Raw genomic sequence first — 56,628 nt, forward strand, 5'->3', positions numbered from 1 at the left:
GCAGCGCCGCCACCCGGTTGGGGATGCCGGCGTTCACCAGCGACTGCGTGCCGATGATCGAACGGGTGCGCCCGGCGCAGTTGACGACGACCAGCGTCCGCGGGTCGGGCGCGATGTCGTGGACGCGCTTGACCAGTTCGGCCCCCGGCACGCTGATGCCGCCGGGAATCGCCATGGTCTGGAACTCCTCGTAGCGGCGGGCGTCGAGGATCACCAGATCGGCCCCGGTGTCGACGAGCGTCTTCACCTCGTCGGCGGACAGCGACGGGGTGTGGCGGTGATGCTCCACCCACTCGCCGAACGCCTTGCTGGGCACGTTGACGTCCCGGTAGACCTCGAACCCGGCGGCGGTCCAGCCGGCCAGCCCGCCCTCCAGCAGCGTCACCTCGCGGTAGCCCAGCGCCAGGAGCCGCCGCGCCGCTGGCTCGGCGTAGCCCTCGCCGTTGTCGTAGACGGTGATCGGCACGTCGCGCCGCGGCAGCAGGTCATAAGCCAGAAGCTCCACCCGGCTGAGCGGCAGCGACACGGCGAACAGCGGGTGGGCCAACGAATAGGGTCCCTCCTCCCGCGCGTCGAGAAGGGCGACCTCCCTGCGGTCGATCCAGTCGCGGCGGATGTCCGCGGCGGTGCGGGTGGCGAGCGGTGCGGTGTCGGGTGGGGCGGTGTCGGGCATGGTTTGCTTTCCGGGACCTGTTATGCGGCTTGCGGAACGGACTTCGAGCGGTCCCACAGGTTGGGCAGGGCATTGTTGGCGTAGCCGGAGATGAAGGGCTTGCGCTCGCCGGTCAGCGGATCGAAGACTGACCGCCGAATGGCGCCGATGTTGCCGCCATAGACGTGGATGCTGATCGACGGTCGGTCGGTCAGCGCGTTGGAAATGGCGTGGACGTCGCCGAGGCGCGGCGACACCGCCTCCACCGATCCGACCGGCAGAAAGTCGGCGGCGGAGGGGATGGGCGGGCCGTCCTGCAATTCGTAGCGTTGGGAATGTTCCGCCCCGCGCAGCACGCCGACGAGGCCCCAGACGGTGTGGTCGTGGATCGGCGTGCGCTGTCCCGGTCCCCAGACGAAGCTGACGACCGAGAAGCGCTCATGAGGATCGCAATGCAGCAGATACTGCCGGTAATGGACCGGATCGGGCTGCGCGTAGGCGTCGGGCAGCCAGTCGTCCACGGCGACCAGCCCGGCCAGCAGGCTGCGCCCCGAGTCAAGAATGGCGGCCTCGTCGTCGAACCGCTCCACCAGACGGGTGAAGTCGCCAATGAAGCCGCGCAGGCGGGACAGGTTGGAAGGGGTGGGATCGGTCATGGCATCCGTCCATCCGGAACGTTGGGGGGCGGCCGAGGCCGGGGGTGGGGCGGATCAGGCCAGCGCGGCCACCAGCACCGGAAGGACGGCCAGGACGACACCGGCCCCCAAGGCCAGCCGACGGCCGAGCAACGGCTGCTCCGCGTGCGTCCGGTCCGGCGCGTCGTCCGAAGGATCCGGCGGCAGTGGCAAAGGCAAGGAGCAAGACGGGCTGAGCGAAGCGATCAGCATCCATTGGAAGTCATCCGAAGCCTTCATGCCGGACCTCCTGCTTGAAAGGGTGGACGACGGGGGAGCGTCGTCCGGACAATTGCCGCACTAAAAACAACACTTTTTCATAGTGTTATTTATCCCATTCCATATAGGAAAATAGGTTTTTTGTTTGACGTCAAGCTTGCACTTCCCCCCGAGCGCGGTTTTCCGCTGGTTCAGCGACGTGGACGGGCGACGCGATCGCGGGAAGACGGAGCAGGAAGACGGGAATGAGCGACACGCGACGCGTCTTGATCGCCGGAGCGGAAGCGGTCGGCGCCCATCCGGCGCGTGCCGGGCAGTCCCTGCGCTTCGAGCCGGCGCCGCTGCTCCTGGGATTCGCGCCGGGACCGATGATGGAGGCGAATCTGCGGCGCGCCATGATCCTGTCGCGCGGCGATCCGACCGTCTTCCTGCGCGAGCCGATCAGCCTCGCGCTGCTGGTTCTCACCGGCCTGCTGCTGGCCGCCATCATCCTCCCCGCCGTCCGCCGGAACCGCGAGCGCGTGTTCGCGGAATGACCGGCGGGCGGTACGGGCATCCAGTCAGGGCTGCGGCGCGGAGCCGATGAAGGCCGAGGCGCGCTCGCCCCACCGCTCATGCGGGTAGTAGTCCCAGACGGCGTGGTGCTGGGTGGCCCAGTTGTCCCAGAAGACCAGGGAGTTGGGGCGCCAGTGGATGCGCGTCTGGAAGGCCAGGTTCTTTTCGATGTGGCGGAACAGCAGGCCCAGGATGGCGTCGCTCTCGGTGCGCGTCAGCTGGACGATGTGGCTGGTGAAGGCCTCGTTGACGAACAGGTACTTGCGCCCGGTCAGATGATGGCGCGCCACCACCGGATGCTCGGCGGACGGAAAGGTCTGCCCCGGCTGCGGCGTGGCGCCATAGCCCGCCGTCCAGGCCTTGCCCCCGTCATGGACGGCGGTCAGGCCGTCGAGCAGCGCCTTGACCTTCTCCGACAGCGAATCATAGGCCAGATACATGTTGGCGAAGGCGGTGTCGCCGCCGATCTCCGGCTGTTTGGTGACGCGCAGGAAGGAGCCCCAGATGGGTTCGGGATCGCAGGTCACGTCGGAATGCCACGCGTCGCCGGCGGTGTAGCGGGCTTCGGGGCCGGTGCGCCAGGCCAGGATCTCCGGGTCGTGGTCGTTCGACGACAATTGCCGGGCGCCCCCCAGCACATGGCGGTGCAGCGTGCCGAAGTGGCGGGCGAAGCGCTTGTGGTCCTCCGCGGTGATCTCCTGGTCGCGGAACACCAGCACCAGATGGGCGGCGATGGCCTTGCGGATGTCGGCCAACTGCGCGTCGCTCAACGGCCTGGACAGGTCCACGCCCTCGACCTCGGCGCCCAGGATGGGCGACAGCGGGCGCACCGCGATGCTGTCGTAGCTCGGGCGCTCGCGGCGGCTCCAGTCGGCGATGGCGGTCTTGTCGTGGAAGTCGCGGTAGAAGCTCATGATGGTCGCCTCAGATTTTGCCGTTAGATTTCGTAGGCGAACGGAAGCTCCGACGCGGTGAAGAACTCGCGGTGGATTTCCTTGCGCAAAGCGATGAAGTCGGGGCTCGACCGGTCGCGCGGGCGCGGCAGCCCGACCGGCAGCCTCTTGCGGATGGTGCCGGGGCGCGACGACATGACCACCACCTCGTCGCCGAGGAAGACGGCCTCGTCGATGTCGTGGGTGACCAGGATCATGGTCGTGCGCTGCGCCTCCCAGATGCGCAGGATCTCCTGCTGCATCTGGATCCGGGTCAGGGCATCCAGCGCGCCGAACGGCTCGTCCAACAGCAGCACCCGCGGCTGGTTGACGAGCGCGCGGGCGATTGCCACGCGCTGGGCCATGCCGCCGGAGAGCTGGTGCGGGTGGGCCTTGGCGAAGCCCTCCAGCCCGACCAGTTCCAGATGCTCCCGCACCCGCCGGGCGACCTCCGCCCTGGGCAGGGTCTTCAGCCCGAAGGCGATGTTCTGCTCGACCGTCAGCCAGGGCAGCAGGCGGTGCTCCTGGAAGATGACCCCACGGTCGAGGCCGGGACCGCCGATGGGCCGCCCGTCGAGCGTGACGGACCCGTCATAGCTGGTCTCCAGACCAGCGATGATGCGCAGAAGCGTGCTCTTGCCGCAGCCGGAACTGCCGACGATGCTGACGAAGCTCCCGCCCGGAACGTCGAGCCGGATGTCGCCGAGCGCCTGGACCGTTTCGGTCCTGAGCGGGCCGGTCTTCAGCGTGAAGGTCTTGGACAGCGGGCCGATGCGCAGGCTGGCGGCGCGATCGGCGCCCGCCTTGCGGGCAGCGGTGGCAACCATGGCGGTCAGCTCCCCGAGAAGGTGGTTTTCCAGGTGATCAGGCGGCGTTCGGCGGCGCGCAGCACGACGTCGAGCAGCTTGCCCATGGCACCGATGGTGATCATCCCCACCAGAACCTGATCGGTCTGGCTCATCTGCCGGGCGTCCATGATGAGGTAGCCGAGGCCCGACGAGGCGGCGATCAGCTCGGCGGCGACCACGCAGATCCAGGCCACCATCAGCCCGACGCGCAGGCCGGTCATGATGTTCGGCAGCGCCCCCGGCAAAACGACCTGGAGAATGAAGCGGCGGCGCGTCACCTCCAGCACGCGCGCCAGCTCGACATGGCGGTGGTCGGTCTGGCGGATGCCGTCGATGGTGTTGACGAGGATGGGGAAGATGGCGCCGAGGAAGATGATGTAGACCTTCCCCGCCTCGCCGATGCCGAACCACAGGATGGCCAGCGGAATCCAGGCGATCGGCGGGATCGGCTTGGTCAACTGGATGATCAGGTCGGTCAGCCGGTCCAGCGTCCGCGACAGGCCGATCCCGATGCCCAGCGGCAGGCCGACCAGAGCGGCGATGGCGAACCCCTCCAGCACGCGCAGCAGGCTGACGCCGAGGTGGCGGAACAGGTCGCCGCTGGCCGCCAGATCGACGAAGGCCTTGCCCACCCTGGTCGGCGGCGGCAGCAGGATGGGGCGGATGTAGCCCAGCGCGAACGCCGCCTGCCACGCCGCCAGCAGCGCGACGGGAAGCGCCACATACAGCGCCGCCCGGCCCAGGACCCCCGGCAGGACGCCGGCCAGGGCGCCCAGGCGGGAGCGCAGGGCTCCCGTTTTCGCCCCCGCCCTCAGCCCGGCCCGCTGCGCGGAACGCGCATCGGAAGCCAGTTCGGCGCTCATTTCAGCCCCGCCTCGTCCGCCGGCTTGCGGTTGAAGAAGGCGTCCACGTCCACCGCGGTCTTGATCAGGCCGTGGGCGCGCATGAACTGCTCGGTCTTCTTGACCTCGGCCACGTCGTCGTCGTGGATGGCCGGGTCGTAGTTCATCCGCTGCAGGACCTGGACCAGCAGGTCGGGGGCCAAATTGACGTCGCCGCTGATGAGCTCGGCGGCCTCCTTCGGGTTGGCGGTGATGAATTCCGACGCGCGCTTGTACGCCGTCAGCAGCGCCTTCGCCTGCTCGGGCCGGTTCTTGAGGAAGCCGTTGTCGGCGACGATCAGCAGCAGGCCCTTCTTGATGCCGGTGCCGTCGGCCAGCACGCGGACCGCCTTCTGCGATTCGAAGCGGGTCAGGATCGGCTCCCACACCGCGCCGGCGTCGATGGTGCCGGCGACGATGGCCGGCGGGATCTCCGCCACCGGCAGGTTGATCAGCTCGACGTCGTTGAGCGTCAGGCCGCCCTGCTCCAGCACCAGCGCCAGCAGATGGTGGGCGTAGGACCCCTTGGTCACCGCCACCTTCCTGCCCTTCAGCTCCTTGGGCGAGGCGATGGGGGAGTCGCCGCCGACGACGACCGCCAAGCTCTTCGGACCGTCCGAGGTCAGGGCGATGGCGCTGGTGTCCAGCCCCGCCGCCTTGCCGACCAGCGCCGGCGTGTCACCGACGAAGCCCACATCCTGCTGCCCGGCGGCGAAGGATTCGTTGATCGGCGGACCGGCGGGGAAGAGCGACCATTTGACGGCGGCGTTCGGCGCCACCTTGGCCAGTTCCTCGTCCAGCCACTTCTTCTGTTTGGCGACGAACAGGGGCGCATAGAGGGGAAAGGGCTGCGCGGCGATGCGCAGATCGTCGGCGGCGGAGGTGGTGGCGGTTCCGGCCAGCCCGAGGCCGATGGCGGCCGCGACGGCCAAGGCGACAAATCTGGAAACGGCCATGGTCGGTACCTCGCTTCATGCTCGGGTTTTGGGATCGGGGTCCGCTGGCCGGGTCGCGCGTCGCCGTTACCAGGACCCTCCGATTTCCCTATTCACATTGTGGTTGTTCCTATTTCATTTAACACACATTGGTGTCAAGCCACCCCGGCAATGACGCGGTAATTTTTGTGCAATTTTTCCGATTAGGTGCAAATTTTCTCGTTGATTGATCTATATCAACGAGGAAAGTTTATTTGTCTATCTGAATTATGGATTATTCACGGTGGGCACTCCGCTCCGCTGCCTTGGCCGAAGGACGATCCAATGACGACGAAGTCCCCTCATGCCGACGGCTTCCGCCGCTTCACGCTGACGCCCTACAACCCCTTCATCGGCGCCGTGGTGGACGGAATCGACCTCGGGGAGACCACCGGCGAGGAGGTCCGCGCCGACCTGCGCCGGGCGCTGGCCGAGTATGGCGTGCTGTTCTTCCGCGGCCAGACGCTGCCCCCGGAGCGGCAGGTCGATGTCGCCCGGATCTTCGGCGATCCCGACAAGGCCAAGGCCTATTTCAAGCGCCACGACTCGAACCGGCTCGTCGAGCTGATCGAGTTCACGCCGGGGCAACCGGGCTACGGCACCGATCAATGGCATGCCGACATCACCTTTTCCGCCAACCCGCCCACCGGCACGGTCCTGCACGCGCGCGACGTGCCGTCCGTCGGCGGCGACACCGCCTGGGCCAGCGGAACCTACGTCTACGACCGCCTCGACCCGGCCTTGCGCGCCTATCTGGAAACACTGGAGGCGGTGCACAGCATCGAGCACAGCGGCTGGCCCGAGTGGTTCCGCACCCAGCCCAACGGGGAGGAACTGTACCGTCAGGCCCGCGCCGAGCATCTGCCGGTGGCGCACAAGGTCGTCCAGACCCATCCGGTCACGGGCCGCAAGCTGGTCTATGTCAGCCCGAACTTCACCCTGCGCATCCGCGGCCTGTCGCGCCAGCAGAGCGACGCGCTGCTAACCTTCCTGTTCGGGCTGTTCGAGAAGCCCGAAGCCCAGGCGCGCTGGCGCTGGCGGAACGGCGACGTGGCGATCTGGGACAACCGCGCCACCGTCCATTACGCGGTGACCGACTACACCGGGTACCGCCTGCTCCACCGGGTCACCTTCGGCGAGGACAAGGCCTTCTGAGCGTCGGTTTTGACGTCCCGGAAGGGAAATCGGCATTCCCTCCATCCCGGCCATATTTAACATATTATTATTGCTTTATATGAAAAAATAATACATGCATGATCGCTTGTGGTGTTGCTTATTTCCCTTCTAAATATGTAGAGTTTCTTTACCGGCGGACGACCGCGCCGCCGGGTGAAGACGGGGGAGATAAGCCACCATGAAGCCGTTCCTGCCTTCCATCGCCCTGCTCGCGCTGGCCACCCTGGCGCCCTTCTCCGCCGAGGCCGCCGGCAAGGTCGTCGTGGCCTACCAGACCGACGCGTTGCCGTCGTCGGTGGCCATCGCCAACGGGGACTTCGCCAAGGCGACTGGCGCCGAGATCGATTTCCGCAAGTTCAATTCGGGCGCCGACATCTTCGCCGCCATCGCGTCGGGCGACGTCCAGGTCGGCTATGTCGGCTCAAGCCCCTTCGCCGCCGCGGTCAGCCGCGGGCTGGACGTGAAGGCCTTCTACCTCGCCAGCGCCTCCGGCACGGACGAGGCGCTGGTGGTCCGCAACGGCTCCGGAATCGAGACGCCCGCCCACCTGAAGGGCAAGAAGCTGGCCGCCGCCCCGGTCTCGACCGACCATTACCAGCTCCTCGCCGTGCTGAAGCAGGAGAAGCTGAGCGAGCGCGACGCCCAGGTCTTCGCCATCCCACAGCCCGACATCGTCGCGGCCTGGAACCGCGGCGACCTGGACGGCGCCTTCGTCTGGGACCCGGCGCTGACCGAGCTGAAGAAGACCGGCAAGGTCCTGCTGACCTCCCGGCAGGTCGCCGACCGCGGCGCCCCGACCTTCACCGCCTGGGTCGCCACCGCCACCTTCGCCAAGGAGAACCCGGCCTTCCTGAAGAGCTTCGCCGGGGTGGTGGAGCGCTACAGCGTCTCCTTCCGCGACGACAAGGCCGCTTGGGGGCCGGACTCGCCGAACGCCAAAACGCTGGCCGGGCTTCTCGGCGGCACGCCGTCCGATCAGGCGGCGGCGCTGAACAACCTGTCGCTGATCCCGGCCAAGCAGCAGGCCACCAAGGACTGGCTGGACGGCGGCGAGAACAGCGGCACCGCCCGAATCCTGAAGGAAACCGCCGAGTTCCTGAAGGAGCAGAAGAAGGTCTCCACCGTGCTGCCCAGCTACGGCGGCTTCGTCACGGCGGATTACGTCAAGGCGCTGCCCTGACGCGCGGCCGGACGGGAGGCGCGCCATGCTTCGGGTGCAGAACGCCAGCGTGTTCTTTCCAGGCCGTGACGGCGGGACGATCCACGCGCTGGACCGCGCGTCGCTGGACATCGACGCCAACAGCATCGTCGTCGCGCTGGGCGCGTCGGGCTGCGGCAAGTCCACGCTGCTGAACGCCATCGCCGGCTTCCTTCCCCTGTCGGACGGCAGCATCACGCTGGACGGCCGGCCGGTGGAGCGCCCCGGCGCCGACCGCGGCGTGGTGTTCCAGAAGGACACGCTGCTGCCCTGGAAGAGCGTGCTGGACAATGTGGCGCTCGGCCTGGATTTCGCCGGCCTTCCCTTGCGGGAACGGCGGGACCGCGCCGCCGAGCTGTTGCGCCTCGTCGGGCTGGAGGGCTTCGCCAAGGCCGCCCCGCACGAGCTGTCCGGCGGGATGCGCCAGCGCGTCGGCATCGCCCGCGCGCTGGCCACCGACCCGAAGATCCTGCTGATGGACGAACCGTTCGGCGCGCTCGACAGCCTGACGCGGGAGCAGATGCAGGAGCTGCTGGTCGACGTCTGGGCGCGCACCGGCAAGCGCATCTTCTTCATCACCCACTCCATCGAGGAGGCGCTGTTCCTCGGCACGACGGTGGTGGTGATGTCGCCGCGCCCCGGCCGGATCGTCGCCCGCTTCGACCTCGACTTCGTCCGGCGCTTCGCCGCCGAACGGGACGTGCGCGCCATCCTGTCCGACCCGGAATTCGGCGATCTGCACAACCGGATCCGCGACCTCGTCCACCGTCCGCATCACGCGGCGGTCCACCGCGGGGAGACGCTGCAATGACCGACGCCGCCCGCACGACCACCGCTCCCCTGGCCGAGCCCGCCGCCCGGCCCCGGACCGTCGCCCTGCGGCCCTTCGGGCTGGACGGCGCGCGGACCGGTCCGATCAGCGCGGTCACTGGGTTTCTGCTCATCGCCATGTGGTTCCTGGTGTCGCATTACAGGCTGGTGACGCCGCTGTTCCTGCCAGCACCAGGGGAGGTGGCCGCCCAGTTCATCGCCATCCTGGAGGACGGCTACGCCGGCGCCACGCTTGGGGAGCATGTGTCGGCCAGCCTGCTGCGCATCCTCACCGCGGCGCTGATCGCGGCGTCGCTCGGCATCCCGCTGGGGCTGGCGATGGGGCTGAACCGCTGGGCCAAGGGCGTCCTCGACACGCCCATCGAGTTTTACTGGCCGCTGCCGCCGCTGGCCTATCTGCCGCTGATGATCATCTGGCTGGGCATCGGGGAGGTGTCGAAGATCGCCCTGCTCACCCTGGCGATGTTCGCCCCGATCTGCCTGTCGGCGCAGGCCGGCTTGCGGTCGCTGCCCATCGAGCGGGTCAACGCCGCGCTGTCGCTGGGGGCCACGCGCTGGCAGCTCTTCCGCGCCATCGTGCTGCCCAGCGCCCTGCCGGAGATCCTGACCGGCCTGCGCATCGCCATCGGCGTCGGCTGGAGCACGCTGGTCGCCGCGGAGCTGATCGCGGCGACACGCGGCATCGGCTTCATGATCATGTCCGCCTCGCATTTCCTGGCCACCGACGTGGTGTTCGTCGGCATCGGCATCATCGCCGCCTGGGCCTTCGCCTTCTCCTACGGGATGCACCTGCTGGAATCCTGGCTGGTGCCCTGGAAGGGCAAGACCTGACGCTTTCCCGAACCGGAGTGCTTTCGCCGTGTCGCGGCCCCCCAACATCCTGTTCATCATGGCCGACCAGATGGCGGCCCCCGCCCTGCCCTTCCACGGTCATCCGGTCGTCAAGACGCCGAACCTGTCGCGGCTGGCCGCGGATGGCGTGGTGTTCGACAACGCCTACTGCAACTACCCGCTCTGCGCGCCGTCGCGCTTCGCGCTGCTGTCGGGGCGGCTGCCCTCGGCCATCGGCGCCTTCGACAACGCGGCGGAGTTCGCCTCCTCCGTGCCGACCTTCGTGCATTACGCCCGCGCCGCCGGTTACCGCACCTGCCTGTCGGGCAAGATGCATTTCGTCGGCGCCGACCAGCTCCACGGCTTTGAGGAGCGGCTGACCACCGACGTCTATCCCGCCGATTTCGGCTGGACGCCGGATTGGGGGAACGGAGCGCTGGCCTACGACTGGTCGCATCACATGGCGAGCGTGGTCGAGGCCGGCCCCTGCCACCGCAGCCTGCAGATCGACTTCGACGAAGAGTCCGCCCATCAGGCGGTGCAGAAGATCTACGATTACGGCCGCACCGGAGACGAGGCGCCCTTCCTCCTGGCGGTGTCCTTCACCCACCCGCACGACCCCTTCAACTGCCTGCCGGAGCACTGGGACCTCTACGACCACGCGGCGATCGACCTGCCCTCGGTGCCGCCCATCCCGCCGGAGCGGCTCGATCCGCACAGCCGGCGGCTCCATTATATGGACGGGCTGCACCGCTACGACCTGACGGAGGAGCGGGTGCGCACCGCCCGCCACGCCTATTACGGCTCCATCAGCTATGTGGACGAGCTGGTCGGGCGCCTGCTGACCGCGCTGGAGCGGGCTGGGCTGGCCGAAGACACCATCATCGTCTTCACCGGCGACCATGGCGAGATGCTGGGCGAGCGGGGCATGTGGTACAAGATGACCTTCTTCGAATGGTCGTCCCGCGTGCCGCTGCTGGTCCACGCTCCGCGACGCTGGGCGGCGCGCCGGGTGTCGGCCCCGGTGTCGCACGTCGATCTGTTCCCCACCATCCTCGACCTGCTCGATGGCCGGGCGCCGCTGCCGGTCGACCCGTTCGACGGCGAAAGCCTGCTGCCCCTGCTGGCCGGTTCGGCGCGCGGCGCCGGCCGCACCATCTTCGCGGAGTATCTGGGGGAAGGGACGCTGAACCCCGCCTTCATGGTGCGGCGCGGCCGCTACAAATACATCGCCTGCGACGGCGACCCGCCGCAGCTCTACGATCTGGAGGCCGACCCGAAGGAGCTGGTCAACCGCGCCGGCGCGCGCGATCTCGCCGCCATCGAGGCCGATCTGGCCGCGTCCGTCGCCCGGCGCTGGAACGCGCCGGCCCTGCGCCGGGCGGTGATCGAGAGCCAGAACCGGCGGCTGTTCGTCCACAAGGTGCTGCTGACCGGTCGTCACACCCCCTGGGATTTCCAGCCCCACCGCAGCGCCGCCACCTCCTACGTCCGCAATTTCGGGGTCGCCGAGGACACGCTGAAGGCGCTGGCCCGCCTGCCGGCGGTCGAGCCGGTGCCGCCCGACGCCTGATTCCTCTTCTCCCACTTCTGCCATCCGGGGAACCGCCATGCCCGACATCTCTCTGCCCAGCCTGTCCATCACTCCCGTCAGCCCGGCCATCGGCGCGCGGGTTGAGGGGCTGGACCTCACCAACCCGCTGAGCGACGCGGAGGCCGCCGCGCTGGAGCGCGCTCTGGTCACCCATCAGGTGCTGTTCTTCGAGAACCAGCCCCTGACGCCCGCGGCCCAGCGCGCCTTCGCCGCCCGCTTCGGCAGCCTGCACGTCCACCCCGTCTATCCCAACGTGCCCGAGCAGCCGGAGATCATGGTGCTCGACACCGGGCCGCACAACGTGACGGACAACGACGTCTGGCACACCGACGTGACCTGCATCGAGACGCCGCCGGCCATCGTGGCGCTGTCGGGCAAGCGGATCCCGCCCAACGGCGGCGACACCGTGTGGGCCAGCAACATCGCCGCCTACAACGGCCTGTCGGAACCGCTGCGCCGCCTGCTCGACCCGCTGACCGCGCTGCACGACTTCACCAAATCCTTCCCCGAATGGCGGCACAACGGCGATCCGGAAACGCACGCCCGCTGGCGCGCGGCCCGCGACCGCCACCCGCCGGTGACCCACCCGGTGGTCCGCGTCCATCCGGTGAGCGGCGCCAAGGCGCTGTTCGTGAACGAGAACTTCACCGCACGCATCGTCGGGCTGAGCGACCGCGAGAGCGCGGCCATCCTCGACCTGCTGTTCGACCACATCAGCCGCCCGGAATTCACCGTGCGCTGGCGGTGGAAGGCCGACGACCTCGTGCTGTGGGACAACCGCTCCACCCAGCATTACGCGGTGAACGATTATCTGCCGCACAGCCGCCTGATGCACCGCGCCACCGTTCTGGGCGACCGGCCCGTCGGACCCTGAGCGCCGGCCTGGATGGCAAGAGGCATGGCGGTCATCGAAGCTGCGCCGAGCCGGCGGCGATCCGAGGCCGGTGCCGCTTAAAGGCAACCGGACCGGAAAAGCGCGGTTCTCGGCGCATGGCGGAAGCGACCCGGAGGGTCTGAACCGTCGAAGAGTCCGAACGGATTGCCTCGAATTCGCGGTGATCTTTTCGGCGCCATCGCCACCGCCCGTTGACGCGTCCCGTCCGGCTCGCGCTAGGCTTGCCGAAACCACGGCTTGGCAGCGAAACGGGACAACAGCATGACCATCGGCATCGGCGCGGACGACCTTCTGCGGTTCGAGAGTCTGGGCGACAACTGCGAATTCGGCTTCGTCCTGCGCCGCTTGTCCTGCGAGGCGGGGAGCCTGTTCCGCTGGGCCTCCATGAAGCCCGACCAGCTCCTGGCCAAGCTGCGCGCCAACTTCGAAGGCATGTACCGGTTCGAGAACCTGTCGCCGCTGCGCACCGGCATGGTGCTGGATTCCGCCTACGGCATCGGCTGGCACAGCGACATGAAGTCCGACGTGACCGGCGGCCGGCTGGTCTTCCGCGACGATGAGGCGACGCGGCGCGCCCTGCACCGCCGGGAAACGCGCAAGATCCAGTATCTCCAAGCCAAGTTCACCGCGCGCGCGGCGATGGGCGGGGTGATCTTCGTCGTGAAGTCGAACCCCGGCATCGCCCCCGCCACCATCGACGGCCTGCACGAGGCGCTGGCCGCCCTGGCCGGCCACGACGACTTCGCCCTGCTGGAGGTCCGGGAGACCGACGATCCCGCCCGCATCGGCCGCGTGGAGTGGCAGCGGCCCGGCCTGATGCGCGGCTGCGTCACCCGCTTCGCCCCCTATCATCGGGCGGACGACATCGACGCCGCGGCGTGGTTCTCCATCGTCCAGGGCGCGCTGAGCCTGTTCCCCTGCCACGACTGGGCCCGGCGCCACGCCGCCCTGCGCATCGGCGCCCCCGACGCGCTGGTGCAGCTCCGCTTCCCCTTCGCCCCCGATCAGGACTTGGGCAAGCCCATCGCGGGCGACCTGCGCGCCGGAACCGTCCGCCTGCTGAACGGCAACAGCTGGTGCCGCCCCTATGAGGGGATGTTCCGCCTGCACGGTCCCGATCCGGAGAAGCCCGGCACCACGCTGCGCTGGACAGGGGTCCATGCACCCGGCGCCTTCCATCTCGGCGCCACCCTGCGCTGCCCCCTGCGGGATTCCGTCCCGCTCCGCGTCGCGGTCGCCATCGCCGCGGAGGACGGCGCGACGCTGGCCGAGGAGCGGTTCGAGGTGCATCCCGGCCGGGCGACCGACCTCGTGCTGGACGCCCCCGCCACGAAAGGACCGCTGACCGTCGCGTTGACCGTGAACGCCGTGCGCCCGCTGGCCGAGGGAGAGCGCGCCGTGCTGGACTTGTCGCCGCCCGCCCTGCACCCGGAGCCGGTTCCGGCCATCGCCCTGCCGGCGAAAGCGGCGTGAGTCGGATCATCAAAGCGGGATGGGCCGGGGTCGCCGTATTGTTGGCGTTCCTGGCTGTCCCGGCGCAGAGTGACACGGCCATCGGACCGCGCACGCAGCCGCCCTATCCGGACTGGCTGACCACGCGCATGGAGACGCTGCGGCATCGGGACCCGAAGGCGACGCTGCTGGGGGATTCCCTGGTCGCCGGCTGGCCGCCCGACCTCGCCCGCCCGCTGTTCGACGCGGAGCCGATGAATTTCGGGGCCGGGGGCGACACCACGGGCAACCTGCTGTGGCGGGTGCGGCAGGCCTTCGGGCCGGGCATGAGTCTGGAGTCCGCTCTGGTCCTGGTCGGAACGAACGACCTGCCGGACCGCTCCGCCGCGGAGATCGCCGGCACCATCGGGACCATCGCGGCGGAGGTGAGGCGGTCCGCTCCCGGCGCCTGCGTCACGCTGCTCACCCTGCTGCCGCGGCGCGACGGCAACGCCGTGTTCGCCGAGCGCATCGCCGATGTGAACCGGCGGCTGGCCGCTCTCGCCGGCCCCGGCCTGCGCGTGGTGGACGCGAGCACCCCGCTGCGCGACGCCTGCCCGGCGGAGGGCGCCTGCCCGCTCTACAAGGACCCGGTGCATCTGACCCGCGCCGGCTACGAGCGCCTGACCGCCGTCGTCGGCAAGACCGGTTGCTAGAAAGATGTCGAAGGCGACGGGGCTTCGGGATATCTAGAGGCCATGACCAGCGACACCGCCGCCGCCGACCGTACCGGCACCGATTTCGAGATCTTCATCGTCACCGCGCCGGGCCTGGAATCCGTGCTCTGCGCGGAGGTGAAGGCCAAGGGCTTCCGCGACGCCACCGCCATCAAAGGCGGCGTCACCGTCCGCGGCGGCTGGCCGGAGGTCTGGCGGGCAAACCTGGAGCTGCGCGGGGCGACCCGCGTGCTGGCCCGCGTCGCCTCCTTCCGCGCCTTCCACCTCGCCCAGCTCGACAAGCGGGCGCGCCGGGTGCCCTGGGCCGAGATCCTGCGCCCCGACGTGCCGGTCCGCGTGGAGGCGTCCTGCAAGGGCTCGCGCATCTACCACGCCGGGGCGACCGCCCAGCGCATCGAGCGGGCCATCACCGAGGAGCTGGGCGCCCCCATCTCGGCCGAGGCCGAGGTGTCCATCAAGGCCCGCATCGACGACGATCTGTGCACCATCAGCGTCGACGCGTCGGGCGAGTCCCTGCACAAGCGCGGCCACAAGGAGGAGATCCACAAGGCCCCGCTGCGCGAGACTCTGGCCGCGTTGTTCCTGCACCATTGCGGCTACGACGGCACCGAGCCGGTGGTCGACCCCATGTGCGGCTCCGGCACCTTCGTCATCGAGGCCGCGGAGATCGCCGCCGGCCTGCACCCTGGACGCACGCGCCGCTTCGCCTTCGAGCAGCTTGCCTCCTTCGACGACGCGGCGTGGCAGGCGATGCGCTCCGCGGGCGGCAACGCTCCAACGCCGGCGTTTCGCTTCTACGGCAGCGACCGCGACGGCGGGGCCATCGCCATGAGCCGCGCCAACGCCGAGCGCGCGGGCGTCGCCGCCCTGACGGAGTTCCAGAAGCACGCGGTCAGCGATCTGATGCCGCCGGAGGGGCCGCCGGGCCTTGTCATCGTCAACCCGCCCTACGGCGCGCGGATCGGCGAGAAGAAGCCGCTGTTCGCCCTCTACGGCGCGCTGGGGCAGACGTTGCTGTCGCGCTTCTCCGGCTGGCGGGTCGGTTTGGTCACCAACGAGGCGTCGCTGGCCCAGGCGACCGGCCTGCCTTTCCAGCCGTCCGGCCCCTCGGTGTCGCACGGCGGCCTGCGCGTGACGCTGCACAGCACCGCCGCCCTTCCCTGACCCCTTCCCGCACCCATCTGTAGACCCATGCCCAACCGCACCGCCCCCCGCCTGCACGCCCCCCGTCTGCAAGCATCGGCCTGCCCGCACGATTGCCCGTCCACCTGCGCGCTGGAGGTCGAGGTGCTCGACGAGCGCCGCATCGGGCGCATCCGCGGCGCCGCCGACAACAGCTACACCGCGGGGGTGATCTGCGCGAAGGTCGCCCGCTACGCCGAGCGGGTGCACCACCCCGACCGGCTGACCCAACCGCTGCGCCGCACCGGCCCCAAAGGCTCCGGCCAGTTCGCGCCGATCTCCTGGGACGAGGCGCTGGACATCGTCGCCGAGCAGTTTCTGGAAGCGGAGCGCCGGCACGGGCCGGAGACGGTGTGGCCCTACTACTATGCGGGCACCATGGGGCTGGTGCAGCGCGACGGCATCAACCGGCTGCGCCACGCCCGGCGCTGGTCGGGCTTCTTCGCCACCATCTGCACCAACCCGGCCTGGGCCGGCTGGCTGGCCGGCGCCGGCAAGCTGGCCGGGGCCGACCCGCGTGAGATGGCCAAGTCCGACCTCGTGGTGATCTGGGGCACCAACGCCGTGTCCACCCAGGTCAACGTGATGACCCACGCCGTCCGCGCCCGCAAGGAGCGCGGGGCCAAGATCGCCGTGGTTGACGTCTACCGCACCCCGACCATGGAGCAGGCGGACATTCCCCTGCTGATCCGTCCGGGCAGCGACGGGGCGCTCGCCTGCGCGGTGATGCATGTGCTGTTCCGCGACGGGTTGGCCGACCGCGCCTATCTCGCCAGCCACGCCGACGATCCCGCCGGGCTGGAGGCGCATCTCGCCAGCCGGACTCCGGAGTGGGCCGAGGCCATCACCGGCCTGCCGGCGGCGGAAATCGAAGCCTTCGCCCGGCTGGTCGGGCACACGCCGCGCAGCTATTTCCGGCTGGGCTACGGCTTCACCCGCTCGCGCAACGGGGCGGTGAACATGCACGCCGCCTCCTGCATCCCGGTGGTCAGCGGCGCCTGGCAGGTCGAGGGCGGCGGGGCTTTCCACTCCAACAGCGGCATCTACGGCTGGAACAAGACGCTGATCGAGGGGCTGGACCTGCGTGACCCGACCGTGCGCATGCTCGACCAGTCGCGCATCGGCCCGATCCTGGAGGGCGACCCGGAGGCGCTGGCCGGCGGCCCGCCGGTGACGGCGCTGCTGATCCAGAACACCAACCCGGTGACCATCGCCCCCGATCAGGCGCGCGTGCGCCGCGGCTTCGCCCGCGACGACCTGTTCGTCTGCGTGCACGAGCAGTTCATGACCGAGACGGCGCGCATGGCCGACATCGTGCTGCCCGCCACCATGTTCCTGGAGCACGACGACCTCTATCAGGCGGGCGGCAACCAGCACATCCTGCTCGGACCCAAGCTGGTCGATCCGCCCGGCGACTGCCGGCCCAACCACGCCGTCATCACGGAGCTGGCGCGGCGGCTGGGCAGCGACTCCCACCCCGGCTTCGCCATGACCGAGCGGGAATTGATCGACGCCACGCTGCGCGCGTCCGGCCACGGCACGCTGGAGGCGCTGGAATCCCAGCGCTTCCTCGACGTGCAGCCGGCTTTCGAGGACGCGCATTTCGTGAAGGGCTTCCGCTGGCCCGACGGCAAGTTCCGCCTGAAGCCGGATTGGCCCAAGGTGCCCTACGCCGCGCCGTCCACCTTCGGCCCGGTCGATGCCATGCCGACCTTCCCCGACCATTGGGCGGTGACGGAGGAGGCCGACGACGAGCACCCCTTCCGGCTGGTCACCGCGCCGGCACGCAACTTCCTGAACAGCAGCTTCACCGAGACCCCGACCTCCGCCGGACGGGAGCGCCGGCCGAGCCTGATGCTGCATCCCGAGGACGCGGCGGCGCTGGGCATCGCGGAAGGTGACCGGGTGGAGGCCGCCAACGGACGCGGCGCGGTCCTGCTGCACGCGCGGCTGTTCGACGGGGTGCGACGCGGCGTGGTCATCGCCGAATCCATCTGGCCCAACGGCGCACATGAAGGCGGACGCGGGATCAACAGCCTGACCAGCGCCGACCCGGTGGCCCCGTTCGGCGGCGCCGCCTTCCACGACAGCCATGTGCGCGTGCGGAAGGCGGCGTCTTCCGATTAATCAGCCCATTTGGGCGGCGGCAGGGAGCGGAAGGCCTCGCGGAGCGCCTGGGACCAGCCGTCGCTGATCTCCTTGAAACAGGGGTCGTCCTCGCCGATCCGCCGCCGCGTCTCCAGCTTCAGAGAGTCGCGGCGGTAGGCGATCAGGTCGAGCGGCAGACCGACCGTCAGGTTGGAGCGCAGCGTGCTGTCCATGGAGATCAGCACCAGCTTCATCCCCTCTTCCAGCGGCGTGTTGTGGTTCAACGCGCGGTCGAGGATCGGCTTGCCGTATTTGTGCTCGCCGATCTGGAAGAAGGCGTTGTCGGCGGTCGCCTCGATGAAGTTTCCGGCGGCGTAGACGTGGAACAGCCGCACACGGTCGCCGCGGATCTGGCCGCCCAGGATGATGGACAGGTCGAAATCCACCCGCTGCTCCTTCAGCGCGTGACCGTCCCGCTTCCACACCTGACGGACGGCGGCGCCGACGAGCTGGGCGGCCTGGAACATGCCGCTTACGCTGGAGATGGTCCGGATCTCGCCGTCCAGCTCCACCCCCTCCTGGATCAGCGCGATCACCGACTGGGTCAGCGACAGGTTGCCGGCGGTCATCAGGGCGATCATGCGGTCGCCCGGCTCTTCGAAGACGTGCATCTTGCTGAAGATGGAGATGTGATCCACCCCCGCGTTGGTGCGCGTGTCCGACAGCATCACCAAGCCGTCCTTCAGATACAGGGCGACGCAGTAGGTCATGGTCCGTCCTCTCTCCTCCCAGCGGAAGCCGGACCGCCACGCAAAAAGGGGCGGCCGGCTGGCCGCCCCAGTGTATGCCGAAAAAACCAGCACGCCGCAAACCCATCGCGGGACGCGGGACATCATGTCCCGTGCCCCTGCGGCTTGCGGTCAGCGCTGCTGCCCGCCCTTCTCGTCCCGATCGCGGTCCATGTCCTGCTGTTGCCGGTTTGCCTGGTCCTGCCCCTGCTGCCGGTTCTTCGGGTTGTCCTGGGTCTGCTGCCCCTGCTTCCGCTCGTCCTGGCTGCCCATTTGATTCGGGTTCCGCTCGTCGGCCATGGTGCTTCCTCCGCATTGCCGGTTCCGATGCCCGGCGGGCATGACGTGAACCGAGACGGCGATGGTACGCGCCACAATCGGCCCGCTCCTACATTGGCAGTCGATCATGTCCCGATTCGCGCGGGGTTTGCCGGTGCCCGCGCAAGGTCATAGGCAGAAAAACATACTCCTCCGGCCACCGTGCCCATTGACATCATGCGGGTACGTATGGTCTATCTTTCGTAGCGCTGCGAACAGCGTCAGGCCGGAGTCTAGGGAGGACTCGGTAGTCCGTGAAAGCGAGGGCGCGCCGCATAAAAACAAAGGCGCGCACACAAGGCGACACGCTGCATGCCTCAAGCCCCAGCACCCCCGCAGGGCTTTGACGGCGGCAGCGTGTTTCACTTTCAGGACCTTGCCTCACCACCAGACATTGCGATCCGTTGCCGCGCCGCACACAGCACCCATGGCGTGTTCCGGGCAAAGAAAAAGGCCGCCAGGATTGCTCCGGCGGCCTGAGTCTAGGGAGGAAACGCCCGAAAAGGCGTCAGTGAAACTAATATATTCCGCAGCGCAGCATAATTCAAGCCTTAATCGAACGAATCAATCCACGTCCATCGGCGCGGCGCTGGCGACGGCCCCGCCCTCCTGAACCGCCGGCTGGCGCAGCGCCTGGATGACCGCCACCGCGGTGCGGCGGCTGTGGTCGGCCAGCAGGGCGCCGGCCTCCTCGGCGTCGCGGCGGCGGAACGCCGCCATGAAGCCTTCATGCTCGTCCACCGACTCCTGCCAGCGGCCGGTGTCGTAGTTGGCGAGCGAGCGGGCGCGCAGGATCTTGGCGGCAAAGCCGGCGTAGGTCGCTTCCAGCGCCGGGTTGCGGGCCATGGCGACGATCTGGGCGTGGATCTGCCGGTTGGTCAGGAAGTAGGCGGCGCGCTCCCCCGCCTCGTGCTGGGTGACCAGCTGGTCGTGCATGCGGTCGAGCTTCGTGAACTCCGCGTCGGAGCCGTTGCGGCAGGCGAGCGTCCCGGCCAGCCGTTCCAGCGCGTCCATCACCTCGAAGATCGCGCCGATCTCGCCGGGGTCCACCGGGGCGACGATGGCGCCGCGGTGGGGGCGAAGCTCCACCAGCCCCTCCGATGACAGAACCCGCAGCGCCTCGCGCAACGGCGTGCGGGAAATCCCGAGTTGCTCGCAAAGCTGGACCTCGGGGACGCGCACGCCGGGCGGCAACTCCCCGTCCAGGATCATCGCCCGCAGTTCCTCCACCGCGGAATGATGCAGCGTCGCGCGGCGGATCGGCCGGGCCGGCGCCTTCATGGTCTTGATCCTGTCCATCCTGACCCACCACCCCCGAAAGTGCTGCATACTTGGGCATGCATACCGAAAAGATGCGCCATGCCCAAAAATCAGGCAAGCCCGCTCCCTCGCGGCCAGCCTCCTTTAATATGCCCTAAACGGCTGAAAACAGCCAACAAATTGGGAATTATAATATTGTATACAATTTGGCACGGGCCTTGCGAAAGGAGGAGGGACGCAACCGCATCGGGAGCACTCCTTTCATGACGTTCCGGTCCCTCACCCTGACGACCGTCACCGCCGCTTTTCTCGCTCTCTCGGCCGCCGCCATGACGACCGCGGGCGCCCAGGCCGCCGACGCGGAGAAGCTGAAGCTCGGCTTCGCCAAATGTGCCCATTGCCTGCCGATGGCGCTGACCCCGGAACTCGCCAAGGGCGTGGAGATCGAGGCGATCAACTTCAATTCCGGCAACGACGTGCTGACCGCGCTGGTGTCGAAGAGCATCGACATGGCCCAGGTCACCTACCTGCACTACATCACGGCGCTCGATAAGGGCTTCGACGTGGTGGCCGTGTCCGGCCAGGTGAACGGTGGGTCGGAGATCGTCGTCGGCAAGGGCATCACCCTGAAGGCCGATGATTGGGACGGGCTGAAGACGCTGATCGCCGAGCGCAAGGAGAAGGGCGAGCCGCTGCGCGTCGCGGCGTCGCGCGGCAATGCGCAGGACATCCACATGCGCGGCGCCCTCCAGAAGCACGGCATCAACGTCAACAAGGACGTGCAGTTCATCAACATCCCGAACCCGTCCGACCATGCCGCCGCCCTGCAGCGCGGCGAGGTGGACGTGATCTGCACGGTGGAGCCCTTCGCCTCGCAGATCCGCCAGACCGGCGTCGGCACGCATTTCGCCCTGCCCTATGACCAAGCCGCCGGCAACCTGACCAACCTGATCGTCACCCGCTCCGACGTCATCAAGGACCACCCGAAGGCGGTCGAGGCCACCGTCGGCTCGGTCGTCGCCCTGGTCGACAAACTGAAGTCCGACCAGACTGTGTGGGTGGACGTCATCAACAAATACACCGGCATGGACAAGGCCGTTGCCATCGAGGCGCTGAAGAACGCCTCCCCGGATTACGCCATCCACAAGGACAGCACGCTGGCCATCGCCACGATGATGCGCGAGCTGAAGTACATCTCCAACGACGTCACCGCCGCCGCGGAGAAGAACCTGGATTACACGTTCCTCGAAGCCGTCACCAGGAAGCCGAAGAGCGAGCTGGGCTTTTAAAAGTACTTTGCTCCACGAAGCCCAATCCCCTCTCCCCTCTGGGGAGAGGGTTATAAATATGACGGGATAGGGAAAACCGGGCCATGACGGCATTGTCGAAATCCTGGGAGCGCGCCGTCGTTCCCCTCTTCATCCTGGCCACCTGGGAGGTGTTCTCCCGGTCCGGCTTCCTGCCGGCGGCCCTGCTGCCGGCCCCGTCGGTGGTGCTGCACACCTGGGGCGACTGGATCTTCGGCTTCGACGAGACCTCGCAGGGCAACACCGGCCGCTGGCTGGCCGACGCCCTGTCCAGCGCCACCCGCGTCGCCGCCGGCTACGGCATCGCGGTGGTCAGCGGCGTGGCTCTGGGCATCGCCATCGGCTGGTGGCGCTGGGTCGAGCGGACGGTGGAGCCGACGCTCCAGATGCTCCGCCCGGTGCCGCCGGTGTCGTGGATCCCGCTGGCGATCATCTGGTTCGGCATCGCCAACAAGCCGGCCATCTTCCTGGTCTTCCTCGGCGCCTTCTTCCCGATCCTGATGAACACCATCCACGGGGTGAAGACCGCCGACCGCAACCTGATCCGCGCCGCCTCGATGATGGGCGCCACGGAGCAGCAGCTTCTGCGCCACGTCGTGTTCCCGGCGGCCCTGCCCAGCATCTTCGCCGGCCTGCGCATCGGCATCGGCGCCGCCTGGATGCTGACCGTGACGGCGGAGATGGTCGCGGTGAAGAGCGGCCTCGGCTACGTGCTGTGGGACAGCTACTACTTCCTGCGCTACGACCTCGTGCTCGCCGCCATGGCCAGCATCGGCCTGCTCGGCTACGCGACCGACGCGCTCATCAAGGTCCTGATGTCCGCCGCGCTGCACTGGCAGCACGGCTCCACGCTCCAGAGCCGGGAGGGCTGAGCGATGGCTTCCATCGAGCTTCGCAACATCACCAAGATCTTCCGCGACGCCAAGCGCAAGCGCGACCTGCTGGCCATCGACGACGTCAGCCTGTCGGTGGAGAAGAACGAGTTCCTCTGCCTGCTCGGCTCGTCGGGCTGCGGCAAGTCCACCCTGCTGAACATGATCGCCGGCTTCGAGAAGCCGACCGAGGGCAGCGTGACGGTCGGCGGCAAGGCGGTGGACGGCCCCGGCGCCGACCGCGGCATGGTCTTCCAGCAGGCCAACCTGATGCCCTGGCTGCCGGTGTGGGAGAACGTCGCCTTCCACCTGCGTCTGAAGGGCTGGCGCAAGGCCGACCGGCGCGACGCCGCCCAGGACTACATCGACATGGTCGGCCTGCGCGGCTTCGAGAACCATTTCCCGGCGGAGCTGTCGGGCGGCATGAGCCAGCGCGTCGGCATCGCCCGCGCCCTGCTGCTGAACCCGCAGGTCATCCTGATGGACGAGCCCTTCGCGGCGCTCGACGCCCAGACCAAGATGGACATGCAGGAGGAGCTGGTCGCCATCTGGCAGAAGCAGCGCTGCACCGTCGTCTTCGTCACCCACAGCGTGGACGAGGCGCTGGTGCTGGGCACCCGCGTCGCCGTGATGACCAGCCGTCCGGGCCGCATCCGCGAGCTGATCGCGCTCGACCTGCCGCGCCCGCGCGACACCACCGGCCCGCGCTTCAACGACCACAAGCGCCACATCCTCAACCTGATCCGCGAGGAGGGCCTGCAGCAACGGCAGGTCGCCGTCGCGTGACCGGCCGGCTCGACCTGCTGCTGACCGGCGTCACCGCCCTGACCGGGGAGGCCGTCGGCAGCGTCGTGGACGACGCCGCCATCGGCATCCGCGACGGGCGCATCGCCCATCTCGCCCCGGCGTCGGAGGGGCTTCCCGCCGCCGCCGAGGTCCGCCACCTGCCGGGGCGAGTGGTCACGCCGGGCTTCGTCAACGCGCACCTGCACGCCGTCCTGGTGATGGTGCGCGGCGTCGCCGCCGATCTCGGCTTCGCGCCCTCCTACACGCCGGGCGTGCCCAAGGGCACCGACGCCACGCCGGAGGAGGCCCGCGCGCTGGCCCGGCTGGGCGCGGTGGAGGCTCTGCTTTCCGGCTCTACGCTGATCTGCGACCATTTCGTCCACGCCGACGCAACGCTGGACGCCATCGCCGACCTCGGCCTGCGCGTCCATGCGAGCTGGCGCGTCCACGACGTGGACTTCGCCCGCGTGGCCCAGGGCGAATGGCGCTTCGACCCGGCCATCGGCAGCGACCTGCTGCTGCGGACGCTGGACCTGCACGACCGCTGGAACGGCGCCAACGGCGGGCGCATCCGCGTGCAGATGGCCGCCCACGCGCCGGACACCTGCTCCCCCGCCTTCCTGCGCACCCTCGCCGACGAGGCGGCGAGGCGCTCCATGCACGTCAACACCCATCTGGCGCAGAGCCGGGTGGAGGTGGAGCGGGTGAAGGCCTCCACCGGCCTGACCCCGGCGGAGCTGCTGGACGAGTGCGGGCTGATGAACGACCGGCTGCTCGCCACTCACTGCCTCTATGTGGAGGTCGCCGACATCGCCCGCCTCGCCCGCGCCGGAGCGCACGCGGTGCATGTGCCGAAATGCAACGCCGCCTCGGGCCGGCTCGCGCCGACGCCGAAGCTGAAGGAGGCGGGCGTCAATCTGGCGCTGTGCACCGACACCCAGCACGGCGACATGGTGGAGGCGATGCGCTGGGCGCTCGCCACCGCGCGCATCCAGCAGGGCGGGGTCACCGCGGACTGGCAGCCCGCCGACGTCTTCCGCATGGCGACTTTGGGCGGCGCGCGGGCGGTCGGCATGGCCGACGAGATCGGCACGCTGGCCGTGGGGAAGCTGGCCGACCTCGTCGTCTTCGACGCCCGACGCCCGCATCTGCGCCCGCTGGTGAACCCGCTCGGCACGCTCGTCCACACCGCGCAGGGCCGCGACGTGGAGATGGTGCTGGTGGACGGCGAAACGCTGGTCGAGGACGGGTGCCCCGTCCGCGCCGACCTGAACGAGATTTGCACCGAGGCCGACAAGGCCGCCCGCGCGCTGTGGGCGCGCGCCTGACCGAAAGAACCATGGATATGAGCAACCGCGTCCTTCTGGGCATGCTGACCCCCTCCTCCAACACGGTGCTGGAGCCCGTCACCTCCGCGATGCTGAGCGGCCTGCCGGAGGTGACCGCCCATTTCGGGCGCTTCACGGTGAAGGAAATCTCGCTGCGCGCCGCCGCGCTCGACCAGTTCACCGACGCGCCCTTCCTGGACGCCGCCCGGCTGCTGGCCGACGCCCGGCTGAACGTGATCGGCTGGAACGGCACCTCGGCCGGCTGGCTGGGCTTCGCGGCGGACGAGAGGCTCTGCGCTTCCATCGAAGCGGAGACGGGAATTCCCGCCTGCACCTCCATGCTCGCGCTCAACGAGATCCTGGAGACGACCGGGCGCAAGCGCTTCGCCATCGTCAGCCCCTATCTGGACGAGATCCAGGACAGGATGGTCGCCAACTACAACGCCGCCGGCTTCGAGGTGGTGGCGGAGCGGCACCTGAACGACCGCGGCAACTTCTCCTTCTCCAAGGTCACCGAGGAGACCATCGAGCGGATGTGCATGGAAGTCGCAGAGTCCAAGCCGGAGGCCATCGCCATCATCTGCACCAACATGCGCGGCGCCCCGGTGGCCGAGCGCATGGAGAAGGCGCTGGGCATCCCCGTCTACGACACGGTGTCCACGGTGGTGTGGAAGGCGCTGCGCATGACCGGCGTTGACACCCGCCGCGTCGAGGGCTGGGGCAGCCTGTTCCGCGAGTTGCACGGCTGAGGGGAGTATTGCCCCCACCCCGGCCCTCCCCCGCTTCGCGGGAGAGGGTGCCTTCTGCGAAGCGGCGGCAGTTCCCTCCCCTGCGACAGCGGGGGAGGGTTAGGGAGGGGGCCGGTACGTCACGCGGGGCAAGAACGTCACGATGGGAGAAACGACGATGAACTTCGATCTGGTCATCCGCAACGGCACGGTCGCCACCGCGTCGGACGTGTTCAAGGCCGACGTCGGCGTGCGCGACGGGCGGATCGCCGCGCTGGGCGAGGGGCTGGCCGCCGGGCGGGAGGAGATTGACGCCGCCGGCCTGCTCGTCCTGCCGGGCGGGGTGGACGGGCACGTCCATTTCGACCAGCCGACCGGCGATGGCTCTGTCATGGCCGACGATTTCCTGACCGGCACCCGCTCCGCGGCCTTCGGCGGCACTACGACCGTGCTGCCCTTCGCCTGCCAGGAGAAGGGCAAGACGCTGCGCGCCGCGGTGGACGACTATCACCGCCGGGCCGCCGGAAAGCCGCTGATCGACTACGCCTTCCACGTCATCGTCACCGACCCCACCGAGCAGGTGCTGGGCCAGGAGCTGCCGGCGCTGATCCGCGAGGGCTACACGTCCTTCAAGATCTACATGACCTACGACGCGCTGAAGCTGAACGACCGCCAGATCCTGGAGGTGCTGGACATCGCCCGCGCCGAGGGCGCCATGGTCATGATGCACGCGGAGAACGCCGACTGCATCGCCTGGCTGACCGAGAAGCTGGAGCGCGCCGGCCAAACCGCCCCCTATTTCCACGGCGTCTCCCGCCCCCGCGTGGCGGAGCGCGAGGCCACCCACCGCGCCATCTCCCTGGCGGAGCTGGTGGACGTGCCGATCCTGATCGTCCACGTCTCCGGCGCCGACGCGGTGGAGCAGATCCGCTGGGCGCAGGGGCGCGGCCTGCGCATCTACGCCGAGACCTGCCCGCAGTACCTGTTCCTGACCGCCGACGACCTGGGCGGTGAGGGGTTCGAGGGCGCCAAGTGCATCTGCTCGCCGCCGCCGCGCGACGCTGCGAACCAAAAGGTGATCTGGGATGGGCTGACCGGCGGCGCCTTCCAGGTCTTCTCCTCCGACCATGCGCCCTTCCGCTTCGACGGGCCGGGCGGCAAGAAGGTCCATGGCGAACAGGCGCCCTTCCGCTGCGTCCCCAACGGCATCCCCGGCGTGGAAACGCGCCTGCCGCTGCTGTTCTCCGAGGGCGTGATGAAGGGCCGGATGGAGCTGACCAAGTTCGTCGAGCTGACCGCCGCCAACCCCGCCCGCATGTACGGCCTGCACCCGCGCAAGGGCACCATCGCCGTTGGGGCGGACGCCGACATCGCCCTGTGGGACCCGTCCCGCACGGTCACCATCACCAACGGCATCCTGCACCACAATGTGGACTACACGCCCTATGAGGGGATCGAGGTCACCGGCTGGCCGGTTGCCACGCTGTCCCGTGGCGAGGTGATCTGCCGCGACGGCGCCTTGCTGGCCGAGCCGGGCCGTGGCGCGTTCCTGCCCTGCGGCCTGCCCGCCCCGGCGCGGCCCAAGGGCTCGCCGGCCCCGGTCCTGCCGTTCTAAACTCGGCCCCCCGCAACCGGAGACCCTGCCCGTGAGCACACCCGACCTGTTCCGCCTCAGCGCCGCCGAGATGGCGGAGGGCGTGCGCACCCGCCGCTTCCGGGCGCGCGACCTCGTGACGGTGAGCCTGGAGCGCATCGCGGCGCTGGACGGCGGGCTGAAGTCCTTCATCACCGTGGCCCCCGACGCCGCGTTGGCCGCTGCCGAGGCGGCCGACCGGCACGTCGAGGCGGGGGCGCCGCTCGGCCCGCTGCACGGCGTGCCGGTGGGCGTGAAGGACCTGACCCTGACGGCGGGGCTGCGCACCACCTACGGCTCCACCCTCTACGCCGACCTGATCCCCGACACCGACGACCTCAGCGTCGCCCGTTTGAAGGCGGCGGGGGCCATCATCCTGGGCAAGACCAACACGCCGGAGTTCGGCTTCGGCGCGATCACCGGCAACGAGCTGTGCGGGCCGACCGCCAACCCCTACGACCTGGACAAGACCAGCGGCGGGTCGAGCGGCGGCAGCGCCGCCGCGGTGGCCGCCGGGCTGGTGCCGCTGGCCCAGGGCACCGACTTCGGCGGCTCGGTGCGCACGCCGGCCAGCTTCTGCGGGGTGGTGGGGCTACGCCCGACGCCGGGACGCATCCCCAGCCCGGGCCGCGCGCTGGCCTGGGACGGGCTGGCGACGCAGGGATTCCTCGCCCGCGACGTGGCCGACGCGGCGCTGGCGCTGGCCGCGGTCAGCGGGCCGGACCCGCGCGACCCGACCTCCCTGCCCGTTCCGGAATGGACGGTGCCGGACCTCGACGCCCTCGACCCGCGGTCACTGCGGGTGGCCTGGAGCACGGACCTCGGCTCCGCGCTGATCGACCTCGGGCTGGCCGAGCGGTTCGAGGCGGTGATGCGCGGGCTGGATGGCCGCTTCGGGGCGTTCGTGGAGGCCACGCCCGATTGCCGCGAGGCCGGCGCCGCCTTCGGCACGCTGCGCGCCGCGCACATCTTCCACACCTACGGCCGGACGCTGGAGCAGGACGGCGACCGGCTGAGCCCGTCGGTCGCCTGGAACATCGCGCGGGGCAAGGGGCTGAGCGCCGCCGACTATCTGCGGGCGGAGGCCCAGCGCAGCGCGCTCTACCGCCGCTTCGCCGCCTTCTTCCGCGACCACGACATCCTGATGACGCTGAGCGCCAGCGTGCCGCCCTTCCCCAACGCCCAGGGCGACGTGACGGAGATCAACGGCTTCCGCCTGTCGACCATCATCGACTATCTGGCGATCACCTACACGGTGTCGCTGATCGGCTTCCCCTGCCTGTCGATCCCCTGCGGCTGGACGGCCGACGGCCTGCCCATCGGCCTGCAACTGATCGCCCGCCCCTACGAGGAGGACCGGCTGCTGCGCTGCGCGCGGTTCCTGGAGCGGGAGCTGGGGTTCCGCCATCGCTGGCCGGAAGCGCTGTAAAGGCCGCGGCCCCCACCCCGGCCCTCACGGACGCGCGGTCACCGTCCCCGCGGTCCGCAAACTGAACGCATCGTGCAGCGAGGCCGCCAGCGTGCGGGCGACGCAGTCGTAGCCGAAGTCGTTCTGGTGGATGCCGTCCGGCCCGACCAGATCGCCCAGGGCGGCCTGCCGCGTCTCCACCCACTGGCGCATCACCGCGTAGCGGTGGAACAGGCCGACCCCCTCCTCCGCCGCGACGCGGGCGATGCGCTCCTCCATCTCCTCGTGCCGGGGCTTCGCCAGCATGGCCGGGGCGTATTGCAGGTCCATCAGCACGACGTCCAGCCCGGCCGCCTTCAGCGTCCGCACCCCGTCGCGGATCACCTGCTCCGCCGCGTCGGGATCGTCGCCGCGCAGGACGGTGTTGGCCGCCACCTGCCAGATCACCAGATCGGGCGCCTCGTCCAGCACGTCGCGCCGGAACCGCTTCAGCATGTCCGGCCCGGTCTCACCGTTGGCGCCCTTGTTGAGGACGGTCAAGGCGAGGCCGGGGTAGCGCGCGCCGAGATGCTCGGCCAGCCGCGCCGGGTAGCTGTGCTCCGGTCGGCTGGCCCCAGCGCCGGCGGTGGAGGAGGAGCCGATGGCGACGATGCGCAGCGGCCCGCCGGCGGCCAGCGCCCGCGCGCTGCGCGGCAGCGGCACGGCGAGGTCGGCGGTCTGCACCGACACGGCGCAGGCCGCTGCCTTCACCGGGCCGGGCGTGGCGGTCAGGCCGGCGAGGAAGGGGACGAGGGACAGCAGGGCGGCGGAGAGGAGGGCGGAAAGGACAGGGCCCCTCCGGCCACGGGTCCGGGGGGCGGGCGTGCCTGTCACGGAGCGGGTCTCCCGGCGCGGTCGATCATGGTGGACACGGTGTCGGCCAGGATGCGGCCGAGGCAGCGGTGGACGAACTGGTAGGCCTGCAGCTTTTCCTCCTTGGAGTCAGGGGCGAAGCCGACGCGGCCCTCCTCGAACCAATGCCGCATCATCTCGAAACGGGGGAAATGGACCACGTCGCTGTTCTGCGACATCCACTCCACATAATCCAGGTAGGGCTGGAAGGTGATGAGCTGGCTGGTCTGCGGGCTGTACTGCATGTCCATCAGGATCACGTCGGCGCCGCGCCCCTGGGCCGCTGCAATGCCACGGCCCAGCGCCTCCCCGAAGCTGTCGGGCCCGATGTTCCGCATGGCGTCCGCCGTCCCCACCTGCCAGACCAGCAGGGAAGCGGAGGAGGCGGCCAGTTCCCGGTTCAGGATCGGCAGCATCTCCTGCGCGGTCGCCCCCGGCGCGTTGCGCACGGTCACGCTGACCTTGCGGTCGGGCAGCCGGGCCGCCAGCTCCTTCTCCAGCAGCATCGGATAGGCGGTGTCGGGTCGCGCGCTCGCCGAGTTGAGCACCAGGATCGGCAGCGCGCCGCCGCGCTTCAGCCGCTCCCAGGCGCGCGGCAGGGCGCCGTCGACGGAGTAGACGGACTCCGGAACGGCGCAGGGATCGTCGGGCGTCGCCGACGCCGCACGCGCGACGCCCATGCCGATGGATGCGGTCAGTCCCGCGAGGACGGCCAGGGTCCAGACGATCGCGCGTTTCATGCGCTCGGGTCCTTGGCGGAGGCTGTGGCGGCAGGGACCATCGGGGCGGCGGAGGCCAGTGGAGCGGCGGGGGCCGCGGGCGGGGCGGATGCCGGTTGGCGGGGCGGCCGTCCCACGGACTGATACCAGGTCAGCACCCGCGCGGCCGCCACCATCACGGCGATTCCGGCGAGTGTGACCGAAAATTGGGCCAAAAGCGAGGCGGACCAGTGGTTCAGAACGGTCTGGCCGGCGAAGGACAGAAAGATGCCCAGGCAGAAGACCTGAAGCGACTGCCGCCCGCACAGAATCACCGGCGCCAGCGCCGGCCAGCGCAGCCACGCGCTGTCGAACCGCGCGATCTGCAGGACGACGTAGGCCAGCGCACAGAAATGCGCGAGCCGCAGCAGGTCGAGGTCGGTCTTGCTGATCGGGTAGAGGATCTCCGCCAGCCACATCGGCATCAGCGCCGCCATCGGCGCGATCTGCCAGGAGATCACCAGCAGCAGCGAGGCGAACAGATAGGCTCCCGCCAGCCACAGCAGCGCCGTCCGCCGCTCGGTCAGCGTCGCCGCCACCCTGGGCAGCCGCTGCATGGTCGCCCCCAGCACGAACAGGAACTGCCAGGCGAAGGGGTTGAAGAACCAGACGCCGCCGTCCGGGTAGGTCGGCAGGTTCCAGTCCAGGAGACGGGCCGCCGCGTAGAGCGCGACCGACCCGGCGAGCAGCGCCAGCGGCCAGCGCCGCAGCACCGGCAGCACCAGCGGGAGCGACAGCAGCAGCACGATGTAGAGCGGCAAGATGTCCAGGTTGGCCGGGCGGAACTTCAGCGCCAGCGCCTGGACCAGCGACACCGCAGGATCGGCGAAGAAGCCGGCGATGCCCATTTCCTCGGTGAACAGCGGGTTGTCGAAGACCCGCGCGGTGTAGGCGACCTGGGCCGTGAAGGCGAGGAACAGGAAGAGATAGGCGATGTAGAGCGTCCAGCAGCGGTCGAGCACCTTGGCCGCGGCAAACCGCCAGCCATGCCGCTCCAGTATCCGCGAATAGACCAGCGACGAGGTGTAGCCGGAGATGAACACGAACACCTCGGTCGCGTCGCTGAGACCGAAGTTGCGCATCGTTACCCAGGCGATCTGGTTGCCCGGAATGTGGTCCACGAAGATGAACCACAGGGCCAGCCCGCGGAAAAAATCCAACCGAAGATCGCGCATCCCGCCCGACGCCACCGCCCGACCCCGCCCTTGTTTCGCGTGCGCGGCACCGTGGCACGGGCGGTCCGCTTTTGGCAATCGGCACAGAGGTCTGGCCGCCGTTGGTGGAACCCGGGCGCCATACCGGCGAACGCCCCATGCGCAACACCGCGTGTTGTGCTATCACCGCGCGCAACCGGTTCCGTCCCACCGCACCGGTCCGCGGCCGGTCAAGCGAAGGACCCAGAATGGCGACCATCGAAGAAGCGCTCGGCATCGCGGTCGATCACCACACGTCCGGTCGCCTCGCCGAAGCCGAGATCATCTACACCCGCATCCTGGAGGCCGACCCGCACCACGCGCCGGCCCTGCATCTGGCCGGGGTGCTCGCCGGCCAGACGGACCGTCTCGACACCGCGCTCGACCGGTTGCGCCGCGCGGTCGCGGAGGCTCCCGGCACCGCGGCCTACCGCATCGACCATGCCAAGGCGCTCATCGCCGCGCAGGAATGGAGCGCGGCGAGCTCGGCCCTGCGCTCCGCCCTGGCCCTGACGCCCGAGGCCCCCGATCCCTGGTATTTCCAGTCCCTGGCCGAGCATCACGCCGGCGACACCGACGCCGCCATCGCGGCCCTGCGGCACGCCTGCGCCCTGGCCCCGGACCGGGAGGACATGACCGGCCGGCTCGCCCTGCTCCACCAGCAGCGCGGGCAGGAGCATCTGCGGCGGTTCCGGCAAAGCCTCGCCCTGGCCGACTTCCAGAGCGCGGTCGCCTTGAGCCCGGCGGAGTCCGAACCGGCCTTCCTGCTCGCCACCGCGCTTCTCGATTCCAACCGCTTCGACGCGGCGGCCGCGATGTACCGCCGGGCGATGAGCCTCGCCCCGGCGGAGGGATTCGCCCTGCACAATCTGGGGATCACCCTGAGCCGCGGCGGCCGCGCGGACGAGGCGCTGACCGTTCTCCGTCGCGCCGCCCGCCTGGACCCCGGCCATGTGACGGTGCGCGACGCCCTCGTCCAGGTGCTGGAGCGGCGCGAACCGGCGGAAGCCGCCCTGTGGTCGAGCGAGGCACTGGCCCTCAAGCTGGCGCGGGCCGCCACCATGGTCCCCACCGCCGAAGCCCTCTCCGATGCCCCGCCGCCCGGTTCCGACGGCGCCCGGACCCGCAACATCGTCGCCTTCAGCCTGTGGGGGACGCGGGAGATCTACACGCGGGGCGCGCTCGCCAACGCCAGGGCGATGCCCACGGTTCTTCCCGGCTGGACCTGCCGCTTCTACCACGACGATTCGGTTCCCCGCCCGGTGCTGGACGAGTTGGCGCGGCTCGGCGCCGAGACGGTCGGCATGCCGGCCGGCAGCGGCCCCTCGCACGGGCTGTTCTGGCGCTTCCTCGTCGCCGACGACCCGACGGTGGCGCGGTTTCTCTGCCGCGACTGCGATTCCCGCCCGACCGCGCGGGAGAAGGCCGCTGTGGACGCCTGGATCGCGTCCGGCCTGCCCTTCCACGTCATGCGCGACCATGTGCTGCACACCGACCTGATCCTGGCCGGGATGTGGGGCGGCATGGCCGGCCGGCTGCCGCCGTTGGGGCCGGCCATCGACGCTGCCGCCGACCGCAGGGCCGACCGCTGGCAGGACCAGCGCTTTCTGGCGGATTGGGTGTGGCCGCGCATCCAGGGGCGCGCGCTGGTCCATGACAGCGTCCATCCCGAGGCCGGCCAGCCCTTCCCGCCGGCCCCGGACGATCCCGTGTCGTCGCATGTCGGGGCGAAGATTCTGCAATTGCCGCTCAGCGGCCGCGTCTCCGCTGCCGCCGACCTGCCCGACTTTCCGCCCTCGGTCATCATCCTGCCGGCCCAGCCCGGGCGTCCCGTGCTCGCCGAACGGCCGGGACGCCACGGCATCATGCGCTTCTTCCCGAAGGACGCCTATGTCGGGCGCTCGCTCGCGCTCTACGGCGAATACTCCGACGATGAGCATCGCCTCGCCGCGATGCTGGTGGACGCCGGCGACGTGGTGGTCGAAGCCGGGTCGAACATCGGCGCGCACACCGTCCCGCTGGCCCGGACGGTCGGCCCCACCGGGCTGCTTCACGCCTTCGAGCCGCAGCGCGTGGTGCATGAATTGCTGGCCCACAACCTCGCCGCCAACGGCCTTCACAACGTCGTCCTGCACCGGGCGGCGGTCGGCGGCTCACCCGGCCAGGTGACCGTCCCGATCCCCGACTATGGCCAGCACGGAAACTTCGGCGCCGTCAGCATGGGCGCCATCGACGGCGAGCCGGTGCCGGTCGAGACGATCGATGGCCTCGGCCTGGATCGGCTGGCTCTGCTGAAGGCCGATGTGGAGGGCATGGAGGCGCTGGTGATCGAGGGCGCCGTCCGGAGCATTGCCCGTTTCCGACCGGCGCTCTATCTGGAGAACGACCGGGAGGAGCATTCCGCCGAACTCATCACACTGCTCCAGGGCCTGGGCTACCGGCTGTGGTGGCACATCGTGCCGATCTTCAACCCGGCCAACTATGCGGGCAATGCGTTCAACGCCTTTCCCGGCGTGGTGTCCGTGAACCTGCTGGGCCTGCCGGAGGGACGCCCCTGCCCGCTGCCGACGCTGCCGCCGGTCACCGGGCCCGGCCAGTCCTGGCGCGAGGCCGCCAAGCCCGCCTGACCCCAGCGCCGTCCCTCCTTGCCCACACGTCGGGCAGCATGGTGAAGACCAAGGCTTCGCTGAAATTTTAGGCACATTCAGCGGGCAGTCTGCCCAGCTTCGCGCCGTGCCCGAACGGCCAAGTCTGGTTGAACACCAGAGTATGTGAGGGCTCCGGCCGGGTTCACCGGAGAACCCGCCGGAGTGGCACGCGGGTTGCTCTCCCTGTGTCCTGCGCCGTGCCACCGGGGGTCTCCGCCGGTGCGCCCTACCAGGATACGCCCCATGGCCGCACTCCAATCCACCCGCCCGCATCGCAGCCCGGAACCGCAGACAGCCGCTGAGACCGCCGCTGGGACCGCCTCGGAGGCCACCGCGAAACCCGCGGGCGTCGCGGTGACGCTGGACGGCATCACCCACCGCTTCGGCGCCTCCACCGCGGTGGACAACGTGACGCTGGAGATCAAGGCGGGTGAGCTGGTGGCCCTGCTGGGGCCGTCCGGCTGCGGCAAGACCACGCTGCTGCGCATCCTCGCCGGCTTTCAGGCGCAGACGTTGGGCCGCGTCGTCATCGGCGACCGGGTGGTCGACAGCCTGCCGCCGGCCGGGCGCGGTGTCGGCATCGTGTTCCAGAATTACGCCCTGTTCCCGCACATGACGGTGGCGCAGAACGTCGCCTACGGGCTGGAGGCGCGGGGGGCCGCCCGCGACGCGGTGCGGGCGCGGGTGGAGGCGATGCTGGGTCTGGTGAAGCTGGACGCCATGCGCGACCGCTTCCCCAAGCAGCTGTCCGGCGGGCAGCAGCAGCGCGTGGCGCTGGCCCGCGCCCTGGCGATCCAGCCGAGCATCCTGCTGCTCGACGAGCCCTTCGCCGCGCTCGACAAGAATCTGCGGCTGGACATGCAGATCGAGATCAAGCAACTCCAACGCCGTTTCGGCATCACCACCATCATGGTCACCCACGACCAGGAGGAGGCGCTGAGCATGGCCGACCGCATCGCCGTGCTGAGCCGGGGCAAGCTGGAGCAGTTCGGCACGCCGGAAGACGTCTACGACCGTCCCGGCACGCTGTTCGTCAACGGCTTCGTCGGCAGCGCCAACCAGTTGCGGGGCCGCGTCGTCCGCGCCTCCGGCAGCGTCGCCGAGGTGGCGTTGGAGGCCGGCACCGTTCTGACCGCCGTAACCCCCGACGCCGCGTTGGCCGCCGGCGACCCCGCGATCCTCTGCGTGCGCCCGGAGAATCTGCGGCTCGCCACCGAGGCGGCGCCCCAGCAGATCGTCGGCACCGTGGACCTCGCCCTGCCGCTCGGCCCGGTGGTCGTCTACGAGGTGCGCACCGCCGACGGCGGAAAGGTGAAGGTGACCGAGCCGCGCGTGGCCGGTGCCGCGCTGCGCGCGCCCGGCACGCCGGTCCGGCTGCAGCCCGTCTCCCCCCAGACCTGCCGCGCCTTCGCCGTTCCGGCGGGCGCCTGATCCACTCCCTCCCTCTTCTCTCCTCCTCCCCCTGGAGTGCCTGCCGATGACCCTCGACCGCCGCCAGATCCTCGCCGCCGGCCTCACGCTCGGCGCCATGTCCCTGTTCCCCGGCATGAGCTGGGCGCAGGCACGCAAGCTGGTGTTCGCCACCTTCACCGGAAGCTGGGAGGAAGCCCACCGCGACGTCATCGTCCCGCATTTCCGCAAGGCCACGGGCAACGCCGACATCGCGCTGGACCCGATGCTGTCGGTGGACATGATCGCCAAGGTCTCCGCCGCCAAGGCGAACCCGCCGATCGACGTGATGCTGATGGACCCCGGCCCGCGCCTGTCGGTGATCGGCCAGGATCTGGCCGCCCCCTTCCCCGTCGATGACAGCAAGAATTACAAGGACCTGCTGCCGGTGGCCCAACTGCCCGAAGGGCCGGGCATCTTCTTCCAGGCGGTCGGCATCACCTACAACCCGGAGAAGGTCAAGACCCCGCCGACGAGCTGGGACGACCTGTGGAAGCCGGAATACAAGGGCCGCGTCGGCATCACCAACATGAACTCGACGCTCGGCACCGCCTTCATGGTCGAACTGGCGAAGACCCGCGGCGGCGGCGAGAACGACATCGAGCCGGCCTTCGCCGCGCTCAAGGAGCTTCAGCCGAACCTCGGCGCCGTGGCGCCCAACCCCGGTGCGCTCGCCACCCTGTTCCAGCAGGGCCAGATCGACATCTCGCCGGGCAACTTCAACGCCATCCAGATCCTGCGCGCCCGCGGCGTGCCGGTGGAGTTCGCCAAGCCGAAGACCGGCACCATCGCCTTCCTGACCACCGCCCACATCACCAAGAACTCCCCCAACGCCAAGCTGGCCGCGGCGCTGATCGAATCGGCCATGGCGCCGGAGGTGCAGACCAAGCTGATGCAGGCGCCCTTCTACGTCATCCCGACAAATTCCAAGGTGCAGATGGACGGCGACATCGCCCGCATGATCGCCAAGGACCAGGAGGAGCTGAAGGCGTCCTTCGTGTTCCACGACTGGTCGGTGATCAACCAGAACCGCGCCGGCTGGATCGAGCGGTTCAACAAGGAAATCAAGGTGTAAGTGCGGGAAACGGGCGCCCCTCCCGGCACTTCCCTTGCTGGCCTTCTTAGCCCTCTCCCCTCCGGGGAGAGGGTGGCCCGCAGGGCCGGTGAGGGGGTTGCGCATTTTGGTGCATTCGGCACAAGCGCATCCCCCTCACCCTAACCCTCTCCCCAGAGGGGAGAGGGGACCAAGAATGCGATTGCCACAGGACCTCACCCCATGACCGCCATCACCGCCCCCGGCCTTGCCGGACCCGCGACCGCCGCATGGCCCCGCATCGGGCGGGAATGGACGCTGGCGCTGCCGCTGGCCGCCTTTTTCGCGGTGTTCTTCGTGACGCCGCTGCTCCTGCTGGTCGCCGTCAGCCTCTACGCCGACGCGGAGATGACGCGGTTCGGACTGGACCAGTACATCCGCTTCTTCGGCGACACCTTCAATCTGGCCGTGCTCGGCAGCACGCTGCTGCTGGGGGTGAAGGTCACGGCGCTGACGCTGCTGTTCGGCTATCCGCTGGCCTGGCTCTACACCCGCAGCGGGCCGCGGATGCAGTCCGCACTGATCCTCGTCATCATCCTGCCGCTGCTGACCTCCGTGGTGGTCCGCACCTTCGCCTGGATCGTCATCCTGGGGCGCGACGGCATCGTCAACAACCTGCTGCTGTCGCTGGGTCTGGCGGAGACGCCGCTGCGCCTGCTCTACACCGAGGGCGGTCTGGTCGCCGCCCTGGTGCAGGTGCAGATGCCGCTGATGGTGCTGCCGCTCATCACCACCCTGTCGCGGCTCGACCCGAACCTGCTCGACGCCTCGGCGGCGCTGGGCGCCGGGCCGTGGCGGGGCTTTCTCAAGGTGACGCTGCCGCTGAGCCTGCCGGGGATCGTCGCCGGCTGCCTGCTGACCTACGCCGCCGCCGTCACCGCCTTCATCACCCAGTCGCTGGTCGGCGGCGGGCAGATGCTGTTCATGCCGCAATACATCTATCAACAGACCATCACGCTTCACAATTGGCCCTTCGCCGCCGCCATCTCCATCGTTTTCATGATGTCGGTGCTGGGTGTGGTGATGCTGTTCAACCTGCTGGGCCGCGCCAGCAAGGGGTACGTCCATGCCTGACATGCAGCGCCCGACCCTGGGAAGCGCCTCCTTCGGCCTCGTCATGGGCACGCTCGCCGGTGCGGCCTTGCTGCTGCTGGCAGCGCCGACGCTGGTGGTGCTCGTCACCTCCTTCACCGACGGCTATTCGCTGAAGTTCCCGCCGCCGTCCTACAGCCTGCGCTGGTACGCCTCGCTGATCGACGCGTGGCAGCTCCAGGACGCCGCGCTGGTCAGCCTGAAACTGGGCGCCGTGGTGACCGCCGTGTCGGTGGTGCTGGGCACCGCCGCGGCGCTCGCCATCGGGCGCAGCCGGCGGGCGTGGGCGCGTGGGCTGGACGCGCTGTTCATGTCGCCTCTGGTCCTGCCGGCTTTGGCCTTCGGCCTCGCCTCGCTGGTGTTCTTCAGCACAGCGGGGGTGGAGCTGTCCTTCCTGACGCTGGCCATCGGCCACATCGTGGTCAGCGTGCCCTACGTCCTGCGCACCACGCTGGCGAACCTCGCCCAGCTCGACCCGGCGCTCCTGGAAAGCTCGGAGAGCCTGGGGGCCGGGCGGCTCTACACCTTCCGCCGGGTGACGCTGCCGACTATCCGCAACGGCATCGGCGCCGGGGCCTTCATCGCCTTCATGTCGAGCTTCGACAACATACCGGTGTCGCTGTTCATGGCCGACGCCCGCAACGAGGTGCTGCCGATCCGCATGTGGCAGATCCTGGAGAACAGCCTGGACGTCCGCGCCGCGGCGGTGTCCGGCGTGCTGATCGCCGTCACCGTCCTGGCGATGGTGGTGATGGAGCGCGTCGCCGGCCTGTCGCGGCAGCTCCGTTAATTCACGCCCCGCGGAACAGGGAATAGCCCCAGGGGGTGAATTTCAGCGGCAGATGGTAGTGCTGCGCCACGTCGGTGACGGTGAAGCGGAACGGCGCCTCCTCCAGGAAGGCCGGCTCCGCCGCTCCCACGCCTTGCGCGCGCAGCCAGGGGCCGATGTGGAACACCGCCTCGTAGACGCCCGCCGTCACACCCGCGCCGCCGACCACCGGATGGTCAAGCGCGCCATTGGCACACAAACGGCTTTCCGCTAGCCTGTCCCGCTGTCCGTCCCGCAAAGCATAGAGTTCCACCCGCATCCCCTCGGCGGGCACCCCGCGCGCCACGTCCACCGCATGCAACGAAATCCCGCCGGCCATCGGCCCGTCCCTTTCCTGTGTGGAGTTCCCATGAACGTCTGGTTGCTGCCTCTGATCGCCATGGCGGCGGTTCAGGCGTTCGTCGGGCTGTGTCTCTTCGCCATCCCGGTGATCGCGCCGCAGGCGGCGCCCGACCTGGGGGTCGATCCGGGGCTTCTCGGCCTTTATACCGCGGTCGTCTTCACCGCCGCCATCCCCGCGTCGCTGGGGGCGGGCGGGCTGATCGCGCGCTGGGGGGCGATCCGCACCTGCCAGGCCTGCCTGCTCGCCGCCGCCGGGGCGGCGCTGCTGTCGGCCAGCGCCCTTCCCATCGCCTTCCTTTTGGGAGCGCTGGCGCTGGGCTTCGCCTTCGGGCCGGAGACGCCGGCCAGCACGCAACTGCTGTCCCGGCTGACCCCGCCGGAGAAGCGGCCGCTGGTCTTCTCGCTGCGCCAGACCGGCAACCAGTTCGGCGGCATGGCCGCGGGATTCGCCGTGCCGCTGCTGGTCCTGTCCTTCGGCTGGCAGGCCAGCCTGCTGGTCGTGGCGGGCGCCACCGCCGTCCTGGCGCTGGTCCTGGAGCCGCTGGCCCGCCGCCACGACGGCGACGACCGCGCCGCCCCCCGCCCCGCCGGGCGCGGCACGCTGAAGCGCGCGCTCGATCTGGTCGCCGGGGAGCCGGCGCTGCGCCGGCTGGCCATGGCGGTCTGCGCCTTCTCGGCCATGCAGCTCTGCCTGAACGGCTTCCTGGTCAGCTTCGCGGTGACCGGCCTGGGCTGGAGCCTGCCGCTGGCGGGCACGGCGCTGGCGGTGGCGCAGGGCGCCGGGCTGGTCGGGCGCATCGGCTGGGGCCTCGTGGCGACGCGCTGGGCGCCGCCCCGCGTCATCCTCGCCGGGCTGGGCGTCGCCATGAGCGTCGCCGCCGCCCTCGTCGCCATCGCTTCCCCCGGCTGGCCGGTGCCCGCCGTCCTGGCGGTCTGCGCCGCCTTCGGCCTGTCCGCGAGCGGCTGGAACGGCCTCTTCGTCTCGGAGGTCGCCCGTCTCGCCCCGACGGGCCGGGCGGGCGAGGCGACGGGCGGCATGCTCGCCATCGCCTACGCCGGGCTGGTCATCGGGCCGGCGCTGTTCAGCCTGCTGGTCGCCGGAGGCTTCGGCTATTCCGCCGGCTATCTGGCCGCCGCCGCCGTCGCGCTGGCCGGCGCGGCGGCGCTGGTCGTCCCCCTGCCGCCAGCCCCCACCCCCGACCTTTCCACCGCCGCCGAGGACACCCCATGCGCCTGATGAGCGCCCGCCGGATCGCCGAACAGGTCGCCGCCCACAAGGTCAGCGCCGTCGCCCTCTACGACGAGTTGCTGGAACGGATCGCGGCGGAGAACCCGCGGCTGAACGCCATCGTCCATCTCGACCCGGAGGCCGGACGGGCGGAGGCGCGGGCCGCCGACGCGCGGGCCGCGCGGGGCGAGGCGCTGCCCCTGCTCGGCGTGCCCTTCACGGTGAAGGACAACATCTGGGTGCGCGGCCAGCCGGTCCGCCAGGGATCGCGGCTGTTCGAGGGCTTCGTGGCGCCGGAGGACGCGGTGGCGGTGGCCCGGCTGCGCGCCGCCGGCGCCGTCTTCGCCGGGATCACCAACTGTTCGGAGTTCGCCTGCAAGGGGGTGACGACCAACCTCCTGCACGGCCCGACGCGGAATCCCTGGGATGTGGCGCTGACCCCCGGCGGCTCCTCCGGCGGGGCGGCCAGCGCGGTGGCGGCGGGCTTGGCGCCGCTGGCGCTCTGCACCGACGGCGGCGGCTCCACCCGCCGGCCCGCCGCCCATGTCGGGGTGGTCGGCATGAAGCCGTCGGCCGGAGTCGTCCCCCACCCCATCGGCTTCGCCGAGCCGGTGTTCGGCAACTCGGTGATCGGCCAGATGGCCCGCTCGGTCGCCGACGCGGCGCTGATGCTCGACTCGCTGGCCGGGCCGGACCCGCGCGACCCGCAATCGGTGGCGCTGCCCGGCCGGTTCCTCGACGCCACGGCCAACCCCGACCCGGCGGGCCTGCGCATCGCCTACAGCCGGCGGCTGGGTCTCGACGCCCCCGTCGATCCGGAGGTCGCCGCCTGCGTGGAGCGCGCCGTCCACCGCCTCGCCGACGCCGGGGCCATCGTCGAGGAGGCTGACCCGGTGTGGCCCGCGGGGGCCGGGGAGAGCGGCCTGATGCCCCTCCAGTTCGCCGGCCTCGCCGCGCTCTACGGCGAGCGCTACCGGGCGACGCCGGACCTGTTCGACCCCGACATCGGCCAGCAGATCGACGCCGGTTTGCGCACCAGCGGCGCGGAGGTCGCCCGCGCCCTTCACCTGCGGGAGGAGGCGTACCGCGCGCTGGCGGCCCTCTTCACGCGGTACGATCTGCTGGTCTGCCCGACGACCCCGGTCACCGCTTGGCCGTTCGACCGGCTCGGCCCCGCCACCATCGACGGGCGCCCGGTGACGCCGCGCGGCCACGCGGTTTTCACGCCGCTGTTCAATCACTGCTACGCGCCGGCCTGCTCGGTCCCCTGCGGGGTGACGGAGGGCGGTGGGCTTCCGGTGGGGCTCCAGATCGCCGGTCCGCGCCTGTCCGATGCGGCGGTGCTGCGGCTGGCCGCCGCGGTGGAGGCCACCTCCGGTTATGCGCTGCCCTTTCCGTAACAGCTTTTCCAAGAAATGGAGGGCCAGCAATCGGGATAGAACAGACAGCCTGTTTTAATTACCATCGTATTCTGGCAATCTTTGCCCGCAGAAGGGTGGAGCAAGGAGATACGGGTGAAGACCAGCGAGCCGGACCAGCGGCCTGGATGGTCGGCGCGTCGGTTGTCGATTCTTTTCCTTGTGGTTGCGTTACCGCTGATCGCCTTCGAAGTGCACAGCATCCTGGAATTGCGCAAGTCCCGGGAAGCGGAAATCCGTGTGGATTCGATGCAGCTTCTGGATCAGGTCGAATCCGAACAACAGCGCATCGCCGACGACATTAAACACGTTTTGGTTGCTCTTACCGAAATGGGGGTCGGGCGGCTGTCGCCAGCCGCATGCCAGGACACACTTCTCCGGATCAAAGCCAAATATCCCCCTTATCTGGCCGTGAGCGTCAGCAACCGGTCCGGGACCATCTGGTGTTCCACCGAACCGCAGGCGCGCGGCCTGTCGGTCGCCGACCGCAGCTATTGGCAGGAGGCGCTGACCACTGGAGAGCAGAGCCAGGGGGCCACCCTGACCTCCCGCACCACGGGCCGCCCCTCCATCCCCTTCGCCCTGGCCTACAAGGACGAGAGCGGCGCTCCGTCGGGAGTGGTCACGGTGCTGCTCGATACCACCTGGCTGAACCTGTTCCTGCGCGAAAAGACCCTGCCGGCCGAGGCGGAGGTGGTGATCGCCGACCGCTCGGGCATCGTCCTGGCGCACCAGCCGGACACACCGGACACCGTCGGCAAGCCATTGACCAATCCCTATCAGGCGATGCTGGACCGTGGGGAGCGGCGCGTGGTCGAGGCGCCCGGACCGGACGGCCGGATGCGGGTCACCGCGGTGTCTCCGCTGGCCGCCGGCGTTCCCAACCTCTACGTCCATGTCAGCCTCGACAAGGACCGCTCCATGCAGCCGGTCAACGAGGCGGCACAGCGCACGCTTCTGATCTTCGCCGGGCTTTTCCTGTTCGCCGGGCTGATCGTCGGCTGGAGCCTGTGGCGTTTCCTGCGCGCCCACGAATTGGCGCGCAGCAACGCGCTGCGCATGGCGGCGGTGCTCGGCAGCACGGTGGACGGCGTGATCGAGCTGGATCGCGACTGGCGTTTCACCTCCCTGAACGACAAGGCGATCTCCCTGATCGCCCAGGGCCGCGACCTGCGCGGCCGCTCGCTGTGGGACGCCTTCCCCGAACTGGTCGATACGCCGCTGTGGCGCAAAGCCCATCAGGCGATGATCGACCAGACGCCCACCGACGCCGAGTTCCAGGGCGTGCGCACCGAGCGCTGGTTCTGGATGCGGGCCTTCCCCAACGCCAACGGCATGTCCGTCTATCTTCTCGACATCACCCGGCGCCGCCAGGCCGAGGACGATCTGCGCAAAAGCAAGGACCGGCTGAGCCTCGCCCTGGAATCGGCCATGGCGGGGTCCTTCGACTGGGATCTGGCGACCGGCCAGGGCCACTGGTCGGAGGAGACCTTCCGCATCTTCGGGCTCGACCCGGCCGTGCACGAGGCGACCAGCGCCATGTGGCGGTCGGTGGTCCATCCCGACGACTTCGACATCGCCACGCTGAAGGCCCAGACGGAGATGCTCGCCGAACGGCGCGCCTACATCCGCCTGGAATACCGCATCGTCCAGCCCAGCGGTGACGTCCGCTGGGTCTCGTCGATCGGGCGTGTCAGCTATGGCCTGGACGGTACGCCGCTGCAATTCAGCGGCCTGAACCTCGACATCACCGAGCGCAAGGCGCTGGAAGAAGCCCTGCGGCGCAGCGAGGAGCGGCTGACCATCGCCCTGGCCGCATCGGAAGCCGGCATCTGGGATTTCGACCTGCGCGACCGGACGCTGGCCTGGTCGGACGGCATGTACCGGCTGTACGGCGTCACCCCGGACAATTTCACGCCCGGCGAGGACAGCTTCTTCGAACTGGTCCACCCGGCCGACCGGGACACGGTGCGCCGCTTCACGAAGGACGTTCTGGAGGCCCGGCGCTCCGATTACCGCGGCGAGTTCCGCATCCTCCATCCGCGCGACGGGGTGCGCTGGATCATGGCGATCGGCCGCCCCGTCTACGACAGCGGGCGTCTGGTCCGGCTCAGCGGGCTGAACCTCGACATCACCGGGCGCAAGGCGATGGAGGAGGCCCTGCGCGAGGCCAAGGCCAAGGCCGACGAAGCCAACGTCTCCAAATCGAAGTTCCTGGCCGCGGCCAGCCACGACCTGCGCCAACCGCTGCAATCCGCCCTTCTGTTCGCCGGCGTCCTGCAACGCCACGTCGATCCCGACAAGGGGCGAGGCCCGCTGGCTTCGCTGGAGCGGGCGCTGGAGACGCTGAAGAATCTTCTCGACAGCCTTCTGGACGTGTCGCGCCTGGACGCCGGCGTCATCACCCCGCAGATCGGCACGCTGGCCCTGCGCCCGCTGCTGGAGGAGATCGAGGCGGCCTACGCCCCGATCGCCGCGAGCAAGGGGTTGGAGTTCGCCGTTGCCCAACCCGCGCAGGATCTGGCGGTGCGCAGCGACCGGCTGCTGCTCGGCCGGATGCTCCGCAATCTGGTGGAGAACGCCATCCGCTACACCGAGACGGGCTACGTCCGCGTGTCCTGCCAGGCGACGAACGGGACCGTCCGCATCACCGTGCAGGACAGCGGCATCGGCATCTCGGCGGAGCAGCAGACCAAGGTGTTCGAGGAGTTCCATCAGGTCGCCAACCCGGAGCGCGACCGCAGCCAGGGGCTCGGGCTCGGGCTGGCCATCGTGCAGCGGCTGTCGCGGCTGCTGAACCATCCGGTGTCGGTCCGCTCCGAACCGGCGCATGGCTCGGTTTTCTCCATCGAGGCGCCGCGCGCCGCCGCACCGGCCGTCTCCCTTCCCGCCCCCGAGGCCGAGGTCGCGCCGTCCGGAGAGGGGCGGCTGGCCGTCCTGGTCGAGGACGACGTGATCGTCCTGATGGGCTTGCGGACCATCTTCCAGGAATGGGGGTACGAGGTCGTGGTGGCCGGCTCCGCCGAGCAGGCGCTGGAGCGGCTGCGCGGGCTGGCCCGCCGGCCCGACCTGATCATCGCCGATTACCGGCTGCGCAACGGCCGGATCGGCACGGAGGCCATCGTGCAGATCCGCGGGCTGGTCGGCTCGCCGGTTCCCGCCATCATCCTGACCGGAGAGATCGGCACCGACTGCGACCGCGACGCGGCGGCGCTCGGGCTCGCCGTGGTGCGCAAGCCGATCACGCCGCGGCAGCTTCAAGGCGCCATCCAGGATCTTCTGAACCACAACCCGTTGAGCCAGACCGGGGATTGAACCGCACCCCAGCCGGTGGTTTTGGCCGGGGAGCGCGAGCGGTGGGCGGCGGACAAAAAGCGGACCAGCCTTGACGGGGCAGTGACGCTGCCCTACATTGTGCACTGCAACATAATGATAAGTCCTTTCTCCAGGGGGAGACGCCTTCTCAATCCTTTGAGGAGGTCCCTTATGAACACGCCTTCGCCTTTCGCTTCCGCCCTTCCCTCCGAACGCGATCTGCGGCTCATCCGCCGCAAGGCCGCACAATTGCGCGCCGAGCATCTCCGGTCCCTGCTGGGCCGGCTGGCCGCGTTCCTGAAAGGACGGACGGCGGACCTCGATCCCCACCGACTGGGTGGCGGCCGGGCCGCCGGCTAACGACGGACGGCCCATCTTTTCCCTGACACAGCGGCAGTGACGCCCCGCCATGCCCGGCACATCCGTTTGCGGGCGCATGGCGTAGCGCTGGCCCGGCGGCGGTCCGCGACAGCGGCGCCGCGCGGGCCGGTTGTTCTTCGGTTGGAGTTTTTGACATGCAGAAACGAGCGGTCGCCCTGGGCGGCTTCGGTGGGTTCAACCTGCACGGCGCGGGCGTGCTGACGGCGCTCGACCGCCTGGAGCGGATGCCCGACCTGTTCACGGTCACCTCCGGGCAGATCGTCGTGCTGGCCGCCTGGTTGCGCGGCGAGGACGTGCGCCGCCTGCTTCTCGAACACACGGGGGCGTCCGGCGGGCTGCTCCAGGCTTGGCAGACCGCCCTGTTCGGGCACAAGGGCGTGTTCCGCCCGGTGCTGGGCGAGCATGCCCGGCGCTGGCTGGACGTCCCGCTGTCGCCCTCGGCGGTGCTGGAGCGGCTGATGCCGGCCCGCCAGTACGCCCCGGTGCGCGACCGCGACACCGTGGCCGAGATCGCCCGCACCCTGAACGAGGCCGAGGTCGGCGTCGTCTTCAACACCTACGATTTCCGCTCCGGCAACGGGCTGCTGCACGGCAACGCCGCCGCACGCCGCCTGATGGCCGGCGAGGTCGGGCTGGAGGACATCACCGCCGAGGCGGTGGAAAGCGCCCTCTGGCTCTATCTCTACGGTTTCGAGGAGGCGCCCGGCGGGCTGATCGACGGCGCCTACCACCGCAGCATCATTCTGTCGGAGTTGCACGGCTTCGACGAGGTGACGGTGGCCGCCCCCTTCCCGGTCTCCTGGATCGGGCCGGTGCCGCGCAATCAGCTTGAGGTGGAGAATTGGAAGATCCGCCAGTGGTTCGCCAACTCCTACAAGGCGGAGGTCGCGCGGCTGCGCCGGGTGATCGAGCTGATGGAGCGCGGCACGCTGAACGACCCGGCCTACCGCATCCGCTCGCTGACCGAACTGCCGCTGCGCCGCCATTACGGCTATTTTGACTATTTCACCGAGAAGGCCGAGGTGTTCGACGACGCGCTGGCCCAGGCGCTCGACCATTTCGGCGGCCCGGCGCACGAACGGCGGCGCGCCGGCTGACCGCCTGATCGGGTGACCGGGTGACCGGGTGACGGACGGCCCGGCGGCTCAGGCCGCGCGGGCCTCCACCAGTTTCACGCAGTCGCCCATCACGAAGCGGCTGTCCAGCGCCCCCATGCCGGCCTGCGGCAGATGGGCCTCGTAGCCGGCGGTGTAGCGGGCGCCGAAGGCGAAGCTCAGCCAGGGCGACACCACGCGCATCCACAGCCGGGCCGCCGGGCGCTCCGACTGGGTGTAGTCGAGGATGCGCAGCGTCCCCTCCGGTTTCAGGATGCGCCGCATCTCGCGCAGCACCGGCACCTGCAGTTCCTCCGGCAGGACGCAGAAGACGAAGGTCGCCACCACATGGTCGAAATGGCCGTCGGGAAAGCCGGTGGCGGCCAGATCCAGCACCCGGAACGTCACCGCCCGCCCCAGCCGGTCCGCCCGTTTGGCGGCGCGGGCCAGCATGGCCGGGCTGGCGTCCACCGCGGTCACGCAGGCGGCGGCGGGGTAGAAGGGGATGTTGCGGCCGGTGCCCGCCCCGGCGTCGAGGATGCGCCCGGACAGGCCGCGGAAGGTCCCCTGCCGCAGCCGCCGCTTCCACATCACCTCGTAGCCGAGGTCCAACGCGTCGTAGAGCGGGGCGATGCGTTCGTAGGTGCGCACATAGCCGGTCTGCATGGCTGGGCCGGTCTGCATGGTTCGAGGACTCCACCGAAGCGGCCGGCCCGCACCGGGGACGCGGAGGACCGGAAGCGCGTTTTGCCTGTTCTTCCTTTCATAGCAGGCGAATGTGACGGATCATCGCGCCTGGGATGCGAAGCCCGGAAACGGATTGGAGATGGCATGGATGCGCTGAACCCGGCGGCGGAGGCCCGCCGTCAGGCCGGACTGGAAATCCAGGCGCTGGCCGAGGATTTCGAACAGAGCGACGAGGCCGCCTTCCTGCGGATGCGCATCATCGGCGGGGTGGTGGCGGGGGTGGTGACGCTGGTCCTCCTGGTGCTGCTGACAGCCGGGGCGGACTGGCGCTATCTGTTCGGCTTCTGGGTGGTGATCGTCGGCTTCATCGGGATCGGCTACGCCGTGTCGGTCTACCGGCAGCGGCAGCAGACCGCAAGGCTGCGCGCCCTGGCGACCCGCTGGCTGACCGGCGGAACGGTCCCGCCGGTCTGAGGATAGGCCGGATTATGGGGCCGGGTCAGGAGGCGCGCGAACCGCGGCGCTTGCGGCGGCGCTGGAAGCGCTGGATGCGCTCGATCACCTCGCCCATGTCCGCCGCCTCCTCCACCTCGCCGAGATGCAGAAGGACGCGGATGTAGGTGTCGATCAGGCCGAGGACGGCCTCCTCGTCGGTCACGCCGTAGGCCGCCTGGCCCAGGGCGTCGACGATCAGGGTCCCGCTGTCGGCCAGCGCCTCGGCCACCTCGTTGATGGCGCGGTCGAGGGCGGTGTCGTCCCCGTCCGGCGCTTCCAGCACCGGATCGAGGATGTCGGGGAAGGAAAGCCGGTCGGCGGGATAGCCAGCCATGGGCAACTCTCCAAGAAAAAAACAGGGCCGTGAACCGGCCCCTGGTGCGCGCGAACGGAGGGCGGTTGTCCCCCTTCTGGTGATTCGTGGCCCGATGAAAGGTGGCGGTCGGGGATGATGGCAGCGTCAGGCGGCCATCGTCTCCAGGGCTTCGGCCGCGGCGTCCGCGTCCTCCACGACGGGCAGACCCGTCCAGGGGATCAGCTCGCGCCCGGTGTTGGCGAGGCGCTTGGCCTCCATGTGGCCGATGACCGCGGTGCCTTCCCGGGCGATCCGCAGGATGTCGCCGTCCTCCGGAACCAGCGCCCGTTCCACGCCGCAGGCGCGGGCGAGGCGGGCGTGGGCCTCCAGATGCTCGATCGTGCCGTGCACCGGCACGGAGAAGCGCGGGCGGATCAGGTCGTACATGCGGATCAGGTCGTCCCGCTTCGGGTGGCCCGACACATGCACCGGCGCGTCGGCGGGGGTCACCACCGTCACGCCTTTGGCCTTCAGATGATCCTGCACGTCGGCCAGCACCACCTCGTTGCCGGGAATGGCGCGGGCGGAGAAGATCACCGTGTCGCCGCTCTCCAGCCACAGGTCGCGGTGGCCGTCGCGGGCCAGCCGGCTGAGCGCCGCCCGCTCCTCGCCCTGGCTGCCGGTGCACAGGAACACGAGATTCCGGCGCGGCGTCCAGGAAGCCTCCATGATGGAGATGAACTCCGGAGCCGTCTCCAGATAGCCGCTGGCGCGGGCCGCCTTCTCCATGCGCAGCATCGACCGGCCGACCAGAACCACCTTGCGGTCGTTGGCCGCCGCGGCTTCCGCCACCGCCTGCATGCGGGCGACGTTGGACGCAAAGCCGGTCACCGCGATGGCGCCCTTGCGCCCGGCGAAGGCCTCCATCAGGCCGGCGCGGGCGTCGGCTTCCGACCCCGTGGTGCCGTCGACGTTGGCGTTGGTGCTGTCGCACATCATCGCCAGCACGCCGCGGTCGCCCAGACGCTTCAGCGCGTCCAGGTCCATGGTCGGGCCGACCAGCGGGTGCGGGTCGAACTTCCAGTCGCCGGTGTGCAGGACCGTGCCGGCCTTGGTGTGGATCGCCACCGACACCGGCTCGGGGATCGAGTGGGTGACGGTGATGGTCTCGATGCCGAAGGGACCGACCTCGAAGGAGGCGCCCGGCTCGAACACCCGGATGCGGGCGTGGCGGAGGCCGCCGGACTCCTTCAGCCGTTCACGGATGACGTGGGCGGCGAACGGGGTCGCGTAAATCGGGCATTCCAGCCCCGGCCACAGGTGGTGGATGGCGCCGATGTGGTCTTCGTGGGCGTGGGTGACGACCAAGCCGACCACCTCGTCCATCCGCTCCTCGATGAAGGAGGGATCGGCCATCAGGCTGTCGACGCCCGGCGCCTCGTCGCCCATGAAGGCGACGCCCGCGTCGACGATCAGCCACTTCCCGGCATGGCCGTAAAGCGCCATGTTCATGCCGATGCGCGAGCAGCCGCCGAGCGGGATAAACAGGATCTCGTCGTGGCCCGGCACCGGGCCGGGAACCGGCGCGCCGGGCGGACGGGTCGCCTTGGGGCGCTCGTAGGGCTTGGGGTTCTGGTTCTTCTGGAAACGCGGGCCGCCGGACTTGCCGCTGCGCACATCGCCAACAATCGTGTTCGGGCGGTTGCCGCCAAAATTCGAGTTCGGGCGGTTGCCGCCCTTGGGCGCCGCGCGGCGGCGCTTGTTATCAAACGTCATACGTCCTTCTTGCTTCACAACATCTCAGCCGGCATTCAACGCTGCCGGACGGGCGTGCATCGCGTGTCGATGCGGATCTCGGGGGTCTCCCCGGCCATCGGCGGCGCCAGGACCGTGGGGATGGGTCGAGGCAGCCGGCCGAACCGGCCAGGGAGAGCGGTGTTCGAGCCATTAATCCAGATGACGACGCCGGTCAACCGTTGAATCACGACCCGGAAAGGGGTTCGCCGGTCGGTCACCCGAAGGTTACGGCCATCCGCCGGCGATGTTGCACATATGTTTCCTTCGCCGCGCCATTCAAGGGGGCGCTCGAAGGGCCGTCTTCGCGCACGAACCGCCGCAGCGGCGCGAAACGGCACGGGCCGCACGGATTCCGGGATTGCGCGCTCCCCAAGGGCCTTGCGGTTGGCTGGCCTGTGCGGGGCGCATGGCAAAGAGATGGCAAAGCCAACGCCGGCCCGCGATCCTTCGGCGCCTTCCCTGTTGTTTGCGGACGCCCGGCGAACGGGCACTGTCCAAATGGGGAGCATCCCATGTCCGACTATGAATCCAGGTGGAGGAACGACCAGGGCGCCCGCCGCGATGATGACCGGTGGGAGCGCGACCGCCAACGCGGTGAAGGCCGCGAGTGGAGCGCCGGTTCGTACCAGAACCGCGGCCGGGACGAGTTCGGTCAATCGAATTGGGGCCAATCCGGATCGGGCCAGTCTGGCCGTTCCGGCATGATGGGCGGCGGTGGCCGCCAGCCGGGCTACGGCTACGAGGGCCAGGGCCGCGAAGGCTTCGACTATGGCCGCGACTACTGGCGCCAGCAGGAAGGCCGGGGCGATTACGGTCAGGGTTCCTACGGCCAGGGGTCTTATGGCCAGGGGTCTTATGGCCAGGGGTCTTATGGCCAGGGCTCCGGCAACCGTGATTATGGCCGTGATTACGGCCGCTCCGATTACGGCCGCGACTCCGGGTCCCGTGGTTCCTTCGGCCAGGGCCAGCGCGACTGGCGCTCCCGCGACGACCGACAGAATTACGACGACCGCGGCGACTACGGCCAGGACTTCGGTTATCGCGGCGGCTTCGGCCGCTCCGATTACGGCAGCGGGGCCTATGGCGGCCGAGATTACGGCAGCCGCGATTCCGGCAATCGCGACTATGGCAACCGTGACTATGGCCGGATGGGCTATGGCGGCGGCGGTTCCGGCCGCAACGAGGAGCGCGGCTTCTTCGAACGGGCGGGCGACGAGATGGCCTCCTGGTTCGGCGACGAGGACGCGGAGCGCCGCCGCCGCATGGACGCCCGCAACGACGATCCCGGCGCCCAGCACCATCGGGGCCGCGGGCCGCGCGGCTACACCCGCTCCGACGACCGCATCCGCGAGGATGTGAACGACCGCCTGACCGACGATCCCTACATCGACGCGTCGGAGATCGACGTGACCGTCAGCAATTCCGAAGTCACGCTGAGCGGCACGGTGGGCGACCGCCGGACCAAGCGCCGCGCCGAGGATATGGCCGAGACCATCTCGGGCGTCCGCCACGTGCAGAACAACCTGCGCGTCCGTGAGCAGACCTTCGGCGGCACCGGCACCACCGCCGGGGCATCGGCGATGGCCGGGCTCGGCACCGCCGGGTCTTCCGGAACCGGCATGAGCGGCTCGGGGATGGGCAGCACCGGCATGAGCGGGTCCACGACGGGCACGTCCGGAGCCTCCGGCACCTCCGGGACCGGCATGTCCGGCACCGGGACGAGCGGGACCTCCGGCAGTTCGGACAGCACCAGCCGCACCGGCACCTCCAGCACCACCACGGGCAGCAGCACGACCGGCAGCAACATCCGCTGACCCTGCCCGACGCGCCCCTCCCGCCCTCACCGGCGGGAGGGGTTTTTCCGGTCCGCCGTCAGTCGCCGTCCTGGCGCTGCTCCGCCGGTTTCTCCGCGCGGGTCAGGTTGAAGGCGGTGTTGATCAGCGCGATGTGCGAGAAGGCCTGCGGGAAGTTGCCGACCAGCCGCTTCGCCGTCGTGTCGTATTCCTCCGACAACAACCCAAGATCGTTGCGCAGGGCGAGCAGCCGGGTGAACAGCGCCTCGGCCTCCGCCTGACGCCCTTGCAGCACATAGACGTCGGCCAGCCAGAAGGAGCAGGCGAGGAACACGCCCTCCCCGTCGGGAAGCCCGTCGTCGGTCCGCTCCGTCCGGTAGCGCATGACAAGGCCGTCTTGCAGCAGTTCCCGCTCGATGGCGGCGACCGTGCCCTGGATGCGGGGATCGTCCACCGGCAGGAATCCGAGCATCGGCAGCATCAGCAGCGCCGCGTCGACGTGGCTGGCGCCGTAATACTGGACGAAGCTGTTCCGCTCCTTCGAATAGCCTTTGGCGCAGACGTCCTCGAAAATGGCCTGCCGCAGCGCCTTCCAGCGGTCCAAAGGCGCGTCCAGGCCGAACTTCTCCGCGCTCTTCACCATGCGGTCCACGGCGACCCAGGCCATCACCTTGGAATGGGTGAAATGCCGGGCGCCGCCGCGCACTTCCCAGATGCCTTCGTCGGGCTGGTCCCACACCGACTCCATATGGTCGAGCAAGGCGCACTGGACGTGCCAGCCTTCCGGCCGGATCTCGATGCCGCGCATCCGCGCCTGATGCGCCGCGTCCATCATCTCCCCGTAGACGTCAAGCTGGAGCTGGGGGGCCGCAGCGTTGCCGACCCGGACCGGGCTGGCGCCTTCGTAGCCGGGAAGCCAGGGCACCTCCCATTCGAGCAGACGGCGCTCCCCGGCGATGCCGTACATGATCTGGATCTGCTGGGGACTGCCGGCAATGGTGCGCAGGCCCCAGTCGCGCCAGTCCCGCGCCTCCTGCAGGTAGCCGGCGTTCATCAGCGCCAGCAGGGTCAGGGTGGCGTCGCGCAGCCAGCAGTAACGATAGTCCCAATTGCGCACCCCGCCGAGTTGTTCGGGAAGGGAGGTGGTCGGCGCCGCGACGATGCCGCCGGTCGGACGGTAGGTCAGCGCCTTCAGCGTGACCAGCGAGCGCACAACCGCGTCCCGCCACAAACCGCTGTAAGTGCAGCGCCCGCTCCACTCCGCCCAGAAGCGCTCGGTCTCCGCCAGCGCCTGTTCGGCATCGACCGGCGGCGGCAGCGGCAGGTGCGAGGGGGAGTAGATCATCACGAAGCTGAGGCTCTCGCCCTCCGCCACGGTGAAGTCGGCGACGGTGCTCAGATCCTCGCCGTGGATCGGGGCGCTGGTGTGGAGGGCCACCATGTCCGGCCCGGCGATGGCGCGCAGGGTGTGCGGGCCGATCCGCGTCACCCAGGGCACGACGTGCCCATAGCCGAAGCGCAGCGTCAGGTCCATCCGCATGGCGACCCGCCCGCGCCGACCGCGCACGATGCGCACGACGTCCGACGCCTCGCCGCGCGGGGGCATGAAATCGATCACGGTGACGGCGCCCTCGTCCGTCTCGAACTCGGTCTCCAGGATCAGGCTGTCGCCGCGGTAACGGCGGCTCGTCCGGGCGTCGGGGTCGCTGGGGCGGAGCAGCCAGCGCCCGTTCTCCGGCGTGCCCAGGAGCGCTGCGAAGCAGGCGTCGGAATCGAAGCGCGGCCAGCACAGCCAGTCGATGGAACCTTCGGCGGACAACAGGGCTGCGGTCTCGCAGTCTCCCAGAAGGGCGTAATCCTCGATGCGGGAGGCCATGGCACGCTCTCGAACGATTGGGGGTGTGCCCTTGGGCAACGGCCCGCGGTCGCTCCGGTTCCCTTGGGCCGAGGCCCGGCCCCGACCAAGGTCGATCGTCCGGTTTGACGATTCTGGCCGCTGCCTTCGCATGCTAGCGTATTCGCCCGCCCTTCCGATCCGCCACGCCGATCCGCCCACGCAGATCCGCCCACACAGATCCGCCGAGTGGCGGACGACGCCGCGAGGCCACCATGGACACCGGACGCGCCACAGCCCGGCGGCACGCCCGCCGCCCTGCCCGCCTCGCGACGCTCTTCCTGCTTGCCGGCCTTCCAGCGGCGGCGGCAGGAGCGGAGCCGCCCACCGTCTCCCTGCGACCGGGCGCTGACCTCCAGGCGGCGGTGAACCGCCACCCCCCCGGCACGCGCTTCCGCTTGGAGGCCGGCGTTCATCGCCTGCAATCCATCGTTCCAAAGGACGGCAACCGGTTCATGGGCGCCCCCGGCGCGGTGCTGAGCGGAGCGCGACGGCTCACCGCCTTCGTCCGCCGCGGCTCCGTGTGGATCGCCCGCGGGCAGACGCAGGAGGGTCGGGTCAACGCGGCGGAGTTCTGCCGCTCCGGCTTCCCCCGCTGCGCCCGACCGGAGGACCTGTTCATTGACGACGCGCCGCTGCTGCATGCCGGCAGCCGGTCCGACGTCGGACCCGGGCGCTGGTTCTTCGATTACGCCGCCGACGAGATCGTGATCGGCGACGACCCCACCGGGCGCACCGTCGAGACCAGCGTCACCCCCCGCGCCTTCGGCGGCACGGCGTCGGGTGTCGTCATCGAGGCGCTGACCATCGAGAAATACGCAGCCCCCATCCAGGCGGCCGCCGTGGACGCCGAGTTCGGCCCCGGCTGGACCGTCCGCGACAGCGTCCTGCGCCTGAACCACGGCGTCGGCATCAACGCCGGCAACGGCAGCCGCATCCTCGGCAACCGCATCCACGACAACGGCCACGCCGGCTTTTCCGGGTCGGGGACGGACTTCCTGATTGCCGGCAACGAGATCGCCCGCAACGGCTACGCCGGCGTCGATTTCCATTGGGAGGGCGGCGGCGGCAAGATCACCGAGTCCGCCGGCGGCGGAGTCATCCGCGGCAATTGCGTCCACGACAATGTGGGCGCCGGCATCTGGGCCGACATCGACGTGCACCGTCTGGTGATCGAGGACAATCTGGTCTTCGGCAACGCCGACAACGGCATCACCTACGAGATCAGCTACGACGGGGTGATCCGCAACAACCGGCTCGCCGACAACGGGCAGCGCGGCCAGGGCTGGTTCTGGGGCGCCCAGATCCTGATCTCCAGCGCGCGGGGCGTGAAGGTCTACGGCAACGACATCGACGTGCCGGCCGGCTACGGCAACGCGGTGACGGTGGTGTCCCAGGACCGCGCGCCCTACACCCCCGCCGTCGGCAACGAGATCTTCGACAACAGCCTCGTCATCCGCAACGCCAACGCGCGCGTCGGCGCCGTCACCGACGTGGACGCCGACACCGCGGTGGTCGCCGCCGGCAACCGGCTCTACGGCAACCGCTACCGTCTGGCCGATCCGGGGGAGCGGGTCTGGTTCTGGAACGATGCGGAGGCCGACTGGAACGCCATCCGCGCCCAGGGACAGGAGACGGGAAGCGTCGTCCAGGCCGATCTTCCCCGAAAGACGCCGCTGTCCTGCCCTTCCGAGATGATGACGGAAGGAAAACGCTGACCGGACCCCTCCCTCGCACGTCCATAAAGAGAAAATCTATCAGGACCTAACAATCAAAAATTAAAAAACTCACTGTTACAATTTTGAAAAACTTACTAATTTGGAGGTATTTTGCGGATATCTGCGCACAGTATTATGATCTTGTTTGCGATTGACGGTCAAAAACTCCTGGGATGTTATAGCATGGAAGCAGTCGCAAAATCCTCTCGCGGCATCGCTTTCCCTCGCGATCCGGTTCACTTGACCGAACAGGGCCAAAGTCTTCGCAGCAGCGATGTTGACGGCGATGTTGGCGGCGGTCCTGGCCTGCTCCGCGGTTCGGTGTGTCCATGGGTGTGGCAGAAGGAGGTCTTGTATGTTGCCGTGCAAAGACGGAGCGCGCTCGCCCAACGCCGCCCGCCGCACCCCATCGCTCACGACCGTCACGCCCAACCGTATCCTGGCAGCCTTTTCCCTGACCGCCGCCCCGATGAACGACTCCGGCCCGTTCGGCTCCTATTACCGGATGTCCGGAGGTGGACGGCCCCTGGGGGAGGAACAGATCGTCACGGCCATCCTGCATGACGAGACGCCGCTCACCCGGGAAAGCCTGTCCACCAGCCTGAACCTGTGCGGGCGCGGGGTGCGGGTGCTGACGGCGGCCTCCCTGGCCGATCTGGAAAGCGTGGTGCGGCGGGACGGCGCGCCGGACGTCGCGCTGGCCAATTTCAGCGGGCGGCTCGCCTCCGATCCGGAGTTCCGGCCGAGGCTGGCCGAACTTCTGGAGGTGCTGGACGGCATCCCGCTCATCATGCTGTCGGATTCCGACGAGACGGCGACCGCGCTGGAGGCCATCCGCCAGGGCGCGCACGGCTACATCTCCACCACCGTCGGACTCACCATGGCGCTGGAGGCGATCCGTCTGGTCGCGGCCGGCGGCATCTTCGTTCCGGCAACCATCCTGCACCGGCTGATCCTGGACCAGGGCACGGTGACGGAGCCGCTGCTGCACGCCGCGTTATCCGTGCCGACGCCCGCGGTCAACGGCAAGCCCCACCTGACCCAACTGACACCGCGCCAGATCGCCGTCCTGGAATGCCTTCAGGAGGGCAAGCCGAACAAGGTCATCGCCCACCAGCTCGGCATGCGGGAAAGCACCGTCAAGGTGCATGTGCGGAACATCCTGCGGCGGCTCGGCGCCACCAACCGGACGGAAGCGGTCTGCCGCGTCATGCGCGAGGAGGAGTGAGCCGGCGCAGGAACGGTGCGGGGACGCCCCGCACCGTTCCTGCGCCGGCCATCCATCGGGGGCCGCCCGCTCAGGGCCGGTTCGATTCCAGGGGAGCGCCGCGGGACAGATGGGCGTGGGCCATGAAGGCGGCCTCCGTCCGGTTGGTGGCGCCCAGCTTCTTCAGCACATTGCGGACATGGGCCTTGGCGGTGTTCTCGCACATGCCCAGCATGTAGGCGATGAGCTTGTTCGACTTGCCCTCGCGCATGCAGGTCAGCACGGCCATCTCGCGCGGCGTCAGACCGCCGATCCGGTCGGTCACCGGCAGGTCGGCGCCCGGCCCCGGCGGCGGAACGGTGATGGTGCCGGGCGCCGGCGCGATCAGCGATTGCAGCGAGGTGGCGGGCACGAAGGTGCCCCCGGCAGCGACCAGCCGGATCGCCTCCAGCATGACCCCCAGCCCGAGGCTGGGCACGATGTAGCCGCGCACGCCAAGGCGCAGGCTTTCCAGGATCATCCCGCCGTCGTCGCGGTCGGAGATGATCACCAGCGGCACCGGCAGGCAGGCCGACACGGCGTCGCGGATGGCCGCGCACAGGACGTCGTTCAGCCCCGCCTGCGCGCCGATGTTGCACAGCACGACCTCCGCCCGCCCGTCCCGCGCCAGGGCCCCGGCGGCGTCCTTCAGCGAGGCCACCGACCGCACGGTCATGTCCCGGCACAGCGTGCCGAGCCCGAGCGAGAAGCAATCCCGCGTCAGGCTGTTCGGGTCGGCCAGGACCACCGCAATGCCTGGAACGATGCCGGGCATGATCCCTGGGGCGATCCCCGCTTGATGCTTGATGTCCGTCGTCATCCGCTCCCCCTTTCGGTCAAACGCCA

The 56,628-nt window shown here is 69.6% G+C and carries 51 protein-coding genes (1 of these 51 running past the window's edge); 32 read left to right on the forward strand and 19 right to left on the reverse strand.

Going from position 1 to position 56,628, the window contains the following annotated elements; genetic code table 11:
• The 3 genes in view from FBZ83_RS07585 to FBZ83_RS07595 are tightly spaced (at most 54 nt apart) and all read right to left on the reverse strand, a layout consistent with a single transcriptional unit that may run on beyond the window.
• A protein-coding gene (locus tag FBZ83_RS07585; RefSeq protein WP_145681880.1) for a rhodanese-like domain-containing protein crosses the window boundary here: on the reverse strand, positions 1-673 show its start. Its footprint begins 947 nt before the window's first position; 673 of the gene's 1,620 nt are visible here — the first part of the coding sequence; the start codon lies at positions 671-673; the stop codon falls past the left edge of the window.
• Positions 674-693: 20 nt separating this feature from the next.
• Positions 694-1,308, reverse strand: coding sequence for a cysteine dioxygenase (locus FBZ83_RS07590; protein ID WP_145681881.1), 615 nt, complete (start codon positions 1,306-1,308; stop codon positions 694-696).
• A 54-nt stretch (positions 1,309-1,362) separates the two neighbouring features.
• Positions 1,363-1,566 (reverse strand): hypothetical protein, encoded by a 204-nt coding sequence (locus tag FBZ83_RS07595; RefSeq protein ID WP_145681882.1) that lies wholly within the window; start codon positions 1,564-1,566, stop codon positions 1,363-1,365.
• Positions 1,567-1,790: 224 nt separating this feature from the next.
• Here FBZ83_RS07595 and FBZ83_RS07600 point away from each other — a divergent pair, with 224 nt between their 5' ends.
• Positions 1,791-2,081, forward strand: a complete 291-nt coding sequence (locus tag FBZ83_RS07600; protein ID WP_186465998.1) for a hypothetical protein — start codon at positions 1,791-1,793, stop codon at positions 2,079-2,081.
• 24 nt (positions 2,082-2,105) lie between these two features.
• Here FBZ83_RS07600 and FBZ83_RS07605 read toward each other — a convergent pair whose 3' ends face one another.
• Genes FBZ83_RS07605 through FBZ83_RS07620 form a run of 4 tightly spaced genes read right to left on the reverse strand, consistent with a single transcriptional unit; the run spans position 2,106 to position 5,717 of the window.
• The gene (locus tag FBZ83_RS07605; protein WP_145681883.1) at positions 2,106-3,014 is read right to left on the reverse strand and encodes a TauD/TfdA dioxygenase family protein; all 909 of its coding nucleotides are present in this window, start codon (positions 3,012-3,014) and stop codon (positions 2,106-2,108) included.
• Between the two features lie 23 nt (positions 3,015-3,037).
• Complete coding sequence (locus FBZ83_RS07610; RefSeq protein ID WP_145681884.1) at positions 3,038-3,859, reverse strand: ABC transporter ATP-binding protein; 822 nt, start codon at positions 3,857-3,859, stop codon at positions 3,038-3,040.
• 5 nt (positions 3,860-3,864) lie between these two features.
• Positions 3,865-4,743, reverse strand: coding sequence for an ABC transporter permease (locus tag FBZ83_RS07615; RefSeq protein ID WP_145681885.1), 879 nt, complete (start codon positions 4,741-4,743; stop codon positions 3,865-3,867).
• A complete protein-coding gene (locus FBZ83_RS07620; RefSeq protein ID WP_145681886.1) occupies positions 4,740-5,717 on the reverse strand; it encodes an aliphatic sulfonate ABC transporter substrate-binding protein in 978 nt (325 codons plus the stop codon). Before FBZ83_RS07620 ends, FBZ83_RS07615 begins: the two co-directional genes overlap by 4 nt.
• Before the next feature lie 303 nt (positions 5,718-6,020).
• Between FBZ83_RS07620 and FBZ83_RS07625 the strand changes: the two genes are divergently transcribed.
• The 10 genes from FBZ83_RS07625 to FBZ83_RS07670 all read left to right on the forward strand — a co-directional run bounded on the left by FBZ83_RS07625 (position 6,021) and on the right by FBZ83_RS07670 (position 17,737).
• Positions 6,021-6,890 (forward strand): TauD/TfdA dioxygenase family protein, encoded by an 870-nt coding sequence (locus FBZ83_RS07625; RefSeq protein ID WP_145681887.1) that lies wholly within the window; start codon positions 6,021-6,023, stop codon positions 6,888-6,890.
• A gap of 199 nt (positions 6,891-7,089) precedes the next feature.
• Positions 7,090-8,091, forward strand: coding sequence for a taurine ABC transporter substrate-binding protein (gene tauA, locus FBZ83_RS07630; protein WP_145681888.1), 1,002 nt, complete (start codon positions 7,090-7,092; stop codon positions 8,089-8,091).
• Positions 8,092-8,116: 25 nt separating this feature from the next.
• Positions 8,117-8,920, forward strand: coding sequence for a taurine ABC transporter ATP-binding protein (locus FBZ83_RS07635; RefSeq protein ID WP_145681889.1), 804 nt, complete (start codon positions 8,117-8,119; stop codon positions 8,918-8,920).
• Positions 8,917-9,771 (forward strand): ABC transporter permease subunit, encoded by an 855-nt coding sequence (locus FBZ83_RS07640; protein ID WP_145681890.1) that lies wholly within the window; start codon positions 8,917-8,919, stop codon positions 9,769-9,771. Before FBZ83_RS07635 ends, FBZ83_RS07640 begins: the two co-directional genes overlap by 4 nt.
• 28 nt (positions 9,772-9,799) lie before the next feature.
• Positions 9,800-11,344, forward strand: a complete 1,545-nt coding sequence (gene betC / locus FBZ83_RS07645; protein WP_145681891.1) for a choline-sulfatase — start codon at positions 9,800-9,802, stop codon at positions 11,342-11,344.
• A gap of 37 nt (positions 11,345-11,381) precedes the next feature.
• On the forward strand, positions 11,382-12,239 hold the full coding sequence (tauD, locus tag FBZ83_RS07650) for a taurine dioxygenase (protein WP_145681892.1): 858 nt from the start codon (positions 11,382-11,384) through the stop codon (positions 12,237-12,239).
• 282 nt (positions 12,240-12,521) lie between these two features.
• Complete coding sequence (locus FBZ83_RS07655) at positions 12,522-13,733, forward strand: hypothetical protein (RefSeq protein WP_145681893.1); 1,212 nt, start codon at positions 12,522-12,524, stop codon at positions 13,731-13,733.
• A 41-nt stretch (positions 13,734-13,774) separates the two neighbouring features.
• The gene (locus FBZ83_RS07660; protein ID WP_247888205.1) at positions 13,775-14,407 is read left to right on the forward strand and encodes a GDSL-type esterase/lipase family protein; all 633 of its coding nucleotides are present in this window, start codon (positions 13,775-13,777) and stop codon (positions 14,405-14,407) included.
• A 42-nt stretch (positions 14,408-14,449) separates the two neighbouring features.
• Entirely contained in the window at positions 14,450-15,592 is a 1,143-nt protein-coding gene (locus FBZ83_RS07665) for a THUMP domain-containing class I SAM-dependent RNA methyltransferase (RefSeq protein ID WP_145681895.1), read from the forward strand.
• 27 nt (positions 15,593-15,619) lie between these two features.
• Complete coding sequence (locus FBZ83_RS07670) at positions 15,620-17,737, forward strand: molybdopterin-containing oxidoreductase family protein (RefSeq protein WP_145681896.1); 2,118 nt, start codon at positions 15,620-15,622, stop codon at positions 17,735-17,737.
• Here FBZ83_RS07670 and FBZ83_RS07675 read toward each other — a convergent pair.
• The 3 genes from FBZ83_RS07675 to FBZ83_RS07685 form a co-directional block, all read right to left on the reverse strand.
• Positions 17,734-18,468 carry a proteasome-type protease gene (locus FBZ83_RS07675; protein ID WP_145681897.1) on the reverse strand — a complete coding sequence of 245 codons (735 nt, stop codon included), beginning with the start codon at positions 18,466-18,468 and terminating at the stop codon, positions 17,734-17,736. The two genes, FBZ83_RS07670 and FBZ83_RS07675, sit on opposite strands and share 4 nt — an antisense overlap.
• Before the next feature lie 150 nt (positions 18,469-18,618).
• A complete protein-coding gene (locus FBZ83_RS31365) occupies positions 18,619-18,786 on the reverse strand; it encodes a hypothetical protein (protein WP_170295972.1) in 168 nt (55 codons plus the stop codon).
• 582 nt (positions 18,787-19,368) lie between these two features.
• Positions 19,369-20,103 (reverse strand): GntR family transcriptional regulator, encoded by a 735-nt coding sequence (locus tag FBZ83_RS07685; protein WP_247888206.1) that lies wholly within the window; start codon positions 20,101-20,103, stop codon positions 19,369-19,371.
• Positions 20,104-20,327: 224 nt separating this feature from the next.
• Here FBZ83_RS07685 and FBZ83_RS07690 point away from each other — a divergent pair, with 224 nt between their 5' ends.
• The 7 genes from FBZ83_RS07690 (at position 20,328) to FBZ83_RS07720 (ending at position 28,147) form a co-directional block, all read left to right on the forward strand.
• The gene (locus tag FBZ83_RS07690) at positions 20,328-21,353 is read left to right on the forward strand and encodes an ABC transporter substrate-binding protein (protein WP_145681898.1); all 1,026 of its coding nucleotides are present in this window, start codon (positions 20,328-20,330) and stop codon (positions 21,351-21,353) included.
• 83 nt (positions 21,354-21,436) lie between these two features.
• A complete protein-coding gene (locus tag FBZ83_RS07695; protein ID WP_145681899.1) occupies positions 21,437-22,243 on the forward strand; it encodes an ABC transporter permease in 807 nt (268 codons plus the stop codon).
• A gap of 3 nt (positions 22,244-22,246) precedes the next feature.
• Positions 22,247-23,029, forward strand: a complete 783-nt coding sequence (locus tag FBZ83_RS07700) for an ABC transporter ATP-binding protein (RefSeq protein WP_145681900.1) — start codon at positions 22,247-22,249, stop codon at positions 23,027-23,029.
• Positions 23,026-24,357: an amidohydrolase family protein gene (locus FBZ83_RS07705; protein ID WP_145681901.1), complete on the forward strand. Its 1,332-nt coding sequence runs from the start codon at positions 23,026-23,028 to the stop codon at positions 24,355-24,357. Before FBZ83_RS07700 ends, FBZ83_RS07705 begins: the two co-directional genes overlap by 4 nt.
• Positions 24,358-24,374: 17 nt before the next feature.
• Positions 24,375-25,106: a maleate cis-trans isomerase family protein gene (locus FBZ83_RS07710; RefSeq protein WP_145681902.1), complete on the forward strand. Its 732-nt coding sequence runs from the start codon at positions 24,375-24,377 to the stop codon at positions 25,104-25,106.
• 157 nt (positions 25,107-25,263) lie between these two features.
• Positions 25,264-26,700 (forward strand): dihydropyrimidinase, encoded by a 1,437-nt coding sequence (hydA, locus tag FBZ83_RS07715; protein WP_145681903.1) that lies wholly within the window; start codon positions 25,264-25,266, stop codon positions 26,698-26,700.
• A 31-nt stretch (positions 26,701-26,731) separates the two neighbouring features.
• Complete coding sequence (locus FBZ83_RS07720; protein WP_145681904.1) at positions 26,732-28,147, forward strand: amidase; 1,416 nt, start codon at positions 26,732-26,734, stop codon at positions 28,145-28,147.
• Between the two features lie 24 nt (positions 28,148-28,171).
• Here FBZ83_RS07720 and FBZ83_RS07725 read toward each other — a convergent pair whose 3' ends face one another.
• From FBZ83_RS07725 to FBZ83_RS07735, 3 genes are read right to left on the reverse strand one after another with little or no spacing between them, the layout of a single operon-like run.
• Positions 28,172-28,999, reverse strand: a complete 828-nt coding sequence (locus tag FBZ83_RS07725; RefSeq protein ID WP_145681905.1) for an SGNH/GDSL hydrolase family protein — start codon at positions 28,997-28,999, stop codon at positions 28,172-28,174.
• Positions 28,996-29,757: an SGNH/GDSL hydrolase family protein gene (locus FBZ83_RS07730; RefSeq protein ID WP_145681906.1), complete on the reverse strand. Its 762-nt coding sequence runs from the start codon at positions 29,755-29,757 to the stop codon at positions 28,996-28,998. The genes FBZ83_RS07725 and FBZ83_RS07730 overlap by 4 nt, the downstream gene beginning before the upstream one ends.
• Entirely contained in the window at positions 29,754-30,950 is a 1,197-nt protein-coding gene (locus FBZ83_RS07735) for an OpgC family protein (RefSeq protein ID WP_247888207.1), read from the reverse strand. Before FBZ83_RS07735 ends, FBZ83_RS07730 begins: the two co-directional genes overlap by 4 nt.
• A gap of 227 nt (positions 30,951-31,177) precedes the next feature.
• Between FBZ83_RS07735 and FBZ83_RS07740 the strand changes: the two genes are divergently transcribed.
• The 5 genes from FBZ83_RS07740 to FBZ83_RS07760 all read left to right on the forward strand — a co-directional run bounded on the left by FBZ83_RS07740 (position 31,178) and on the right by FBZ83_RS07760 (position 38,040).
• The gene (locus tag FBZ83_RS07740) at positions 31,178-33,595 is read left to right on the forward strand and encodes an FkbM family methyltransferase (protein ID WP_186465999.1); all 2,418 of its coding nucleotides are present in this window, start codon (positions 31,178-31,180) and stop codon (positions 33,593-33,595) included.
• Positions 33,596-33,859: 264 nt separating this feature from the next.
• Complete coding sequence (locus FBZ83_RS07745; protein ID WP_145681909.1) at positions 33,860-35,047, forward strand: ABC transporter ATP-binding protein; 1,188 nt, start codon at positions 33,860-33,862, stop codon at positions 35,045-35,047.
• 46 nt (positions 35,048-35,093) lie between these two features.
• Entirely contained in the window at positions 35,094-36,140 is a 1,047-nt protein-coding gene (locus FBZ83_RS07750) for an ABC transporter substrate-binding protein (protein ID WP_145681910.1), read from the forward strand.
• A gap of 201 nt (positions 36,141-36,341) precedes the next feature.
• Positions 36,342-37,232 carry an ABC transporter permease gene (locus FBZ83_RS07755; protein ID WP_145681911.1) on the forward strand — a complete coding sequence of 297 codons (891 nt, stop codon included), beginning with the start codon at positions 36,342-36,344 and terminating at the stop codon, positions 37,230-37,232.
• Positions 37,225-38,040 (forward strand): ABC transporter permease, encoded by an 816-nt coding sequence (locus FBZ83_RS07760; protein WP_186466000.1) that lies wholly within the window; start codon positions 37,225-37,227, stop codon positions 38,038-38,040. The genes FBZ83_RS07755 and FBZ83_RS07760 overlap by 8 nt, the downstream gene beginning before the upstream one ends.
• A gap of 1 nt (position 38,041) precedes the next feature.
• On the opposite strand, the gene FBZ83_RS07765 is transcribed toward FBZ83_RS07760, so the two are convergent.
• Positions 38,042-38,398, reverse strand: a complete 357-nt coding sequence (locus FBZ83_RS07765) for a hydroxyisourate hydrolase (RefSeq protein ID WP_137142171.1) — start codon at positions 38,396-38,398, stop codon at positions 38,042-38,044.
• A gap of 30 nt (positions 38,399-38,428) precedes the next feature.
• On the opposite strand from FBZ83_RS07765, the gene FBZ83_RS07770 reads away from it, so the two are divergent.
• The 5 genes from FBZ83_RS07770 (at position 38,429) to FBZ83_RS07790 (ending at position 45,860) form a co-directional block, all read left to right on the forward strand.
• The gene (locus tag FBZ83_RS07770; RefSeq protein WP_145681912.1) at positions 38,429-39,658 is read left to right on the forward strand and encodes an MFS transporter; all 1,230 of its coding nucleotides are present in this window, start codon (positions 38,429-38,431) and stop codon (positions 39,656-39,658) included.
• Entirely contained in the window at positions 39,649-41,049 is a 1,401-nt protein-coding gene (locus FBZ83_RS07775) for an amidase (protein ID WP_145681913.1), read from the forward strand. The genes FBZ83_RS07770 and FBZ83_RS07775 overlap by 10 nt, the downstream gene beginning before the upstream one ends.
• Positions 41,050-41,397: 348 nt before the next feature.
• Positions 41,398-44,382 carry a PAS domain-containing protein gene (locus FBZ83_RS07780; protein ID WP_282186893.1) on the forward strand — a complete coding sequence of 995 codons (2,985 nt, stop codon included), beginning with the start codon at positions 41,398-41,400 and terminating at the stop codon, positions 44,380-44,382.
• A gap of 171 nt (positions 44,383-44,553) precedes the next feature.
• On the forward strand, positions 44,554-44,742 hold the full coding sequence (locus FBZ83_RS07785; protein WP_114861064.1) for a hypothetical protein: 189 nt from the start codon (positions 44,554-44,556) through the stop codon (positions 44,740-44,742).
• A 155-nt stretch (positions 44,743-44,897) separates the two neighbouring features.
• Entirely contained in the window at positions 44,898-45,860 is a 963-nt protein-coding gene (locus FBZ83_RS07790) for a hypothetical protein (RefSeq protein ID WP_145681915.1), read from the forward strand.
• 48 nt (positions 45,861-45,908) lie between these two features.
• Here FBZ83_RS07790 and FBZ83_RS07795 read toward each other — a convergent pair whose 3' ends face one another.
• Positions 45,909-46,541 (reverse strand): class I SAM-dependent methyltransferase, encoded by a 633-nt coding sequence (locus FBZ83_RS07795; protein ID WP_145681916.1) that lies wholly within the window; start codon positions 46,539-46,541, stop codon positions 45,909-45,911.
• A 147-nt stretch (positions 46,542-46,688) separates the two neighbouring features.
• Here FBZ83_RS07795 and FBZ83_RS07800 point away from each other — a divergent pair, with 147 nt between their 5' ends.
• Positions 46,689-47,018: a hypothetical protein gene (locus FBZ83_RS07800; protein ID WP_035679689.1), complete on the forward strand. Its 330-nt coding sequence runs from the start codon at positions 46,689-46,691 to the stop codon at positions 47,016-47,018.
• Positions 47,019-47,043: 25 nt separating this feature from the next.
• Here FBZ83_RS07800 and FBZ83_RS07805 read toward each other — a convergent pair whose 3' ends face one another.
• Together FBZ83_RS07805 and FBZ83_RS07810 are read right to left on the reverse strand one after the other, a co-directional pair.
• On the reverse strand, positions 47,044-47,373 hold the full coding sequence (locus tag FBZ83_RS07805; RefSeq protein WP_109071295.1) for a hypothetical protein: 330 nt from the start codon (positions 47,371-47,373) through the stop codon (positions 47,044-47,046).
• Positions 47,374-47,499: 126 nt separating this feature from the next.
• Entirely contained in the window at positions 47,500-49,110 is a 1,611-nt protein-coding gene (locus tag FBZ83_RS07810) for a ribonuclease J (RefSeq protein WP_247888208.1), read from the reverse strand.
• Between the two features lie 533 nt (positions 49,111-49,643).
• Between FBZ83_RS07810 and FBZ83_RS07815 the strand changes: the two genes are divergently transcribed.
• Positions 49,644-50,945 (forward strand): BON domain-containing protein, encoded by a 1,302-nt coding sequence (locus tag FBZ83_RS07815; protein ID WP_145681917.1) that lies wholly within the window; start codon positions 49,644-49,646, stop codon positions 50,943-50,945.
• A 58-nt stretch (positions 50,946-51,003) separates the two neighbouring features.
• On the opposite strand, the gene FBZ83_RS07820 is transcribed toward FBZ83_RS07815, so the two are convergent.
• Positions 51,004-52,800: a glycoside hydrolase family 15 protein gene (locus FBZ83_RS07820; RefSeq protein ID WP_145681918.1), complete on the reverse strand. Its 1,797-nt coding sequence runs from the start codon at positions 52,798-52,800 to the stop codon at positions 51,004-51,006.
• Positions 52,801-53,033: 233 nt separating this feature from the next.
• Between FBZ83_RS07820 and FBZ83_RS07825 the strand changes: the two genes are divergently transcribed.
• Both FBZ83_RS07825 and FBZ83_RS07830 read left to right on the forward strand, forming a co-directional pair.
• The gene (locus tag FBZ83_RS07825) at positions 53,034-54,536 is read left to right on the forward strand and encodes a right-handed parallel beta-helix repeat-containing protein (RefSeq protein WP_247888209.1); all 1,503 of its coding nucleotides are present in this window, start codon (positions 53,034-53,036) and stop codon (positions 54,534-54,536) included.
• A gap of 355 nt (positions 54,537-54,891) precedes the next feature.
• Positions 54,892-55,764 (forward strand): response regulator transcription factor, encoded by an 873-nt coding sequence (locus tag FBZ83_RS07830; protein WP_145681919.1) that lies wholly within the window; start codon positions 54,892-54,894, stop codon positions 55,762-55,764.
• A 70-nt stretch (positions 55,765-55,834) separates the two neighbouring features.
• Here the strand turns inward: FBZ83_RS07830 and FBZ83_RS07835 are convergent, their stop codons facing one another.
• Positions 55,835-56,602, reverse strand: coding sequence for a response regulator transcription factor (locus tag FBZ83_RS07835; RefSeq protein WP_145681920.1), 768 nt, complete (start codon positions 56,600-56,602; stop codon positions 55,835-55,837).
• Positions 56,603-56,628 lie beyond the last annotated feature (26 nt).

The organism is Azospirillum brasilense, assembly GCF_007827815.1.
Lineage (GTDB): Bacteria > Pseudomonadota > Alphaproteobacteria > Azospirillales > Azospirillaceae > Azospirillum > Azospirillum brasilense_C.

Coding starts and splice junctions, on each gene's coding strand:
- FBZ83_RS07590 (WP_145681881.1), bottom strand. CDS start 1,308: ATGACCGATCCCACCCCTTCCAACCTGTCCCGCCTGCGCGGCTTCATT.
- FBZ83_RS07595 (WP_145681882.1), bottom strand. CDS start 1,566: ATGAAGGCTTCGGATGACTTCCAATGGATGCTGATCGCTTCGCTCAGC.
- FBZ83_RS07600 (WP_186465998.1), top strand. CDS start 1,791: ATGAGCGACACGCGACGCGTCTTGATCGCCGGAGCGGAAGCGGTCGGC.
- FBZ83_RS07605 (WP_145681883.1), bottom strand. CDS start 3,014: ATGAGCTTCTACCGCGACTTCCACGACAAGACCGCCATCGCCGACTGG.
- FBZ83_RS07610 (WP_145681884.1), bottom strand. CDS start 3,859: ATGGTTGCCACCGCTGCCCGCAAGGCGGGCGCCGATCGCGCCGCCAGC.
- FBZ83_RS07615 (WP_145681885.1), bottom strand. CDS start 4,743: ATGAGCGCCGAACTGGCTTCCGATGCGCGTTCCGCGCAGCGGGCCGGG.
- FBZ83_RS07620 (WP_145681886.1), bottom strand. CDS start 5,717: ATGGCCGTTTCCAGATTTGTCGCCTTGGCCGTCGCGGCCGCCATCGGC.
- FBZ83_RS07625 (WP_145681887.1), top strand. CDS start 6,021: ATGACGACGAAGTCCCCTCATGCCGACGGCTTCCGCCGCTTCACGCTG.
- tauA (WP_145681888.1), top strand. CDS start 7,090: ATGAAGCCGTTCCTGCCTTCCATCGCCCTGCTCGCGCTGGCCACCCTG.
- FBZ83_RS07635 (WP_145681889.1), top strand. CDS start 8,117: ATGCTTCGGGTGCAGAACGCCAGCGTGTTCTTTCCAGGCCGTGACGGC.
- FBZ83_RS07640 (WP_145681890.1), top strand. CDS start 8,917: ATGACCGACGCCGCCCGCACGACCACCGCTCCCCTGGCCGAGCCCGCC.
- tauD (WP_145681892.1), top strand. CDS start 11,382: ATGCCCGACATCTCTCTGCCCAGCCTGTCCATCACTCCCGTCAGCCCG.
- FBZ83_RS07655 (WP_145681893.1), top strand. CDS start 12,522: ATGACCATCGGCATCGGCGCGGACGACCTTCTGCGGTTCGAGAGTCTG.
- FBZ83_RS07665 (WP_145681895.1), top strand. CDS start 14,450: ATGACCAGCGACACCGCCGCCGCCGACCGTACCGGCACCGATTTCGAG.
- FBZ83_RS07670 (WP_145681896.1), top strand. CDS start 15,620: ATGCCCAACCGCACCGCCCCCCGCCTGCACGCCCCCCGTCTGCAAGCA.
- FBZ83_RS07675 (WP_145681897.1), bottom strand. CDS start 18,468: ATGACCTACTGCGTCGCCCTGTATCTGAAGGACGGCTTGGTGATGCTG.
- FBZ83_RS31365 (WP_170295972.1), bottom strand. CDS start 18,786: ATGGCCGACGAGCGGAACCCGAATCAAATGGGCAGCCAGGACGAGCGG.
- FBZ83_RS07685 (WP_247888206.1), bottom strand. CDS start 20,103: ATGGACAGGATCAAGACCATGAAGGCGCCGGCCCGGCCGATCCGCCGC.
- FBZ83_RS07690 (WP_145681898.1), top strand. CDS start 20,328: ATGACGTTCCGGTCCCTCACCCTGACGACCGTCACCGCCGCTTTTCTC.
- FBZ83_RS07695 (WP_145681899.1), top strand. CDS start 21,437: ATGACGGCATTGTCGAAATCCTGGGAGCGCGCCGTCGTTCCCCTCTTC.
- FBZ83_RS07700 (WP_145681900.1), top strand. CDS start 22,247: ATGGCTTCCATCGAGCTTCGCAACATCACCAAGATCTTCCGCGACGCC.
- FBZ83_RS07710 (WP_145681902.1), top strand. CDS start 24,375: ATGAGCAACCGCGTCCTTCTGGGCATGCTGACCCCCTCCTCCAACACG.
- hydA (WP_145681903.1), top strand. CDS start 25,264: ATGAACTTCGATCTGGTCATCCGCAACGGCACGGTCGCCACCGCGTCG.
- FBZ83_RS07730 (WP_145681906.1), bottom strand. CDS start 29,757: ATGAAACGCGCGATCGTCTGGACCCTGGCCGTCCTCGCGGGACTGACC.
- FBZ83_RS07735 (WP_247888207.1), bottom strand. CDS start 30,950: ATGCGCGATCTTCGGTTGGATTTTTTCCGCGGGCTGGCCCTGTGGTTC.
- FBZ83_RS07740 (WP_186465999.1), top strand. CDS start 31,178: ATGGCGACCATCGAAGAAGCGCTCGGCATCGCGGTCGATCACCACACG.
- FBZ83_RS07745 (WP_145681909.1), top strand. CDS start 33,860: ATGGCCGCACTCCAATCCACCCGCCCGCATCGCAGCCCGGAACCGCAG.
- FBZ83_RS07750 (WP_145681910.1), top strand. CDS start 35,094: ATGACCCTCGACCGCCGCCAGATCCTCGCCGCCGGCCTCACGCTCGGC.
- FBZ83_RS07755 (WP_145681911.1), top strand. CDS start 36,342: ATGACCGCCATCACCGCCCCCGGCCTTGCCGGACCCGCGACCGCCGCA.
- FBZ83_RS07760 (WP_186466000.1), top strand. CDS start 37,225: ATGCCTGACATGCAGCGCCCGACCCTGGGAAGCGCCTCCTTCGGCCTC.
- FBZ83_RS07765 (WP_137142171.1), bottom strand. CDS start 38,398: ATGGCCGGCGGGATTTCGTTGCATGCGGTGGACGTGGCGCGCGGGGTG.
- FBZ83_RS07770 (WP_145681912.1), top strand. CDS start 38,429: ATGAACGTCTGGTTGCTGCCTCTGATCGCCATGGCGGCGGTTCAGGCG.
- FBZ83_RS07775 (WP_145681913.1), top strand. CDS start 39,649: ATGCGCCTGATGAGCGCCCGCCGGATCGCCGAACAGGTCGCCGCCCAC.
- FBZ83_RS07780 (WP_282186893.1), top strand. CDS start 41,398: ATGGGGGTCGGGCGGCTGTCGCCAGCCGCATGCCAGGACACACTTCTC.
- FBZ83_RS07785 (WP_114861064.1), top strand. CDS start 44,554: ATGAACACGCCTTCGCCTTTCGCTTCCGCCCTTCCCTCCGAACGCGAT.
- FBZ83_RS07790 (WP_145681915.1), top strand. CDS start 44,898: ATGCAGAAACGAGCGGTCGCCCTGGGCGGCTTCGGTGGGTTCAACCTG.
- FBZ83_RS07795 (WP_145681916.1), bottom strand. CDS start 46,541: ATGCAGACCGGCCCAGCCATGCAGACCGGCTATGTGCGCACCTACGAA.
- FBZ83_RS07800 (WP_035679689.1), top strand. CDS start 46,689: ATGGATGCGCTGAACCCGGCGGCGGAGGCCCGCCGTCAGGCCGGACTG.
- FBZ83_RS07805 (WP_109071295.1), bottom strand. CDS start 47,373: ATGGCTGGCTATCCCGCCGACCGGCTTTCCTTCCCCGACATCCTCGAT.
- FBZ83_RS07810 (WP_247888208.1), bottom strand. CDS start 49,110: ATGACGTTTGATAACAAGCGCCGCCGCGCGGCGCCCAAGGGCGGCAAC.
- FBZ83_RS07815 (WP_145681917.1), top strand. CDS start 49,644: ATGTCCGACTATGAATCCAGGTGGAGGAACGACCAGGGCGCCCGCCGC.
- FBZ83_RS07820 (WP_145681918.1), bottom strand. CDS start 52,800: ATGGCCTCCCGCATCGAGGATTACGCCCTTCTGGGAGACTGCGAGACC.
- FBZ83_RS07825 (WP_247888209.1), top strand. CDS start 53,034: ATGGACACCGGACGCGCCACAGCCCGGCGGCACGCCCGCCGCCCTGCC.
- FBZ83_RS07830 (WP_145681919.1), top strand. CDS start 54,892: ATGTTGCCGTGCAAAGACGGAGCGCGCTCGCCCAACGCCGCCCGCCGC.
- FBZ83_RS07835 (WP_145681920.1), bottom strand. CDS start 56,602: ATGACGACGGACATCAAGCATCAAGCGGGGATCGCCCCAGGGATCATG.